Here is a 53433-nt window from a genome sequence, read left to right on the forward strand (position 1 = left end):
GTCGTCGTGCCTCCCAGCCTGACGCGCCAGGCGCCGCCACGTGAACAGTTGCGAGGCGCTCAGTCCGTGTCGGCGTGCCACCGCGCTGATCGAGGTGCCCGGCCCATCACTCTCGACGACGATGGCGGCCTTTTCCTCATCCGACCACGTCCGCCGCCGGCCGGCCCCGGTGAACAGCTCCAGGCGCCGGATCGGCTCCGACATAGCCATACGCCCTGACATCGACATGTGACGGAGCTCCCATTCCGCTCCGTATGTCGCCTTCACACCGCCTGCCGGAAGGTGCCGCCCAGACAGCGCTTACGATGAACCGACCGTTGGCCATCGAAGTTCCGTATCGCCGTGTGCATCGCTCGTTGCTCACAATGATACGGTTTCGATTAGGCGTCAATTATGCTCAGGCGTCGACGCCGGGCTTCACGCGATCCTGGCGGGGCGTGATGGTCACGAAGGCCGGATCCAGACGTTCGGCGAGCTGATGCGCGGCTGTTCCGGCCAGGGTCACCAGACCGTGCGCCTCATCGCCAAGAGGTCCGTCCAGCGTCCCGGCGCTGGACAGGAGCCGGTGCAGAGCCGACAGAGTGTCGGCGATTGACGAAGCCAAGCCGGATGCGTCTGGGTCGGAGCGGAACATTGAAGTATCTCCTCGTGGGACGGTAAGTATGTTCCGGAATTAGGTCGAAGCAAATAGGTCCGCATGGTGAGATGTGTCTGATTGTCATCAGACAGTAGCCGCCTGTTTTGCTATAGAAACTAAGTGCCTGCGAGACATTCTGTCTGATGTCCGTCTGACCGGCCTCCTATCTTCGCCAGTTCTCCTACGAGCCCCCGGCTACTGATGTCTCTGCCGATGAGGGAGCGGAACGGTGCCGGGAGGGTGGACGGTAGAGCCCCCTGCCCCGGGAGGGTGGCCCCCGGATACGGCTCAAAGCGCGTACGCCGGCTGTCGCGTACCCTGCTGACGAAAATGTCGCTCGCTGAAATCTTCGGACAAGATGTCCGGGCGCCTCAGGATTGCCTGTTCGGCTGATGAGCCTCTGATCCGCGGGAGGAGAGAAATTTCCTGGCTTACTTCGAACCAGCGGTCAGCAGCGCTCGCTTTTCAAGTGTCGGTGCTGTGGACGTGCCGCAACAGAGCGTTGCCGCCCAACGACTTACCGTCAGCGCCGCCGCAAGGCCAAAGGTCCGCGCACCGACCACAGGTTGATTGTGGTGGCAAACGCAGCCAAGACGCGGTCCGCACGGAGCGTCATTCATGGCCAGAAATCTCATCGCGCAGGACGATGCGCGGGAAAACCGGTTGGTGGATATCTTCAATCTCGTCCGCCCTGCAAGAAGGGTTCGGCACGGAGTTGATGCTGTACTCGTCGTCGACGGTCAGGAGATCGAGTTCGAGCTCAAATCTGTAACGACAGCTAGAGGTAGCATCAGTACAGTTCGTGATTTGGGGCGGGATCACATTGAAAAATGGGCCAACAAACACTGGATCGTGGCGTTCTTCGACGGAACTGACCCGCTGCGATGCCGTTATGGCTCGCCGACCGCCGTCGCGCCGTGGATTGACCGAATTTGGGATTACATTAAGCGCGACTTCGAGTTGGCAGAGCTAGCTCCTGGCGAGCTGAGTATAGAGACGATGTTTTCCATACTTGGGAGAAAGGATCATTATACTGCGCTTGATGCCAGGAAGTTGCATAAGATGCAGTACAGTGCTGCTAAGTACAAGGAATTGATGGACATGGATGGGGGCTATTCCCCTGAACGAATGCTTGAGATTTTTCGAGCGAGATTGAAGTACGTCATTGAGCGTGGGTCAACTCTCAACAATCCGCACATAAATCCTTCCGATTATCTGGCTTGGCCAGAAATCAGCCGCGATTATGCGGTCACGCTTCGCCGCTTGGTCACGGAGTGGATCCACGCAACGCCTGCGCGACCGATCGCGCCAGCCGATAGGCCATAGGCGGCGCGACGGAGTTTCCAATCAGTCCGAGCGCCATGTAGACCGGCTTCGTGATCGGCCAGTCCTCCGGGAAGCCCTGAAGGACCATGCAGTCCGGCACCGACAGGCGGAAGTGATCGTGTTTGGCGACGTACGAGCTCGCCATCTCGCGCGTCAAGGCGACGCCGTTTGGCCAGATGCCCAACGAGTGCCACACGCGCTGCGCCGTAACCGAGTTGAGGATGCTCGTGGTGTGGCGTGGCCCGGTCAGTCCGCTCCTGATCGTTGGGGCCAGATCGTCGACCCCGATGTCCGTCAGCCCGAGCGCTTCGCGCGCTCCCATCGTCCGAGGCAGGCCGAGATGGCTCAGGCTGCCCGTGAGATGGCCGGCGCAGTGAGTAGGCTGCGGCGTCACGAACTTCTCAGCCGCCTCCCTTTCACGGAAACCCACGAAGAAGACGCGCCTGCGTCGCTGAGGAACGCCGAAGTCCGCAGCGTCCAAATGGAAGCATTTGATCGTGTACTCGCCGCGCAGCGGCGTCAGGATGGTCGCCTGCACGTAATCGGCGAAGCGCTTCGTGAGCAGGCCGCTCACGTTCTCGCATACGAACGCTCTCGGACGGACGGATTGGACCGCCCTGACGAACTCGGGAATCATGTCCCGCGCGTCCTCCGAGCCTTGGCGTCGACCGGCATGGCTGAACGGCTGACAGGGCGGACCGCCGTGCAGCACGTCCACGGTCCCGCGGTGCCGGCGCCAGTCGACCCTCGTCACATCGCCTGCGGCGCCGCCGAACACGGTGCGCTGGGGGTGTGCCGCCCTCAGCACTACGGCTGCGGGCTCCAAGATGTCGTAGCTCGCGGCGTGATCGAAGCCGGCCCTGTCGAAGCCGATGTCCATCCCGCCGCCGCCGCTGAAGAGCGACAGGGCCGTCATCCCGTTGCGGCGAAGCATCGGCATGAGCTTCTTGGCGCTAAGCCGCGGCTTGTTGATTGGGTGCTTGGAGAGTGGGCCGTCACCGCTCAGCGCCTGCCGCTTGGCCTGCTGCGCAGCGAGCGTGGTCGCGCGGAACGCAGCCCGCTCGGTCTCGGTGAGATCCCGGGCCTGATACCAGGGCGCGTCGGTGCCGCGGGCGTCATACATTGGAGGCCACCGCGCTCGATCGTGCGGGTCCCAGAAACTCCACGAGGTTCCGGGACAGCGCTTCCGGCTCGCGCGTCTCACATTCCCAGATCACACGCACCTGCCAGCCAGCCTCTTCAAGCGCCCTCATGTTGCGGGCATCACGGTTGACGTTCGATTGAAATTTCTCAGCCCAGAAGTCTGCACGGGTCTTTGGCATGAAGGCCCGCCGGCAGCCAGGGTGGCGATGCCAGAAGCAGCCGTGGACGAACAGAATGCGGCGTCGGCCGGGAAAGACGATGTCGGGGCGGCCCGGCAGCGGGGCCGCATGGATGCGGTAGCGGTAGCCCAGCCCGTGCAGGAGGCGCCTGACGATCATCTCCGGTTTGGTGTTTTTACCCTTGTTCGCCTGCATGACCTTCCGGGTCACGGCGGTCACGCCTTCGAAGCGGCCGCCGTCGGCGCTGCCGGTCGTGGCGGGCATCTTGATCGCCCTCATGCGAGCTTGTGGATCTGCCGAGTGAGACACGGAAGATGGCGCTCTACGCGAGTGAGTGAACGGTGCCGCTTCCAGATCCCGTCCCGGTCTCCAGATCAGGCGCGGTCTGACGGATCGTGTCGGCGACGAAGGACGGCGCCAAGTGGGCGTAGTGCTTCTCGGCCATGCGCGTGCCCGAGTGGCCGAGTGCCTCCGCGACGACGATCAGCGGAGCGCCGTTCCGCACCATCGCGCTCGCGTAGGAGTGCCGCAGCTCGTGCAGAGTGATGCTCTCGAGCTTCGCCCGGTCCAGTGCCGCCTTGAACGCCCGCTGATACTGCGCCGGCTTCCAGGCCTCCCCGGTCTCGCCGCGCAGCAGCGGCGCGCGTGGATCCCGGCCGGCCGACAGCCGCTCGAAGAGCGCCCTGCCCCCGGCGGTCAGGGGAATGTGGCGAGCCCGGCCGTTCTTGCTTCTCTCTACGAACACGGTTCCGTTCGCGCCGTCGAAGTCCCGAACCGTGAGGGCGGCCAGCTCACCGAAGCGCGCTCCGGTCATCAGCGCCGCCGCAACCAGGTCCCGCAGGGCGCCCTGCGCGGTGTTCAGCAGCCGCCGCTGCTCAGCAACGTCGAGGAAGCGGACGCGGGCGGCTCCCGTGTCTCGGAACGGCTTAAGCAGACGCCACGCACGGTCGCTCTCGACGAACTGGTGCTGGAAGGCCCAGTTCAGCGCGGCCTTGAGCAGGGTGAGCGTGCGGTTGGCTGTGTCGCGGCGTCGGCGCAGCGCTTCCGGGTCCGAAACGTCCACATCCCGGGTGTTGACCTTCGCGGCGTGCCGGCTGGTCCGCAGCCGCTTCGGCGCCGTCACCATCGCGTCGCGCCAGCGCCGCAGCCTGTCGAGCGTAAGATCCGCCACGCGGAGCGGCCCGAGCTTAGGGAGTATGTGGACGCGCGCCCGTGAACGGGCGTCATAGACCGCCTTCATCCCCTCAGCGGTGCGCGCTTCGAGGTAGCGCTCAAGCGCGTCGGCGACCGTCAGGGCCGGCTGCGCGTCCGGCGCCGCGCGGAGCGACTTCGCCCACGCGCGGGCCGCATCCTTGGCCTGCTCGTGCGTGAGGATGCCGGTCCCGTCCGCGGCGGACAGATCGTCCGCCTTCCCGAGTTTGGTCTGTACGCGCTTGCCGTCGGCTGAGCGGGAGGCGGCGAGCCATGACCCGCCCTGCCCTCTTGTGCCGCGCCCGCGGCGGTAGCCCAGCCGAACGCCCGGGCTGATCAGCTCCCACTCCGGCGCGTCCGAGGGCGGAAGATCGGATCGGCTCGTGCGGCTTGCGAGGACGCTGCGGCGGCGCGGCATCGTCGACCCTTTTCGTTGTCGAATTCGTTGCTAACAATGCCACGAAACGAGCTGGAACGCAAAGGGATGAAATGGTACAAGCCATTGCATACAAAGCAATATCAGGACGTTCCAAGAAGTACCGGCATGTGCCAGATGTCGCCCTTTCACGGCGAAAACACGGGTTTGATTCCCGTAGGGCGCGCCAGCAAAATCAGTAGCTTAGCTCGATTTTACTGGCGCGGGGGCCTAATAACCCCAACTTTGGCCCAATTGTCCGCCGTCAGATGCTTTGTGACGGTTTTGGGCGCTTAGGAGCGAAGGCTCCGACCCGACTGAGGTGAAAGGGTAGGCAGTCTGCGCGTGGTGGCGCAAGCGGCCGACAGCCGCCGGTCCGCGTCAGAGCGGCTGCGACGGTAATGCGGGGACGCCGATCCCGACCCAACCTCGCCTTAAGCAGGTCCACGCCGTGCCTGGAAGTGTTCGTCCGCCCTGACGTCGTTTCGGCAGCACCCAGGACGACGCGGAGACCGCCAAGGTGCAGTGGCGCAAGCTCGCCGATCAGCCCCGGCCCAAGGTCCCCAAGCTCGCCGCCCTGATGGATGAGGCCGAGCCGGACGTGCTGGCCCACATGGGCTTCCCCGCCATCGCAAGCTTGAAGATCGCATGCCTGGGACTGAGCGGACGCCGGACGGAGGGCGCCCACGTCATGAGGCTGGGGTCGCCGAGCTTCCTGCATCCTGAAGCCCGGCGTGTTCCTGCATCAAGCGCGACAGGAGGGGTGCCGCACCTCACGGCGCCCCTTCAACGGGAGGGTCATTTTTTCACTGTGCTGCAAGTGCTTTCGGAAAGAGGCTGAAACGCTTGATCGCCGGGAATCGTCTTCAAGATCTTGTAGAAATCCCACGGTCCTTTCGATTCCGCAGGAGTTTTCACCTGTGCGAGGTACATGTCGTGAACCATGCGGCCGTCTTCGCGGAGCTTGGCGTTTCGAGCGAAGAAATCTTGGATCGGCAACGCGCGCATCTTCGCCATAACCTGCAAGCCGTCGTCCGTGCCGGCGGCTTCGGCCGCCTTGAGAAAGTGGAGCACCGCCGAATAATCTCCGGCTTGCACCATGGTCGGCATCCTGCCGCCCATCCGCTCGCCGAAACGCCGCGCGAACGCGCGCGTCTGCTCATCCATGTCCCAGTAGAAGCCTGTCGTCAGGATCATGCCCTGAGCGGCCGTGAGCCCTACAGAATGGATGTCGGTCAGGAAGATGTTGAGGCCTCCCAGCGTCTGGCCACCCTGCGAAATTCCGAACTCGCTCGCCTGCTTGATGGTGTTGATCGTGTCGGCCCCGGCATTGGCCATGCCGATGATCTTCGCGCCCGAACTCTGGGCCTGCAGCAGGTAGGACGAGAAATCGGGGTTGGGGAACGGGTGCTTGACAGAGCCGAGAACCTTGCCGCCCTTTGCTTTCACGACACGGGTAACCTGCGCCTCCAGATCATGCCCGAAGGTGTAGTCGGCAGTAATGAAGAACCATGTGTTTTTCGGATCATCCGCCAGAGCCGAGGCTGTGCCGGCGGCGAGGGCGTAGGTGTCCCATGTCCAGTGAGCGCCCGTCGGCGAACAGGAGGCGTTGGTCAGCGCCATGGAGCCGGCACCGGAATTGATGTCGATCTTACCTTTGCTGCGGGCAACCTCGCGCACCGCGAGACCCGCAACCGAGGAGTTCGTATCGAAGATCGCGTCCACACCCTCTGTGTCGAACCAGCGGCGTGCGATCGAGGATGCGATATCCGCCTTGTTCTGGTGATCGGCAAAGATCAGCTCGACCTTGCGGCCGTTGATCGGGCGACCGAAGTCCTCCACCGCGAGTTGCGCTGCCGTCACGGATCCTCGGCCTGCAAGATCCGAATAACCACCGGACATGTCGGTCAGGACGCCGATCTTGATGCCGCCATCGGCATATTGAGCGGAGGCCGGCGTGGCTGTGAGAGGGGCTACGCTGAAGGCAGCGATAACCGCTAGGGTACGACAATCCACAAGTATCCTCCCATTTTTTGTTGGTGCTTGCACGGCGCGTCTTCTTTTTCTCGGAGCGCCCTATGGCCGTATGGCCCGTTGCGGTCTGCCGATGCTCTCAAGGCCTCGGATCACGGAGCGAATAGTGCGTCACTGTTTGCCTCGGATCTGTTTGCCGCCCGCGTTGAAGAATTTGAGAAAGGCTTCGTTGTAACGCTGCATATCTTCGAGGCTCGTGAGATGCGCAGCGCAAAGCGGGCCGCCATCGGTCCGGTAATACGGCTGTGCCCCATCGATTCCGGCACAAGCCATCTTCTCTCTCCCCCGTCAGAGGTAGCTTTGGCCGTCGAGATAGGCCTTGCGCCAGCGCCTGATCTCGACGCGCTCGAAGAGGCCCACCTTGTAGAACGGGTCCGCCTGGATGAGCGCCTCGGCTTCGGCGCGGGTGTCGACATCGACGACGTACAAGCCACCGCCCGCGTCGCTCCCGTCGTCGTTCAGCTTCGCGCCACACGCCAGGAGCTGGCCCTTGATCCGGTCGAGGTAGACGAGATGCTCGGCGCGATGAGTCTTGCGGACGTCCAGGCTGCCGGCCTTGTCGAACGTCTCGATCATGTAGGGCATGGCACTCTACTTGTCAGTTGGCTGCGATGGCGGACGGATGTTGCGCCAGAGGTGTGACGCTGATCGACATGTACGGGTAGAGAGGCAGCGACATCAGGGTGTCGTGAAGCTCGTCGTTGCTGGCGACGTCGAACACGCTGTAGTTGGCGTATTGCCCGGCGACGCGCCAGAGGTGTCGCCACTTGCCCTCCTGCTGCAGCTTCTGCGCGTAGGCCTTCTCTTCCGCCTTCAGGCGATCGGCCTCGTCCTTCGGCAGGATGGCCGGAATGTTGACCTGCATGTGGACCATGTAGAGCATGATGTCTCTCCTGTGCCGACCGGATGTCCGAGCGCATCTGATTTGAGAGCGCTCTGGTGAAGGTCGTCGATCAGACATCAGGCCAGACCGGCACGGCCACGGTGTAGCCCATGATGTCCTCCGGCTTGAGCCTGGACAGGGCCGGCGCTGGCAGGATCCAGAACGATTGGACAAGATTGTTCCAGGCCTTGCCCCAAGCCTCCTCAATCCGATCGAACGGTTCTGCCAAACGGTTTTGCAAGGTGCCAAATCCTTGACTCGACACGCTTCCTCGCGCCGAACAGGCTGCCACCCGGATTGCGAGCGCTTCCGCGCGGGCCGACGCAGGGGAGGCTGCCGGCGTCAAAGCCGCGCTGGCCCCAGGGCTCGAAGGCGCGCTTCGATCCGTCAGGATCCGAGGGATGCTGCCGAAAAGGCCAGATTGACCGTCAATCAGGTGTCACAGTGAAATCATGCGCTGCCGCAAATCTGTTGATCGGCTCGCAGGCTGGGCGATGCGACATTTACACCGACGGACGACGCCTTAGCTTATCGGTAGAAACTACCCACGACGCACGGAATTCCTGCCGATGATCGCGAACCGGGTAGCGCTCGCTGGCGCGCTTCTCATGCTGAGCATCACGCCGTCGGCCTCTCAATTGCGCCGCCCGATGACGTGTACGGAAGAGGTGTCGGTGGGGCTGGATACGGGCACCGTGCCGGAGGAGGGAAAGCCGCAGCCGCATCGGGCCCGGACGTTCTCGCTGGTCTCCAGTGGCGGCTTGCTGACCATGATTTCTGCCGGCCGCTCCGACTATTACGAGTGTCAGGTGGCATCCCCGCGTTCGAACGAGCGCACACCGCGCAATGCGATCAAATGTCAGAACGGCGTGTATTTTCTTCTGATCGACTTGAACAAGCTGAGCTTCGTCGAAGCGCAGCTGAACCCGGAAGATCGCGGCGCAGTCAAGATGAGCTACGGGAACTGCAGAAACCTCTAGGGATCCTAGTCCATCCGGATGAGAATGTAGGCCGATACGGCGATGACCGCCACGGTAACCGCGAACAGCAGGAAGGTCTTCGTGACGTGACCGTCTGGCGGGCCTGGTGCGTCGTTCATGATGCTCCCCCAGACCCGGAAGGATGGCGGTGTCTACCCTGTTGCTCAACGTATGAGCGGCCGATAAGCGGCATCCGGATTGAGAGATCAGTACTCTGCGCTGCCGGTGCTGAAGGTTCCGATCTCCGAACGTCGCCCGGCGGCGGACGCGTCCCGGGAGAATCCGTTCCGTGCCGGGATCGGCACGAGGGCGATCCCGAGCGCTACGCGCACCGCAGACAGGGCCGATCAGGCCTCCGGCGGACCGGGGACGGATCCGCCTGGCGTGAACGACTCGCGCCCTCGCCGATCCTGAGGTCGGCAACCGCCTCTCCAGGGGCTTCGAGGGCGACGGCCTTACCGGCAGAAGCGTTCAGCGCCCGGTGTCCATCGGCCGAACCCCGTCGCGACCATGTTGGCGACGACCCGGCAGATGTACACTTTCTGCGCCGCGTTGTTGTGCGGGCCGGCATGATAGCGTGCCACGGCCATCGTCCAGCTGCCCTCGCGTTGCTTGAGTTCCCGGAGGAACTGCGTGGCGTAATCGACGTTCGCGTGCGGATCGATCATGGCTTCGACCGAGCCGAACTTGCCGCCGTGGTAATGGTGGTTGATCTGCATGCAGCCGAGATCGATCAGGCGCACCCCCTTGCGGCGCGCGTCCGTGAAGCGGGCCATCACGTCCCGCGGCCCCGTCCCGAAATAGGCGGTCCCGGCGATGTTCATGGCGTAGGGCTGAAGCGAGCCGCGCTTGCCGGTCTCCGTGAGGCCGACGGCGTAGAGCACGCCCAGGGGCACGCCGTAGCGGGCGGAGGCGCGACCCATCTCGTCCTCGCAGACATTCGGCGCGGCCGGGATCGCGCTAGAGATAAATGCCGCTGCCGCGAGGACGTACCGCCTCATCCGTCCGATCTCCTTCGCGTCTGTCGGCCGCGTGGCGCTGCTCGGCCTGCCGCTGCCTGCCTCCCCCATGGCCCGGTCGCGCGCCGCCGTCGGCAAACGAGGTCGGAGCCGGCGATGGCGAGCCTCCGGGTGCGGTCACGGCCTCGGTCGGCCGGGCCTGCCCGACGATGACCTCGGCTCGATAGGCGTTGGTCTGATTCAGGAGATCGGTGAGGATCGCCGCCTCCTTGTGCAGGAGCGCCGCGGTCTCCGGCCGCGAGGCGCGCAGATGCGTTTCGAGCTGGCCGTTCGCCAGCCGCATCTCCACGATGACGGTCCCGAGTTCCTCCGGCCGAAGCTGGATCTTGAGCACGCGCAGCGGTCCGCCCGGATCGGGATTGGCAGCCGGTTCGGCGTGGATCCGGGTCTCCGATCCGGCCGCGGCCGCGCGTTCGAGCTCCTCCGTGATGGCGGATGCGATCAGCGGCAGGGATGCGGCGGGCAGGCCTCCCGCAGTCCCGGACTCGTCTCGGGAGCCTGTCGGCAAGGCGGTGTCCCGCGCGCGGGAGGCGACCGGTGCGAGGATGGTGTTCTCCGCCAGGGAGGCCACGCGCCCCTCCGCCGGTACGATGATCTCCGGACCCTCCGGATCCGTCGCCGCGACGGAGCTTGCGGCGCTGCCGCCGCGCGGATCCGGCTCGGGCCGGATCTGGGCCGCGCGCTTCAGCACCGCCGCTGCGGCGATGGCCGGCAGTTCGGACCGGGAGACCTGCGGAGCGACGGTGGTGGCTCCGGGGGCAGCTGTTCCCGTCGGGCTCGGATTCGCGCCGTCGAGCGCCGCCGTGCCGGTCACGACCGGCTTGAAGTGAACTGCGCGGCCGAGCACCTCGATCTTGGCTGCGGCACCGAGGCCGGTCACGACCTTGGGCGCCTTCGAGACGTCCGCGCGCGCTGCCTCGGCCGCCGCGTCCCGGGACAGGGGCTCGGCGGTCGCCGGCATGGATCCTGACGGAGATCCGACGGCCGGTGCAGGGTCGGGCCCTGCCGGGAGGGTGGACGACCCACTCGCCCTGGAACCGGGGTCCGTCTCGACGGCCGGCGCCCGGGTCAGCGGCAGGGCACAGCTCAGGAGGTTCGCCAGCATCGCGGCGGCGGAGCTTGCCGGCGCTGCGGGATCCGGCGCGGCCGCCGCGGGATCATCGCTCTCCGCGTCGCGCTCGCTCGTCACGGCTGCGGTCGCGGACGTCTCGCCCGCACCCGAGAGCTTACGCATGACCGTCTCGAAGGGGCTTTCCGGCCTCTTCCCCGGCTGCTGCCGGGGGTCGGCGTCCGGTTTGGACGGCGCGACCTCGCGATCGGGCTTCGGGGGGGCCTTCTGAGCCGTGGTGGAGATCGGGTTCACGGGCTTGACTTCCGGAGGAGCTGGTCGACCTGGCCGATCGCGGCTTCGGCCTTGGGAACGAGGCCAACTGCCACCTCGGCCGGTTCTGCTAGGGCCTGCGCGCGCTTCGACGCGTCGGCCTCCGGCGGTGCGGGCGTGCCGGCCAGCCCGCGTCCGATCTGCTCGGCCATCGACAGTGCCGCGTCGAAGAGCTGGACGTCGCGCGCCGGCAGCCTGGGCCTGTCGACGGCCTTCAGCTTCCGCTGTGCGGTCTGGAAGGTCGCCAGGCTCACGATCTCGGCGGCCGCCCGGTAGAGCCGAGCCTGGGTCGCCTCCAGGCTGTCGGGCGCGCAGAGCACGAGCGCCTTGTCGGCAGCCAGGAGGGCCGAGTCGGTTTTGCCTTCCTGAACCGCCGTCCGGGCGATCAGGAGGTAGAGATCCCGCCGGCTCTCGGGGGTGAACTCGTTCATGATCCGGGTGAAGGTGGCGAACCGCGCCTCGTCCCGGCCGAAGTCGAGCTGCGTCACCTGGTACGCGAAGCGCTGCCGGAAGTTGCCGGCATAGACCGAGTGGGGAAAGCGGCGCAGGTACTGAACCGCCAGGGCCTCGAACTTCTTCAGGTCGCCGACCTGCCCGAGGGTGAAGATCTCGCGGCGCAGGGCGGCCTCCTCGACGAGGGTCCCCGGCAGCAGCAGGCGGGCGCGATCGAGGAGGGAGATCGCGCGGATCGGGTTCTCGTTGACCGTGAGGGCCGCCTGCGTGAGGGTGATCGCTCCGGCAAGGGTCGGCGGCAGGGTGGCCGTCTCGAAATCCCTGAGGTGCCGGTTCGCCTCTGCCTCCCGCCCGTCGATATAGGCGAGCGCCCCGCGGGCGAGCGTCGCCTCGGGCGTGTCGAGGCCGCCCTGCGTCGTCAGGCGCCGCAGGATCGTCGGACCGCCGCCGCTCAGGGCGAAGACGATGGCCGCCTGGAGGTTGCGCCGGTCGGCCCAGACATCCGGCGCGGCGTTGAGGAGATCGCTCTCGATTCGCGCGATCAGCAGCGACTGGCTCTCATGCGCGACCAGGGATCCTGCGGCGATCCGATCCTGCAGCAATTGCAGCGTACGGACCCATTCGACAGGGCCGCCCTTACGGCCCTGCGGATCGTCGGCGCCCGGTGTCGCAGGCCGAGCGGTGTCGGCTGCAGGAGGGCGCGTCGCGCGCGGAGTCGTCTGGGTTGCCGGCGGCGCGGGGTCTGCGGCGACCGGGGACGGGCAGAGGGTGAGAAATGCGCCGATGGCGCCCCGCGTGATCCGCCTCATCCCGGAGCGCCCTGCAGCAGGATCTCGATCCGGCGGTTCTCGGGCGCCTTCGGATCCGCGGCGTTGCGCGGCATCCGGTCGGCTGCGCCCTCGATCCGCGAGATCCGCGCCTCGTCAACGCCGCCCCGCGTCAGCATGTAGCGCATGATGTCATCCCTTTCAGACCTTCCGAATACCGAACCCGGGCACGGGTCGGGGGGCGGCCACAGCGAGAGTCTGTTCGCGAAGATCGAGGCACAGGCCCAGGAGCAGCGATCGCGCGATGAGCGGACCGGCAGCGGCCGGAACCTGGATTCGATCCTTCGCATCCCGGTCTTGATGCAGGTGGTCCTCGGATCGGCCACCATGCCGGTGGCGAACCTGATGAAGCTGGGCCGCGGGGCGATCGTCCCGCTCGACCACCGCGTCGGCGAGCCCGTGGACGTCGTCGTGAACGGTCGCGTCATCGCGCGGGGCGAGGTCGTCGTCGTCGAGGACGACAACTCGCGCTTCGGCGTCTCGCTCACCGAGATCGTCGGTCCCGCCGTGGCCGATTCCAACGGCTGACAGGAAGCGTCGTCATGGCCGCAGGCCCCCTCACCAAGGTTGGTCGAAGAGTCCTGAACCCCGCCGAGGAGGTCGCCGCCGTTCTCATCGCGATGAACAAGACGACGGCGAGCCGGCTGGTCAAGTACTTCGACAATGCCGAGCTGAAGCAGATCACGCGCGCGGTCGCGCAGCTCGGACCTGTCCCGAGAGTACAGCTCGAGTCCATCGTCGACCAAGTGGCCGCCTTCTTCGCGGATGGCGCGAACCTGATCGGGACGGCCCGCGAGATGGAGAAGCTGCTGGAGGGGGTCCTGCCGCCCGAGCAGATCGCCGATCTCATGGCCGATGTCCTCGGCCAGGGCGAACGCTCGATCTGGGACCGCATCTCCAACGGCTCGGAGACGGCCCTGGCGGCCTACCTGTTGAAGGAGCATCCCCAGACGTCGGCCCTGATCCTGTCGAAGGTGAAGCCGGCCTGCGCCGCCAAGGTCATGGCACAGCTCCCGGCGCCTCTGCGGAACGGGATCATGCGCCGGATGCTGGTGTTCAAGCCGATCGTCGAGGGTACGATGAAGATGATCGAGCAGACGATCCACGAAGACTTCATGATCAATCTGGCGCGCAACGCCGGGGCCGACACCCATGCGCGCATGGCGGACATCATCAACAAAATGGAGCGCCAGGGCATGGAGGAGGTTCTGGACAACCTCTCGCAATCCCGTCCGAAATCGGCTGAGATCCTGAAGAGCCTGCTCTTCACCTTCGACGACATCATCAGCATGACCCCGCGGGCGCGCACGACCCTGTTCGATCAGGTCTCGCACGAGCGCATCATTCTGGCCCTGAAAGGCACGAGCGGCACGCTCCGCACCGTCGTGCTCAGTGCCCTGACATCCCGCGCCCGGCGGATCGTGGAGCACGAACTGGAAGGCGGCGAGCCAGCCTCCCAGCGGGACGTGCTCGAGGCCCGCCGCTCGATCACCGATCAGGCCCTGGAGATGGCCGCCCGTGGCGAGATCGAACTCAACCCGGCCGATTCGGAAGACACGTACATCACCTGAACGGGTCGGGCGCGATGTCGGACGACAAGGAGAGCAGAACCGAGGCTGCGAGCGACAAGAAGATCCACGACGCGATCGAGCAGGGCAACGTCCCCTTCTCGAGAGAGGCGCCGGTCTTCGCCTCGATCGTCGCCATCCTCGTCATCCTCGTCTTCGTGGTGCGGGATCACGGCGCTCCGTTCGTGCTGCGGCTCGCCCTCCTCCTCGAGCAACCGCGTGGCTTCGCCCTGGCCAACGGCGAGGATGCGATGCGGCTCCTCTCGGCGGTGGCCGTCGAGATGAGCCAGCTTCTGCTGCCGATGCTCGTGATCCTCCTCGTGACCGGGATCGCGGCCTCGATGTTCCAGAATGCGCCGCGCATCGTAGGCGAACGGATCCGGCCGCAATGGTCGCGCATTTCGCCCGCGAGCGGATGGAATAGACTTTTCGGTTTTCAAGGATATATCGAATTTGGAAAGAGTCTGTTCAAATTCCTGGCGATCGGCGGTGTATCCTTCATGATACTGCGCGCCAACCGACACGAGATCGTGAATATCATGTTCGTGGATCCGATCGAGTTGCCGGAATTTCTGTTGGCGCTGTCGGTTCGTCTGGTATCCGCCATCAGTGTGGCGACGATTACACTTGTGGCGGGCGATCTCGTCTGGTCGCGCCTGCGGTGGCAGCGCGATCTGCGGATGTCGCGCCAGGAGATGAAGGACGAGTTCAAGCAGATCGAGGGCAATCCGCTGGTCAAGGCGAAGCTGCGCTCCCTGGCGCAGGATCGCCTGCGCAAGCAGATGATGTCGGCCGTGCCGCGCGCCACGATGATCCTGGCCAACCCGACACACTACGCCATCGCGCTGCGCTACGATCAGAGCGAGAACGACGCCCCGATGGTCCTGGCCAAGGGGAAGGACCTGATCGCCCTGCGCATCCGGGAGATCGCCGAGAAGCACCGGATCGAGGTGGTGGTCGACAAGGCCCTGGCCCGGGCGATGTACGACAGCGTCGAGATCAACCAGGCCATCCCGGCGGAATTCTACCGCGCGATCGCGAATCTCCTGGTTTACGTGATGACGCGGCGGCGGCGCTGAGCGTCGCGGGAGGCTCGGCGCCTCACGCCGCGCGGCGCTTGGCCTCCCGGCGATGCCGGTGCAGGACGAACTCGGTGTAGCCGTTCGGCTGGTGCGCGCCCTCGAAGACGAGTGCCTCCGCGGCCCGGAAGGCCGGCCCGTCGAAATCCGGGGCCATCGGCCGGTAGGCCGGATCGCCGGCGTTCTGACGATCCACGACCCCGGCCATCCGCCGCAGGGCCTCGGCGACCTGATCGCGGTCCACGATTCCGTGGCGGAGCCAGTTGGCGATGTGCTGGCTGGAGATGCGCAGGGTGGCGCGGTCCTCCATCAGCCCGACATCGTGAATGTCGGGCACCTTGGAGCAGCCGACGCCCTGGTCGATCCAGCGCACCACGTAGCCGAGGATCCCCTGGCAGTTGTTGTCGAGCTCCTCCCGCACGGCTTCCGGTGCGACGGGCCCGTCGGCCAGCGGCAGCGTCAGCATGGCGGCGCGCGTCGCGGGCGCCCGGCCGCGGAGTTCCCCCTGGCGGGCGCGCACGTCGGTCCGGTGGTAATGGAGCGCGTGGAGCGTCGCGGCGGTCGGGGACGGGACCCAGGCCGTGTTGGCGCCGGCGTCCGGATGGGCGCCCTTCGTCTCGAGCATCGCCGCCATCCGGTCGGGGGCGGCCCACATGCCCTTGCCGATCTGCGCGTGGCCCGGGAGGCCGCAGGCCAGCCCGGCATCGACGTTGCCGTCCTCGTAGGCCCGGATCCAGGCGGTCGCCTTCATGGCGTCCTTGCGGACCACCGGGCCCGCTTCCATGGCGGTGTGGATCTCGTCGCCGGTCCGGTCGAGGAAGCCGGTGTTGATGAAGAACAGCCGGTCCGAAGCGGCAGCGATCGCCGCCCTGAGGTTCAGGGTCGTGCGCCGCTCCTCGTCCATCACGCCGATCTTCAGCGTCCGCGGCTTCAGGCCGAGCAGCGCCTCGACGCGGCCGAACAGCTCCACCGCGAAGGCGACCTCGTCGGGGCCGTGCAGCTTCGGCTTGACCATGTAGATCGAGCCGGTCCGGCTGTTGCGGAAGGCGCCCGCCCCGTTCAGGTCGTGCAGGGCGATCAGCGCGGTGATGGCCGCGTCCACGATCGTCTCGGGGATCTCGCCTCCGTCCAGCGTCACCGCGTCCGTGTACATGTGGTGCCCGACATGCCGCACCAGCATCAGCGACCGGCCCGGCAGGGTCAGCCGGCCGCCATCGGGGGCCGTGTAGGTCCGGTCCTCCGCCAGGCGGCGCTCGACGGTGCGGCCGCCCTTGGGTAGGCGGGCGACGAGATCGCCCCGCATCAGGCCGAGCCAGCTCCGGTACACCGCGACCTTGTCGGACGTGTCTACGGCGGCGACGGAATCCTCCATGTCCATGATGGTCGAGAGGGCGGATTCCAGCACCACGTCGGCGATGCCGGCGGGGTCGGTGCGGCCGATCGGGCTGGTCCGGTCGAGCCGGATCTCGATGTGCAGCCCGTGGTGGCGCAGCAGGATCGCCTCGGGCGCCTGCGCGTCGCCGGTGAAGCCCGCCAGCGCGGTCCCCGCCCCCAGGGCTGCGGTCCGACCCGCGCCCAGGTCGATGGCGAGCCGCCCGTCCGCCACCGCAAAGCCCGCGGCCTCGGCCCAGCTGCCCTGCGTCAGCGGCGCGGCCGCGTCGAGGAACGCCTTGGTCCGGGCGACCACTGCCGCGCCCCTGGCCGGGTTGAAGGCGCTGCCCGGGGCGAGGTCGCCATCCTGCGGGATCGCGTCGGTGCCGTAGAGCGCGTCGTAGAGGCTGCCCCAGCGGGCGTTGGCCGCGTTGAGGGCGTAGCGCGCGTTCGAGATCGGCACGACGAGCTGCGGGCCCGCGATGGCGGCGATCTCCGCGTCCACGTTCTCCGTGGTGACGCGCACCGCGTCCGGCTCCGACTGCAGGTATCCGATCTGCGCGAGGAAGGCCGCGTAGGCCGCCGGATCGTGCGGCAGGCCGCGGTGGTCGCGATGCCAGGAATCGATATCGGCCTGGAGGTCGTCGCGCCGGTCGAGCAGGGCCCGGTTGCGCGGCCCGAGATCCCGGACGATCGCCTCGAAGCCCGACCAGAAGTGGTCCGCGGTGATCCCGGTCCCGGGCAGCGCCTCCTCGGACAGGAACGCGCGGAGTTCTTCGGCGACGACGAGACCCGGCATGGCGATCCCCTGAGCTGGATGGCGCGCGTTCAGAAAAACTTGAACGGTGCGCGAAGAAATTTTGACGACCCAGCGATAGATCGCTTGGCTCCCGCGAAAAAGGCGCCAAAAGGGATTTGATTCTTTCCGCGGCGTTGAGAATGCAAGACCATAGCGACCTGGAGATCTTCGCCCGCGTGGTCCGCGCCGGCAGCCTGACCCGGGCCGGGTCCGAACTCGGCCTGTCCGTCGCGGTGGTCTCGAAGCGGCTGAAGCGGCTGGAGCAGCGGCTGGCGGTGCGCCTGCTGCACCGGACCACCCGGCGCGTCGTCCCGACCGATGTCGGTGAGGAATTCTTCCAGCGGATCGCCCCGATCGTCGACGCCATCGCGGAGGCCGAGACCCTGGTGTCGCAGCGGGCTTCCCGGGCGCGGGGGACGCTGCGGGTGACGGCGCCCAGCTCCTTCGGGCGGCTGCACATCGTCCCGCACCTGCGGGCCTTCTTCGCGCTCCATCCAGACCTCGTCCTGAACCTTGAGCTCAGCGACGATTTCGAGTCGATCGTCGAGCGCGGCTTCGATCTCGCGATCCGCGTCGGCGCGCTGGAGAGTTCCGGCCTCACCGCCGTGCGCCTCGCCCCGGTGCGGCGGGTCCTGTGCGCGCGGCCGGCCTATCTCGACGCGGCCGGGCGGCCCGCCGGTCTCGACGACCTGCGCGGCCATGTCTGCCTCGCCACGGAGAACCAGAACCCCTGGCGCCTGATCGGGCCGGACGGGCCCTGCACGGTCAACGCCTCCGGCCCCCTGCGCACCCATTCCAACGAGGTCGTGCGCGAGGCGGTGATCGGCGGCCTCGGCATCGCGCTCCGCTCCACCTGGGACGTGCATGCGGAGCTCCGCGCCGGCCTCCTGGAGGTGGTGCTGCCCGCCTACACGGCCGCGGCCCCGGCGGGCATCTACGCGGTCTATCCGAGCCGGGCCTTCGTCCCGGCCAAGACCCGGGCCTTCATCGATTTCCTGAAGCGCACCTACCGGTCGAGCGGCGCCTGGCCGGAGCCGTGAGGAATCCACCCGGCACGGCCTCACCCGGGGGCGTTCCATCGGATCGACGCCGCCGGGGCGCGAGAGGGCTTTACGGTGGCGCGCGGGTCCCCTCTCGCGCAGGTGCGTGAGACGCGCGTGTTCACCCGCCGGTCCCACCCTCGTGAAACCCGTCATCCGCCCGGGAGCGGGTGCGCGTCGCGTCTGGCCCGGCTCGACGGGCGACGATCAGGGCTGGGCGAAGTCCGGGTCGGTGCGCGCCAGCATCCGCTTGAACGCCGCCCACTCGCTGTCGGGCGCCCCCTGGAGCGCGACGCGGTCGTAGCCGGCGGCGTATTGCCCGGCGGTCTTGGCTGCCACCGCCGCCGAGGGCCGGATGATCGGGGCGCCCGCGGCCTGGAGGGCGAGCTGCGCGCGGCACGAGCGCTCCAGGTTGTGCATCAGCTTGAACGCCTCGCCGACCGAGCGTCCGCAGGTCAGCAGGCCGTGGTTGCGCAGCACCATGACGGGCTTGTCGCCGAGATCGGCCACCAGCCGCGCCCGCTCGTCGAGGTCGAGGGCGATGCCCTCGTAGGCGTGGTAGGCGAGGCGCCCGGCGAACTGCATCGACCACTGGTTCAGGGGCAAAAGCCCCTCCTCCTGGCAGGCGACCGCGACGCCCGCGACCGTGTGGGTGTGCAGCACGCAGATCGCGTCGTGGCGCGCGGCGTGGATGGCGCTGTGGATCGTGAAGCCGGCCGGGTTGATGCCGAGCCCCATCGGATCCTCGAGCACGCGCCCGTCGATATCGACGGTGACGAGGTTCTCCGGCGTCACTTCCTCGAAGCGCATCCCGTAGGGGTTGATCAGGAAGCGGTGCCCGCCCCCCGGCAGGCGCGCCGAGATGTGGGTGTAGATGCTGTCGTCGAGGCCGAGCCGGTGGATCAGCCGGTAGGCGGCCGCGAGATCGACGCGCATCGCCTGGATTTCGGCCGGGTCGGCGGGGCCCGCGTCCCGGTCCGGGGCGCTCGAATGGGCTGCTGCAGGCATGCGACGGCTCCTTGCCGGTGAGGGAGATCCACCCTGGGGCGCGGGACCGCCGTCCGGCGGCGGGCGGTCCCGTGATCCCGGCCTCCGGAGGCGCGTGGCGGGCCATCACAGGGCGTGGCCTGTGCCGGCGATCCTCCGCAAGGTGCCCCAAGGGCAGCCGCTCGGCAATGCGCCGGGCCTCGCGAACCCGGGCGAGATTGGGAGATCGGCTGCACGTGGTCGAAGTCAGGCTCGGCAGCGTCCGCCTCCGACCCGCCCGCGCCCGGGAAGGCGGTTCACGCCGGGCTCGAAAGCGGTCGTTTCCCGCACCGTCATTTCGGCAACGTCGCGCCCATTCGAGCCATGCAGGACGTGAATCAGCGCACGGCTTCGATGCCGATCCGCCTCGCGACGGGTTGCCGATGTCTGCGATCTGCGCCTGAAGCCCCGCGCCGAAACACCGCCGGGACATTGAACCGAGCCGCCTCCTGCATCGGATTCGCAGGGGGAAGCTCAGCGCGTAGCGACGCGGCTTATTACTGATTTTGCGAGATGATCGAATTTCAATGTTGACTTAGTTTCTAAACCATGCTTCGAACACAGTGTTGAATTCAAAATATTAAGGAGAATGAGAAATGAATGGTCGATTTTTGAAATCGGCACTTGTTGCAGCAACGCTGATGTTGAGCGCTAATTCATTGGCATCTGCCCAAAGCAGTCCTCCCGGCAATAGTGGTGCGGGCGGAAACAATGGGAACGGCACTGTCCCGGGTCATTCCAATGGCAATGGCGGCGGAGACGGCGGTCTTGGAAATATCTTCGGCGGTGGCGGCCACGGCCACTCCGGCGGCGCGCCGTCGCCCGAGATCAACGCGATGCTTGGCCTGACGCTCGCCGGCGGGACCCTGGCGTTCCTGCGCCGGAGGAGAAACCGCAAAGACACGTTTGCGAGCTGATGGACCGACCTCGTGGTGGAGGTTCTTGCACGCTTGGGGGTGGGCGGCGTTTCGAAAGCTGGTCGCGCGCCGGTTTTCCGTCTGCCCACTCAGGCCGCAAGCTGGGTTTTACTGGTATTCTCTGGTGGCACCGTTCTGTCGGCAGCCCTACAGAGGCACCTGCTCGAAGAGACACAGTCCGCTCAACATCTCGTTGAATTCAACGTCGGCGAGGCGTTCGGGTTGGCCGCGATCCTGTCGCTGGTGCTCGCCGACTCGCGGAGATGCGCGGCGCTGGCCGGATCCGACATCGCCGTCCTGCTTCTCTCCGCGCTCGCTTGGTTCGTGCCAGAACAGCATGGCGTCTACCTCGCCACCTCGCTGGCCGGGGGCTGGGTTCTTTTCAGGAGGCGCTCCGACCGGCGGCTGGCCGGCATCGGCCAGATCTGGCTCGCCCTGTCTATTTACGAACTCTGGGGCAAGATCCTCTTCAAGCTTGCCTACCAGATGATCGAGATCATCGAGGTCGGCCTGCTCTACAGGGTCGGGCAGCTGTTCTACGGCGGTCTGGGCGTGAGCGGCGCCAGCCTCAGCATCCACGCCGACTGGTCGATCGTGATCCTCGAAGGCTGCTCGTCATTTCACAACCTGTCTCTCACTGTGCTGATCTGGATTTCCATCTTGAAGATTGCGGAGACACCGGTGAGCCTGGCGGCGTTGCGTGCGCTGGGACTGGGCGCCTGCCTCGTGGTCGCGATCAACGTCGCGCGCATCCTGGCGATGTTGCCCTCGCGCGAGGCCTTCGTGTTTTGGCACGACGGTGCGGGATCGTCCCTGGTGGCGCTCACCTCCGTGCTGGCGGCAATCGTCCCGATTCTGCTCTGTGTCGAAGGGAGAGCATGCGAAGCCGGCACGCAGCCCTGACCTCCCGGGCACGCACAGGGGTCATCGTGTTGTGCCTTCTCCTGGCCGCCTCGGTCTCGGGACGTATCTACATCTATCGACAACAGCCGGAAGCCGGCGAGGCGGCGGCAGGGGACGCTGCCGGCGGCCCTATCGATCTCGGAGGCGGCATCCTGCTTCCGCGCTCGGCCGCTCAGCATCGGACTGTTCCGGTCGGCTCCTGCGTGGCGCCGGCGTCCATCCACTTCGTCGCGGCCAGCCCTTACGGGTCCGACCCGTCGCTCGTGGGCGCACCCGGGTCTGACGATCGCGTCTTCTACGTCTATCGGGGCTGGAGCCTCGGAAGCCGTCTTGCCACGATCAGCCTCAACGCGATCTACTTCTCGCGTCGAGCATATGCCCGGCTGAGGATGCAGGAGACCCCTGCGACCGACGACCTGGCCGTGAAGATCATCGTTCCGACGGGCTGCGAGGCCTCGGCGGAAGAGGTGATGTCAAACCTTCGCCTCGCCCTCCATCCGCCCGCGCCATCGTCCGTACCCGGCTCGGCGCCACGTCCTTGAAGTGGCGGCCGGGAAGAAGGCGCGGCGCACGACAAAACCCGCCGCGGCGAGCCGGGCTGAGACCGTTCTAGCCTCGGGGGCGGTGTCGATGCGCGGGAGATGGCGGCGTTCCGCGTCCCCCCGGTTGCGACAGGTCTGGGCCATGCCCCCGGCGCCGCGCCGCGCGGGGCCGCCGAGGCGTGTCAGGCGCCGGCCGCCTCAGCCCGCCAGCGCGGCCTCGAGACCGGCCCCGATCGCCAGGAGCCGGCGGTCCGCCCCGTGCCGGGCGAGCAGCATCAGCCCGGCGGGCCGGGGAAGCCCGGGCATCGGCAGGGACAGGCCGGTGAGGTCGAAGAAATTGCCGAACGCGGTGTTGCGCAGCATCAGGCGGTTGGCCGACAGGAAGGCTCCGTCGTCCGCCAGGAGCGGGGCTGTCAGCGGCGCCGTGGTCGCCGTCGCCGGGAGCGCCAGCACGTCGATTGGGGCCAGCCGCCGGTCCAAGGCCGCGATCAGCTCGGTCCGCCGGCGCAGGGTCCGGATGTAGGCCGCCGCCGTCGCGGCGCGGCCGGCGACGATCCGGCGATGGACCCGCGGATCGTAAAGGTCGGCCTGCGTGTCGATTCGGTCGGCGTGGATCGCGGCGGCCTCGATGGCCGCGATGGAGCCGTCCGGCAGCGCCGCGTCCATGGCGGCGAGCAGGTCGTCGACCGGGTGGTCGCTCACCCGGGCGCCGGCCCGGGACAGGAGCGCGAGCGTGCGCTCGAAGGCCTCGGCCACCAGCGGCTCGGTCTCGGTGAACAGGACGCCCCGCGGCACGCCGACGCGCAGGCCGGCGACCCCGAACGCGTCCAGCGGCGCCGGCTCCTCGCCCGCCATCACGGCGTCGGCCGCCGCGCAGTCCGCCACGGTCCGGGCCAGCGGGCCGATCGAGTCGAGGGCGTAGGACAGCGGGAAGGCGCCCTCCAGGGGCACCCGTCTGGCGGTCGGCTTGAAGCCCACGACGCCGTTCAGCGAGGCCGGGATCCGGACCGATCCCCCGGTGTCCGACCCGATGGCGATGTCGCTGGTCCCCTGCCCCACCGAGACGCCGGCGCCGGCCGACGAGCCCCCCGGGATGCGCCGGGGATCGGCGGCGTTGCCGGGGGTGCCGTAATGCGGATTGAGCCCGAGCCCCGAGAAGGCGAATTCCGACATGTTGGTCCTGCCGAGGATCACCGCGCCGGCCCGGCGCAGGCGGGCGACCACCGGGGCATCGGTGCGGGCCGGCGGCGCGTCCTTCAGCACGACCGAGCCGGCGCACGTGGTCTCGCCGGCCACGTCGAACAGGTCCTTGATCGAGACCATCGCGCCGTCGAGCGGGCCCAGGGAGATCCCGTCCCGGCGGCGCGCATCCGCGGCGTCGGCCGCGGCCCGCGCCTCGGCCGGGTAGAGGCGGGTGAAGACGGCCGGGTCGCCCGCCCCGATCCGCGCCAGACGCTCCTCGACACGCTCACGTACGCTCATGGTCTCCACCGCATCGCCGTCCGGCGCCCTTATGCAAGGGAAAGGCCCGGCGCCAAAGTGGCTCGGCGCCCGGACGGCGCCGCCGGCGGCGGTCCTCTCCAGCCTCTCTGCGGCGCGGGCCGTGATCGTCCCCGCGAGGCCTGCGCGGGCGAGCGCCCGCTCGACCCGAGATCCAGGGTCATGCCTCCGAGAACCCAACCGGGATCAGGCGCACTCGCTGTAGCCGGACCGCTCGGCCTCCTGGCGCGCCAAGCTCAGGATACGCCGGCGACTCTGGCCGTCCTCGATCGCCAGCCAATGCCGCATGAGGGCGAGAAGCTCGCCCGCCTCCCCCGCGGGCGGTTCGCCCGAGAAGGTCTCCGTCGGCACGTTGAGTTCGCGAGCGAGCCGCCGGAGGGCGGTGCCGTGGCGGGTGGCGAGCCGCTTCCGCGTGGCCCTGTCCGGCAGCGCCTGGAGCTTCGGCACGAGCGTGAAGGGGTTCATGATCGTAGAAAGTGCGACGGCTCCGGAGGGTTCTCGCCGTCCCCTCGCGCGGTGAAGAGGATCTTAACGTCGCGCCGCGCGGAGGCCCGATCCGGCGAACGGCCGGATTTCTGGATCGGAGGCCGAAGTCCGGACCGATCGCGGGCGCGCGGGCTGGTTGCTACCACGTGCGCAGGTCGCGCACGGCTGATGCTTCCGGCCGCTCATCCATGCCCGGGGCCACGAACCCGGCCCACAACAAGGCGGCCACGCCGGTGAGGAGCGGGGCGGCGATACTGAGAACGAGGCTGAGGGTCACGGCGGCCTGACTCAATAGACTGTTTCGGATCGCCCAGGCGAGCAGTCATAGCGGGAGATTGTTTTTGCGGAATTAAGATGATCGCTCGTTTTTAGGCTGCGCAAGACCGAAGCCGCGGCCCGCCAGACCGACACGGGTTCGTCATCGCCTGTCGGGCGGCCCGCGGTGCGGCGCGGTCGCGGGCCTCTCGACGGCGGCCCAGATCTCAGCCTCGTAGCCGGGCGCGCCGCATCGGCCGCCGTGTGACCCGGCCGCGATGGCCGCCTCGGGGCTCTCGAAGGGGTCGCGCCCTGGCAATCCGTCGGTCCGGTGCGGGCGAAGAGCCCGAACGCGCTGGACCCTGGCGTCTCCGTGCGGGATTCCCGGCCGCGCCTCCAAGGCGCGGCCTCGTTCGCGTCCGCGACCGTCCTCCCGTGGAACGGGCCCGTCGATCCCGGGCACCGGCGAGGCGGGCGAGCAAAGCTCCCCCTCCCGCCTCGCCAGTACTGGCCTGCGCGGGGGGTACGCAATCCAGTAATCCCCGCCTAGCATCTGCGCTGTTGGCCGGCCAATCAGCGGTTTGTACGGAGCGGGATGGCAGGATTCGCCAGTCGCCGATGTCTCCATGCGTTGTTGAAAGATCTGGTTGGGGACGCGTCTTGCGGATCCGGCCGCCCGTCCGCTGCTGGGCCCATTCACCGGGGATTGCGGCCCGCCCGGCGATCCCGGGCGGCGGGTCCTCCGGCACGCGTTGCAGACGCTTCGGCTGCGCGCGGGCCTCGGCGGAATCCGGCGATGCGGACGGGTCCATCGGGGCCGCCGGGGCTCGGCCACAGCGGGGCCACACGGCTCGGAACCCTTCATCGCGCCGTTACAAGGACGATCTAACGGTGTCCTCTGTCACCTCGCACGAGAGGAGGGATTGGATGCCGGCCCAGTATTGCATGAACCCGCTCGGCTCGTGCGCTGATCAGGAAGTGCTCGTCACATACGGCGACCATCGACCGCTCGCGTCGATCAAATCCGTGATCGACGCGGACGGTTGCGACATCCTGGCCGACCTCTCCGAGACGTGCGTCCGGATCTTGCAGCTCGAGATCGCCGTGTATCACGGCCGCATCGAGCCCTACGCCTGGGCGCAGCACGCGGTCGACGTGCTGTTCGCTCCGGCGGCGGCGTGACGACTTCGCGCCCGCGGCCATAGTGGCCCGAGGGCGCGCAGGTGAGGCCGCGGATCCGGTCCGACTGGGCAGGCGGCGCAAGCCGCGCGCCATCAGGGCTGTGGCGCCTCCAGGGTCAGGGCACCGAACTCGTTCACCATGCACTCATGCATGCGCCGCAGCCACGTGCGCGCCTCCGCGGTGCGGGCTTCCGCCCGGTCGGCCCGTTCGGCCGCCAGCCGGGCCTGTTCCTCGGCCCGCTCCGCGCGCGCCACCGCCTCCCGCATCGCCGCCTCCGCCTGCCGGGTCCGGTCCTCGGCGGCGCGCACCGCGCGCTCCGACGCGCAGACCGCGTCGCGCGCGCTCGTCTGCATCTCGCGAACCCGGGCGGCGGCGTCCCGCACCGCGAGCAGCGAGGCCGACCAATCATCGTCCTCCGCAGGGGGTACCGTCCCGGCCCCGGAGAACAGCGCCACCACCCGGTCCATCGGAGCGGTCGTCCGGCCACGCGGTCCCATGGCGCCGATCCGGTTGCGGCTCTCCGGCGGCATCGCCGTCGCTCTGGCCGCGCCGCTCACGCCGCAGCCTGGCCCGTCAGGTCCGAGAACTCGGACATGATCGCGTCCTGGACCCGCCCGAGCCACTCCTCGGCATGCCGGGCGCGTTCCTCCGCAGCCTGGGCGCGCGCCTCAGCAGCCTTCGCGCGTTCTTCGGCGGCTATGATCTGCGCCTCCGCGCGGACTTGCGCCTCACGCATCTGCACCTCCGCGATGCGCGCGCGCTCGTTCGAATTGTGGATGTCCTCACGGACCCGCTCCAGCACGTGCTCGATGCGCTCCTCGCGCTCGCGGGCCTGCGCTTCGACCTCGCGCGCTTGGCGTGCCGCCGCCTGCACGCGATGGATCAGCGCGTCCCAATCCTGGGGTGACGATGGCGGCGCCGGCGGTTGAGTCTCGCCGTTCATCGACGAAACGACGCGGAGGACATGGCCGAGATTGGCCTCAGGCGCGGTATTCGGCGCGCGCTTCAACAGGTCGGCAGTCCGGAAGCGAGGGTCGTTCAGTAGCCGCTGCAGCTCGCTCACGGGACGTCTACTCCCTGTCTATAAAACCTGAACCTGACTAAACTGACTGCAATGATTAACGCAGGGTTAAAATCGCACCCGGATGGTGCAGGCTATCCAGCGCGGGCGGCCTGCGATGCGCGAGATCAGGCCGTTGGAATCGGCGCGGATGGACGGACTGATCGGGACCGGACAGGGCGCGCGGGGTGATCCGAATCGATCAGGCTCCCCGGTGCCGGGGTGACCGAGGCAGCGACCACGACGCCGACGGGAAGGCGATCCGCAACGATCCCGGCGGGCCCTCCTCGGGGGCCTGCGCTGCGATGCACGATCGCCGCCGGCGCAACCGCTCGACCTGTGCCGGACGACGCGCCACTGAGTTCTGAAAATCGGAGATTCGGACTGCTCATCGGGTTCGGCGAACCCGGGGATCGTCTCAGGGCCCGCAATGCCGACCGTGTGGTCGGTGACATCACTGGGGCCGAGTGGTGGGCGCGACAGGGATCGAACCTGTGACCCCTACCATGTCAAGGTAGTGCTCTCCCGCTGAGCTACGCGCCCGGGCCGGAGCCGCACGGGCTCCGGTGGGCGGGGCCTATAGCTGTTGCCCGGCGGGGGCGCAAGCGGAAGGTTCACGGCGTCGGCCGGTCGACGTCGGCCGACCGCGCCGTCGCGATGGTGCACGCGCGCTGAAAAATGCGCTATGGGCCTGCCGGCCGGCATCCGGCCGGGCCGCCGAGGCGGTGCCGGTATTCCGCCCCCTCAAGCTTCGGGACATGCGTTACTTCATCGATCACGATAACGGCGTCTCGATCCGCGGCTGGATCGTGCCGGACAACCCGCTCGCCATCAGCCGGGTGGTGGTCTCCGTCGAGGGCCGGCGCGTGGCCGAGGTCCCGGCCAGCGTCACGGACGAGGCCTTCAAGCGCAACGGCTGGCACGCGACCGGGCAATGCACCTTCGTGCTGACCCCCGCCGAGGTGCCGGGGCTCCCCGAGATCCCGCGGCTCGAACTCTACGACGCCGACACCAACGTGATGGTCTACCGCCGCACGCCGCCCGATGGGCTGGTGCGGCTGCGCGTCATGCTGATCAACACCGGCATCGAGCCCGAGACCGCCCTCCAGGCGGCGCTCTTCCCCCATTTCCAGCACTGCTACTTCGGCATCCACAAGCTGCCGGACGAGATCCTGACCTGCGTCCTGACGGGCCCGGCCGCCCCCTCGGCCTTCCTGTCGGGGGCGGTGACCGTGCCGCGCTACGAGAACTTCCTGACGCCGGACCTGATGATCACGGGGATCTTGGTGCAGGATCCCCATATCGAGATGGCGACGCGCATGCTTTGGCTGAAGGCCCGGGCCGGCGATGCCACCGATCCCGGGCGGAGCTGGCGCCTCGGGGGCCTCGCCGAGGCCGCGGCCTTCGCGAACGATTACGACTTCACCGACGTGAAGAGCCTCAAGCGCTTCTTCCGCATGCTGCCGGAGGCAGCCTACCGGCTGCTGTACAATCCGCTCACCCGCCAGCTCGGGACCCGCATGCCGGAAGACCGCCTGCACCCGGGCAATTCGATCGCCGCGATCGAGATCCTCGCCCGTGTCGGCATCGTCGGCCACAAGACCCGGTTCCACGCCTTCGCGTCGACGCTGTTCGACCGCCTCGGCATCCACGCTCCCGTGCCGGTCCTGCCGCCGGTGCCCGCCGAGACGCAGGCGCTGGCCGAACGCCTGCGGGCGGTGAAGGCGGTGGAGGAGATGATCGTCTTCGACGTCGCCATGTCGGATGCCGTGAAGGCCTCGATCGACAAGAGCTGGAGCTGACCGTGCGTCCGACCGACACGGAGATGCCCGAGCGGCGTCTCCCGCCGGCACACCTGACCCGTACCGGGCTCCGGCGGCGCACGCTGCCGGCGAGGGCGGCGGCGGACGGGATGCATGTCGAACTCCCGGGCTTGGCAGGCCGCTGGGTCGAGATCACGCTGTCCAACGACCCGGCGGAGGACCGGGAGACCGGCCCGATCATGAGCCTCGCAGAGGCCGACGGGCGTCCGGGGCTCATGCTGCCCCAGGAGGCCGTGGGCGGGGGCGCCTTCGCATGGGTCGGCCGCCTGCCCGAGGGCGTCGCCGCGCTGCGCGTAGCCGATCCGGCCGGACGGGTCCCGGTCCGGTTGCGGCGGGTCACGGTGCGCCGCCTCGACCGGCCGACCCTCGTCCTGCGCGCCTTCCTGCGCGAGCCGGGCCTCACCCTGCAGGCGCTGTCCTGGCGCGGCCTCGGCAAGAAGGTGCGCGCGCGCGGCTTCCTCGGCCGGGCGCTGCGCCACCGGCGCGTGACCGGCTACGAGGCCTGGATCCGGACTCACGCGCTGCGCCGGTCGGAGCGGGACGGGATCGCCGCCGAGATCGCCGCCTGGGCCGACCCGCCGCTGATCTCGGTCCTGATGCCGGTGCACGACCCCGACCCGAAGGTGCTGCGGGCCGCCCTCGCCTCACTGCGCGCGCAGCTCTATCCGCATTGGGAGCTGTGCGTCGTCGACGACGCCTCCACCCGGCCCGCGATTGGGCGGATCCTCGGCCGCGCGGCCGCCGCCGACCCGCGGATCCGCGTCCTCGTCCGGTCCGAGAACGGCCACATCGCGCGGGCGACCAACGACGCGCTCGGTCTCGCCCGCGGCGTCGCCTGCGCCTTCATGGACCACGACGACGCGCTCACCGAGGACGCCCTCTACGAAGTCGCCCGAGCCCTGCGCCTCGATCCGGATCTGGACCTTATCTACAGCGACGAGGACAAGATCGACGGACGCGGCCGCCGGTTCGAGCCGCATTTCAAGCCGGGCTTCGACCGGGAGCTGCTCTACGCGCAGAACTACATCAACCACCTGACGGTGGTGCGCACCGAGGCCGTGCGCGCTGTCGGCGGCCTGCGCCCGGGCTTCGAGGGCAGCCAGGACCATGACCTGCTGCTGCGGCTCACCGACGGCCTCGACCCCGCCCGGATCCGCCACATCCCGCGGGTGCTCTATCACTGGCGCGCCGCGCAGGGCTCGGGCACCTTCTCGGACCGGGCGCTGGGCCGGGCCGAGGCGGCGCGCCTGCGCGCACTCGACGAGGTCGTCGCGCCCTGGGGCGGCCGGGCCGAGCGCGGGCCCGCGGGCTTCAACCGCCTGATCCGGCCGCTGCCGGAGCCGCCGCCCCGGGTCTCGGCGATCATCCCGACCCGGGACCGCGCCGAGATCCTGTCGGTGACCCTCGACGGGCTCCTCGGGGGCACCGACTATCCCGACATCGAGGTGGTGATCGTCGACAACGACAGCCGCGAGCCGGAGACGGCGGCCCTGTTCGCCCGCTACCGGGGCGACCCGCGCGTGCGCATCCTTGCGGTGCCGGGGGCCTTCAACTTCTCGGACCTGTCGAACCGCGGGGCGGCAGCAGCCACGGGCCCGGTGCTGCTGTTCCTCAACAACGACGTCGAGGTGCTGGAGCCCGGCTGGCTCGGCGAGCTGGTCCGCCAGGCGGTCCGGCCAGAGATCGGCGCCGTCGGGGCCAAGCTGCTCTACCCGGACCGGACGATCCAGCACGGCGGGATCGTGCTGGGGATCGGCGGGGTCGCCGGACACAGCCACCTCGGCGTGCCGGACGACGATCCGGGCTACTTCTGCCGGATGGTGCTCGCCCACGAGGTCTCGGCGGTCACCGGCGCCTGCCTCGCCATGCGGGCGCGGGTGTTCGAGGAGGTCGGCGGTTTCGACGCGGTCGCCCTGAAGGTCGCGTTCAACGACGTCGATCTCTGCCTGAAGATCCGCCGGGCCGGCTACCGGATCGTCTGGACGCCATTCGCCAAGCTGATCCACCACGAGTCGAAGAGCCGCGGGGCCGAGGACACGCCGGAGAAGCGCCAGCGCTTCGAGGGCGAGGTGCTGACCATGCTCGCGCGCTGGGGCCCGGAACTCCGTGCCGACCCCTATTACAACATCAACCTGTCACGGAACTCGGCGCATTACCGGGTCTGAGAGGGCGCACACGGCGGATCGCCGCGGGACGGGTCCCGCCCGCGGTGCCGCGCCGCCAGGCACACGGTGCCATGCATGCGTCAGTGGGTGAACTTGCGTCCGGTGCCGGTTGCGATACCTCTGGACATGCCGCATGAGGCGGTTCCGGCCATGGCGCCCGATGCGGCGCGCGGCGAGGGCGGCAGCCAACGATGAGCTCGAACACCCCTATGGCTTCGGCCACGATCCTGGAGCGCGACGCCCGGCAGGCGACGGGTGACCACACGGTCCACCCGAACGAGATCGCCATCGGCGTGGTGATCGGCCGTGCGTCGGAGTATTTCGACTTCTTCGTCTTCGGCATCGCCTGCGTGCTGGTCTTCCCGAAGGTGTTCTTCCCCTTCGTCGACCCGCTGACCGGAACCCTCTACGCCTTCTCGATCTTCGCGCTCGCCTTCATCGCCCGGCCGATCGGCTCGGTGATCTTCATGGCGATCGACCGGCGCCACGGCCGCAGCGTCAAGCTCACCATCGCGTTGTTCCTGCTCGGCGCCGCCACGGCTGCGGTCAGCTTCCTGCCGCGCTACGACAGCATCGGCATCTCGGCCGTCTACATCCTGGCGATCCTGCGGGTCCTTCAGGGACTGGCGCTGGGCGGTGCCTGGGACGGGCTCGCGTCTCTGCTCGCCATGAACGCGCCGCGGGAGCGGCGCGGCTGGTATGCGATGATCCCGCAGCTCGGCGCGCCCCTGGGCTTCATGGTCGCGAGCGCCCTGTTCTCGTTCTTCCTGGTCAATCTCGACGAGGCCGACTTCATCGACTGGGGCTGGCGCTTCCCTTTCTACTGCGCCTTCACCATCAACGTCGTCGCCCTGTTCGCCCGGCTGCGCCTCGTGGCCACCGACGAATTCGCCCGGATGATGGACCTGGACCGGCTGCGGCCGGTCCCAGCGCTGGAGCTTTTCCGACACCACGCGGGCGACGTGATCCGCGGCGCCTTCGTGCCGCTCGCCGCCTTCGCGCTGTTCCACCTCGTGACGATCTTCCCGATCGCCTGGCTGGCGCTCAACAACACCAGCCGCTCGCCCGGGGAGTTCCTGATCGTGCAGTTCTCGGGGGCCATCGTCTGCGCCGGCGCGGTCGCGGCCTCCGGGCTGATCGCCGACCAGATCGGCCGCCGCAACTGCCTGATCATGAGCGCCTCGCTGATCGGCTTCTTCGCCATCGGCAGCATCATCGCGCCGCTCCTGTTCGGCGAGAGCGCGATCGGCCAGACCATCTACGTCACGATCGGCTTCATGCTGCTCGGGCTCGCCTACGGCCAGACCGCCGGCGCGGTGACGGCCCGGCTCGGTAACCACTACCGCTACACCGGCGCCGCGCTGACCTCCGACTTCGCCTGGCTGCTCGGTGCCGGCTTCGCGCCGCTGGTGGCGCTGTTCCTCTCGCAGCGCTACGGCCTGGCCATGGTCGGAGTCTATCTCCTGTCCGGCGCGGTCTGCACCCTCGTGGCGCTGTTCTTCGACCGCTCGGAAATGCGCCAGATGTAGCCGGCGAGGCGCGCGGCCCGGGCCGCGCAAGCCTTCTCAGAGGCTGCCAGGGACGCCGCAGTCAGCGGCACGGCAGGGACGCCGCGGATGCGGCTTGGGATGACGAGACGCGTGCTGTGACCACTTCGACCCCTCGACCGGACAGGACCGCCGCCGCGAAGCGCTGGGGCGGCCGCGCGCGGCGCGTCCTGCCGCTGCTCGCCCTGCCGCCGATGCTGGCGCTGCTGGGCGGCTGCAACCTCGTGGTGATGCACCCGGCCGGCTATGTGGCCGAGCAGCAGCGCAACCTCGTGCTGGCTGCCACCGGGCTGATGCTCCTGATCATCATCCCTGTGATCTTCTTCACACTGTTCTTCGCCTGGCGCTACCGCGCCTCCAACGCGGACGCCATCTACGATCCCGATTGGCACCACTCGACCCAGCTCGAGGTGCTGATCTGGACGGCACCGCTGATGATCATCATCGCGTTGGGCGCCCTCACGTGGATCGGGACGCACACCCTCGATCCGTTCCGGCCGCTCAGCAAGATCGACCCGAAGCGCGACGTCCCGGCCGGAGTCCAGCCGCTCCAGGTCGAGGCGGTGGCCATGGATTGGAAGTGGCTGTTCCTCTACCCGCAATACGGGATCGCCACGGTCAACGAACTCGCCGCGCCGGTGGATCGCCCGATCCAGTTCAAGATCACCGCCACCGACGTGATGAATACGTTCTATGTGCCGACGCTCGCCGGCATGGTCTACGCGATGCCGGGCATGCAGACCCAGCTCCACGCCGTGATCAACCGGGAGGGCGCCTACGAGGGCCGCTCGGCGCATTACAGCGGCGCCGGCTTCTCGAACATGTTCTTCAAATTCCATGGTCTGACCAACGACGGCTTCGACCAGTGGGTCGCCAAGACCAAGGCGCAGGGCGGCGACCTGAGCCAGGAGGCCTATCTCGAACTCGAGAAGCCGAGCGAGGCCGAGCCGGCACGCTACTACAAGTCCTACATGACGGGCCTGTTCGACCGGATCATCGGCATGTGCCCCCGGCCGGAGCAGATGTGCGTCGGCGAGATGATGAGGATCGACGCGCAGGGCGGCGCGTCGGGCGAGGAGGCGGCGGCGAATTACGGCCGATTGCAGTACGACAACCGCATGGCCGATCGCGGCAACGAGGCACCCGGCGCGACCTCGCCCGCCTCCGGGACGGGTCCGCACGGGCAGACGCAGCCCCAGGGCATGCGGCCGCGGCCCGACATGGGGAACCCGGAGTCGCGCGGGCCGGAGACGGGCCAAGACATGAAGGCTCCGGACAGCCAGGGCCAGAGCGAGGGCGGCCAGATCGCGCCCAAGCAGCTCAACCAATGAGACCGCTCGCCTAAGGGCGAGCCCCAAATCTTAAACCGGCGGTCGCCGTCGAACCCACTGAACGGGCCGATCCCATGTTCGCAAACCTGGACCTTCAGCAGCTGATCCTCGGACGATTTACGATCGAGCAGATCCCCTATCACGAGCCGATCCTGCAGGCGACGTTCGCCGGCGTGGCCGTCGTCGGCCTCGCCGTGCTGGGCGTCATCACGTATTTCCGCTTCTGGGGGCCGATGTGGCGTGACTGGATCACGTCGATCGACCACAAGAAGATCGGCATCATGTACTGCATCTTCGCGCTGGTCATGCTGCTGCGCGGCTTCGCGGACGCGATCCTGATGCGCTCGCAGCAGGCCATCGCCTTCGGCTCCGAGCAGGGCTTCCTGCCGCCGCACCACTACGACCAGATCTTCACCGCTCACGGCATGATCATGATCTTCTTCGTGGCGATGCCGTTCGTCACGGGGCTCATGAACTTCGCCGTGCCGCTGCAGATCGGCGCCCGCGACGTGGCTTTCCCGTTCCTCAACAACTTCAGCTTCTGGATGACGGTCGCCGGCGGCATCCTGGTGATGGTCTCGCTGTTCGTCGGCGAGTTCTCCCGCGCCACCTGGCTCGCCTATCCGCCGCTCTCGGAGGCCTCCATGAGCCCCGGCGTCGGCGTCGACTACTACATCTGGGCGCTGCAGATCGCCGGCATCGGCACCCTGCTGTCGGGCATCAACCTGATCGCCACTATCGTGAAGATGCGCGCGCCCGGAATGACCATGATGAAGCTGCCGATCTTCGTCTGGTCTTCGCTCTGCACCAACATCTTGATCGTCGCCGCCTTCCCGATCCTCACCGCCGTTCTCGCGATGCTGTCGCTCGACCGCTACGTCGGCACGCATTTCTTCACGAACGACCTCGGCGGCAACGCCATGCTGTACTTCAACCTCATCTGGATCTGGGGTCATCCGGAGGTCTACATCCTGATCCTGCCGGCCTTCGGGGTGTTCTCGGAGATCACCTCGACCTTCTGCGGCAAGCGCCTGTTCGGCTACACCTCGATGGTCTACGCGCTGGTGGTGATCACCATCCTGGCCTACCTCGTGTGGCTGCACCACTTCTTCACGATGGGCTCGGGCGCGGACGTGAATTCGTTCTTCGGGATCACGACGATGATCATCTCGATCCCGACGGGCGCGAAGATCTTCAACTGGATGTTCACGATGTACCGCGGCCGGATCCGGTTCGAGGTGCCGATGCTGTGGGTGGTGGCGTTCATCGTCACCTTCGTGATCGGCGGCATGACCGGCGTCCTGCTGGCGGTGCCCCCGGCCGACTTCGTGCTGCACAACTCGCTGTTCCTGATCGCGCACTTCCACAACGTGATCATCGGCGGCGTGCTGTTCGGGATGTTCGCCGGCGTGACCTTCTGGTTCCCCAAGGCCTTCGGCTTCAAGCTCGACGAGTTCTGGGGCAAGATGGCCCTCGTGTTCTGGGTGAGCGGGTTCTACGTCGCCTTCATGCCGCTCTACGTGCTCGGCCTGATGGGCGTGACCCGGCGCATGCAGCATTTCGACGATCCGTCACTCCAGATCTGGTTCGTCATCGCCGCCTGCGGCGCGGCGCTGATCGCCTGCGGCATCGCCTCCCAGATCATCATGTTCGTGGTCTCGATCCGGAACCGGGAGAAGCTACGCGACCTGACCGGCGACCCGTGGGGCGGCCGGACGCTCGAATGGTCCACCTCCTCGCCGCCGCCGGACTACAACTTCGCCTTCACCCCCGTGGTCCACGATTCCGACGCGTGGTGGGACATGAAGAACCGCGGCTTCGACCGCCCGCTGAAGGGCTACAGGCCGATCCACATGCCCAAGAACACGGCGACCGGCGCCATCCTGGCGGCCCTGAACTTCACCTTCGGCCTGGCCATGGTCTGGTACGTCTGGTGGCTTGCGGCGCTCAGCTTCGTGGCGATCTTCGTTGTCGCGATCGCTCACACCTTTAACTACAATCGCGACTACTACATTCCCGCCGATACGGTCAGTCGGACGGAAGGTCAGCGGACGCGCGAACTGGAGATGGCGTGATCCGATGATGCACGCGGAGACAGCACCCCCCGGCGCCGCGGCGCCGGTTTTCTACCAGACCGACGAGGAGGGCCATCATTCCGAGGGCTCGACGATGCTCGGGTTCTGGCTCTACCTGATGAGCGACTGCCTCATCTTCGCGACCCTGTTCGCGACCTACGGGGTGCTCGGCCGCAGCTACGCGGCCGGGCCGACCCCCAAGGATCTGTTCGACCTGTCGGGCATCGCGGTGAACACCGCGATGCTGTTGTTCTCGTCCATCACCTACGGCTTCGCCATGCTGGAGATGGACCGGGACCGGATCAAGCAGACGCAGATCTGGCTCGCCGTGACCGGACTGTTCGGCGTGGCCTTCGTGTTCCTGGAGATCCGGGAATTCGTCCACCTGTTCCATGAGGGGGCGCCGCCGTGGCGCAGCGCCTTCCTGTCGTCGTTCTACACCCTGGTGGCGACGCACGGGCTGCACGTCTCGGTCGGCATCCTCTGGCTGGTCATCCTGCTGGTGCAGCTGCGCAAGCACGGGCTCATCGTCGAGAACAAGCGCCGGCTGATGTGCCTGTCGATGTTCTGGCACTTCCTCGACCTGATCTGGATCGGGGTGTTCACCGTCGTCTACCTGATGGGAGTGCTCGAATGAGCGCCGACGCTCACCACCTCTCCGGGCACGGCCAGGATACGCACGATCCGCACGCCCACAGCGAGGGCGGGCATGGTACCGTCAAGGGCTACGTGACGGGCTTCGTCCTGTCGGTGATCCTGACGGTGATCCCGTTCTGGCTGGTGATGGGCAACGTGCTCGACAACAGCCTCGTCACCACGCTGGTGATCCTGGCGCTCGGCGGCGTGCAGATGGTCGTGCATGTCGTCTACTTCCTGCACATGAGCACGAAGTCGGAGGGCGGCTGGACCTTCATGGCCCTGATCTTCACCATCACCCTGGTGGCGATCATGCTGTCGGGCTCGGTGTGGGTGATGTACCACCTCAACCACAACATGATGCCGATGGATGCCCACGACGTCATGAACAACGCCCGCTGATCAGGCCCCCGGACCGCGAGCCGCCGGGGCCGGCGGGGGGCGCCGGTTCCGGCCTCTCCTCCGCCCGCCCCCCGCTGCTGCGGCGCGTCGCCTTCGGCATCTTGGCGGCGGTCGTCTTCGTCGTGCTCCTCGGACTCGGCACTTGGCAGGTCGAGCGCCGGGCGTGGAAGCTCGACCTCATCGCCCGGGTCGATGCTCGGGTCCATGCGTCGCCCGTGCCGGCCCCCGGCCGTACCGATTGGGCGCAGGTCGGCCCCGACGACGCCTACCGGCATGTGCGGCTGTCCGGCAGCTTCCTCCACGAACGCGAGACGCTGGTCCAGGCCGTGACCGAGCGGGGCGGCGGCTTCTGGGTGCTGACCCCGCTGCGCCGGGCCGACGGCAGCCTCGTGCTGGTCAATCGCGGCTTCGTGCCGGGGAACCGGCGAGATCCTGCGGCGCGGCAGGCCGGGCAAGTCGCGGGTGAGACGACGGTGACCGGCCTCCTGCGGCTGACCGAGCCGGGCGGCGCATTCCTGCGCGCGAACGACCCGAAGGACGGGCGCTGGTACTCGCGCGACGTGGCCGCCATCGCCTCGGCCCGGGGCCTGACCGACGTCGCCCCCTACTTCGTCGACGCCGACGCGGCTCCGAACCCCGGCGGCTTGCCGGTCGGCGGGCTCACGGTGGTCGCCTTCCCGAACAACCACCTGGTCTACGCGATCACCTGGTACGGGATGGGGCTGATGCTCGCGGGCGCGGTGATCTACATCCTGCGGGGCGGCCGCAATCCGAGACCTGGGGGGGAGTAGCCCGGTTCGGGGGGGCGTCTATAATGGCGTGACAAACGCCACAACGAGTCACCGCCATGACCACCCGCATCCCGAACTTCGCCGAAATTCCCCTGGTCGGCGAGCCGCTTGCGGTGGCGGGCCCGGCATTGGCCGAGCCTTGGATGACGCCGGAGGGCATCCCGGTGAAGGGCTGGTACGGCCCGGAGGACCGGGCGGGCATCGAGTTCCTCGATACCTGGCCCGGGATCGCGCCGTTCCTGCGCGGCCCCTACCCGACCATGTACGTCACCCAGCCCTGGACGATCCGGCAATATGCCGGCTTCTCCACGGCTGAGGATTCGAACGCCTTCTACCGGCGCAACCTCGCGGCCGGCCAGAAGGGCCTGTCGGTGGCCTTCGACCTCGCCACGCATCGCGGCTACGATTCCGACCACCCCCGCGTATCGGGTGATGTCGGCATGGCGGGCGTGGCGATCGACTCGATCTACGACATGCGCACGCTCTTCTCGGGCATCCCGCTGGACGAGATGACCGTGTCGATGACGATGAACGGCGCCGTGCTGCCGATCCTCGCCCTCTACATCGTCGCTGCGGAAGAGCAGGGCGTGCCGCCCCAGAAGCTCGCCGGCACGATCCAGAACGACATTCTGAAAGAGTTCATGGTCCGCAACACCTACATCTATCCCCCCAAGGGATCGATGCGGATCATCTCCGATATCTTCGCCTACACGTCGAAGAACATGCCGAAGTTCAATTCGATCTCGATCTCCGGCTACCACATGCAGGAAGCCGGTGCGACGAACGACCTGGAGCTCGCCTATACGCTCGCCGACGGCGTCGAGTACATCAAGGCGGGGCTGGCCGCGGGCCTGACCATCGACCAGTTCGCCCCGCGCCTGTCGTTCTTCTGGGCGATCTCGACCAACTTCTTCATGGAGATCGCCAAGATGCGGGCTGCGCGCCTGATCTGGGCCAAGCTGGTGAAGGGGTTCGACCCGAAGTCCGAGAAGTCGCTGGCCCTGCGCACCCACTCGCAGACCTCCGGCTGGTCGCTCACCGCACAGGACGTGTTCAACAACGTCACCCGCACCAACATCGAGGCGATGGCGGCGACGCAGGGCGGCACGCAGTCGCTCCACACCAACGCGCTGGACGAGGCGCTGGCCCTGCCAACCGACTTCTCGGCGCGGATCGCCCGCAACACCCAGCTGTTCCTGCAGCAGGAGAGCGGCACCACCCGGATCGTCGACCCGTGGGGCGGGTCCTACTACGTGGAGAAGCTTACCGCCGACATCGCGGCCCGCGCCTGGGAGCATATCCGCGAGGTGGATCAGCTCGGCGGCATGGCCAAGGCGATCGAGGCCGGCATCCCGAAGCTGCGGATCGAGGAGGCGGCCGCCCGCGCCCAGGCCCGGATCGATTCCGGCCGGCAGACCATCGTGGGCGTCAACAAGTTCAAGGCCGACGACGACATGGCGATCGACCTCCTGCGCGTCGACAACGGCAATGTCCGCCGCCTCCAGATCGACAAGCTCAAGCGCCTGCGCGCCGAGCGCGACGAGGCCACCGTCACGGCTCGGCTCGAGGCGCTCACGAAGGCCGCCGACGGCGCGGGCAACCTGCTCGAACTCGCCGTCGAGGCGGCCCGGGCCAAGGCCACGGTGGGCGAGATTTCCGAGGCCCTGGAGAAGGCCTGGGGCCGGCATCGCGCCGAGATCCGCTCGATCTCCGGCGTCTACAAGCGCGAGGTGGGGGGCATGTCGCCTGTGGTCGAGGAAGTGCGGGCGCTGGTCGAGGCGTTCGAGGAGAATGACGGCCGCCGGCCGCGCATCCTGGTCGCCAAGATGGGCCAGGACGGGCACGACCGCGGCCAGAAGGTCATCGCCTCGGCGTTTGCCGATCTCGGCTTCGACGTGGATATCGGGCCGCTCTTTGCCACCCCGGCCGAGGCGGCCCGGCAGGCGGTGGAGAACGACGTGCACATCGTCGGCGTCTCGTCGCTGGCGGCCGGGCACCTCACCCTGGTGCCGGAGCTGAAGGCGGCGCTCGTGGAGCAGGGCCGGGACGACGTGATGATCGCCATCGGCGGCGTGATCCCGCCCGGCGACTACGACGCGCTCACGGCGGCCGGCGCGGCGGCGATCTTCCCCCCCGGCACGGTGATCGCCGAGGCCGCCGCCAAGCTGATCCGCGCGCTGAACGACCGGCTGGGATACGCCGCCCGGCAGGCGGCGGAGTAGGGGCGGCAGCCGCGCCACGCTCTCCTTCCCGCAAGGGGGAGGAGAGCGCGCGTCTCGTCAGGCGAGATGTGCACCCGCCGCCCCGCGCGGGGCGGCGGGGTCGAGTCGCGATACGCCTCAGTTCAGCGCCTGCGGGTCCGCCTCCGTGAGGAAGGCCGCGACCTCGCGGAGGAACTGCATGCGGTTCTTCTCCATGATCACGGTGTGCGTCCCTTCGCCCAGCTCGACGAAGCGCTTGTAGGGGGCGTGCGTGAGCTTCGCGAAGTATTCCTGCGCCTGATAGCTCGGCAGGTCCGCGTCCCACTCGGCGTGGATGATCAGCACGGGCACGCGGATGTCGCCCGGGTCGTAGAGCGGCTTGCCGGCCGCCCAGAAGGCGTCCTTGTCGGCGACCGTGCCGTTCGGCGCGCGCAGGACGGGCGGCGCTTGCCGGGCGCCCACCGGATCGGTGGCGAAGGTCGCGTCGGCCCATTGGTCGAACCAGCCCGGCGGGATCAGATCGGCCTTCTTGTCCTCGGGCACCCCGGTCAGCCAGCGCGCCTTGGCGCTGTCCCGGCTGACGCTGCGATAGGCGCCGAGCGGCCCGGACCCACCGCCCATCAGGGTCGGCGTGCGCGACAGCCATTGCGGTGCGTAGAGGACGAGCCGGTTGACCTTGTCGTTGTGCGTGCTGGTGTAGAGCCCCATGGTCGAGGTCCCCCAGGACCAGCCCATCAGGTCGATCTTGTCCACGCCGCGCCGCTTGGTGATGAAGTCCACCACCTGCCCCACCACCTTGGCGGCATCCGGGGTGCGCATGAAGGGCGGGTTGTCGGCCGCCGGGGCGCTCATCGCGGCCGGGCGTCCGGACAGGCCGTAGCCCGGCAGGTCCACGAGGTAGACGTCGAAGCCCAGGCCGGCGAGGTAGTCCATGGCCGATATCCCGCCGAGCGGCAGGTCGAAGGCCGTCGATGCCGGATAGGTGGAGCCGTGCACATAGAGCAGGATCCGGTCGCCCGGGAACCGGTCCGTTCCGGCGGGATGCTTGTTGCGCACGTAGATGTCGACGCCCGGCTCGCTCCAGGGCAGGCGGAATTCTTCCGTCTGCAGCCGGCTCGACGGTGCGGCGCCTGCCGGCGACGGCGATGCCGCGGCCGCGACGCCGGCGGCGAGGGCCCCGATCAGCTGACGCCGCGGCAGGCCCCTCCCCTGTCGGTCCCGGCCCGGATGCGGCTGTGTCTGCGGTGGTCTGTCGGACATGGTTTCCTTCCCGTCCGCCTTGCTGGCGGCTCAGGCGATTCAACCGGCAGCTGCCGGCCGGCGCAACAGAGACCGGCGGAGGCCGGCGGACAGCGGACGGGTTCCGTCGCCCGATGCGGCGAAACCCCGTGAAAAAGCCGGCGCCCGCCCGGCCGGGGCTGGTGACGCCGAGCCGCCATGCGGGCATTGAGACGGGAGATTCAGGGAGACGCCGGCCCATGACGACGCCGAAGTCCATCGCCACCACGCCCTTCCCCGACCAGAAGCCGGGGACCTCCGGCCTGCGCAAGAAGGTGCCGGTGTTCCGGCAGCCGAACTACGTCGAGAACTTCGTCCAGGCGATCTTCGACACCCTGCCCGACAAGGACGGCGCGACCCTGGTGCTCGGTGGCGACGGGCGCTTCCTCAACCGCGAGGTGGTGCAGAAGACCCTCCGGCTCGCCGCCGGGAACGGGTTCGGCCGGGTTCTGGTCGGGCGCGGCGGCCTGCTCTCGACGCCGGCCGCGTCGTGCGTGATCCGCAAGAACGGGGCGATCGGCGGAATCATCCTGTCGGCGAGCCACAACCCGGGCGGGCCGGAGGGCGATTTCGGCATCAAGTTCAACGCGGCCAATGGCGGCCCGGCGCCCGAGACGGTCACCAACGCGATCTTCGCGCGCGCGAAGGCGCTCGCGCAGTACCGCCTCGTCGAGGCCCCGGACCTCGACCTCGACACGCTGGGCGAGACCCTGCTCGGCGCCATGGCGGTCACGGTCATCGACCCGGTGGCCGACTACGCGGCGCTGATGCGCACGCTGATCGACTTCGAGTCCGTGTCCCGCCTGTTCGCCTCCGGCTTCCGCATGCGCTTCGACGCCATGAGCGCGGTGACCGGCCCCTACGCGGTCGCGATCCTGGAGGGCATGCTCGGCGCGCCTCAGGGGACGGTCGTCAACGCAATTCCAAAGGAAGATTTCGGCGGCCATCACCCCGATCCGAACCCGGTCCATTGCCACGACCTGTTCGACCTGATGCAGGGGCCGGACGCCCCCGATTTCGGCGCCGCCTCGGACGGCGACGGCGACCGCAACATGATCGTGGCTCCCGGCCTGTTCGTGACGCCGAGCGACAGCCTCGCTCTGCTCGCGGCCCATGCCCACCGGGCGCCGGGCTACGCGGACGGGCTCGCCGGGGTCGCCCGGTCGATGCCCACGAGCCGCGCCGCCGACCGGGTCGCGGCGTCCCTCGGCATCCCGGCCTATGAGACGCCCACCGGCTGGAAGTTCTTCGGCAACCTGCTGGATGCCGGCCTCATCACCCTGTGCGGCGAGGAGAGCGCCGGCACCGGCTCGAACCACGTGCGCGAGAAGGACGGGCTCTGGGCTGTGCTGCTCTGGCTCAACATCCTGGCCGCGACGGGCGAGCGCGCCGACGCGCTGGTGCGGGCGCATTGGCGGACCTACGGCCGCGACTATTACGCCCGCCACGATTACGAGGAGGTCGAGTCCGACGCCGCCAACGGCCTCATGGACGCCCTGCGCGACAAGCTCGCCGGGCTGCCGGGCACCCGGATCGGCGGTCTCACGGTCGCGACGGCCGACGAATTCGCCTATCGCGATCCCGTCGACGGCTCGCTGACCGAGCACCAGGGCATCCGGATCGGCTTCGCCGAGGACGCGCGGCTGGTCTTCCGCCTCTCGGGCACCGGCACCGCCGGGGCGACGCTCCGGGTCTATCTGGAGCGCTACGTGAACGATCCGGCCCGGCTCGACCTGGCCGTGGGCGAGGTGCTGGCCCCGGTGGCGGCGGCGGCTCGCGCCATCGCGGAGATCGAGCCCCGTACCGGCCGGGCCGAGCCGAGCGTGGTCACCTGACGCGAGCCGGGCGGATCAGGCCTCCCGGCGCTCCCGCGCCGGACCCTTCACCATGTGCACGGTGATGTCGTCGTCGCGCGTCCGGCCCGGGCCGTCATACGGCGCTTCGCGCTCCACCCGGTAGCCGAGGGACGCGTAGAGGCGCAGGTTCGCCGCGTATTTCTTGTTGGTGTAGAGCCTTAAGGCCGCGAGGCCGGCGGAGGCCGCGACCGTCTCGGCGTGGGCCATGAGCCGGACGCCCAGCCCCCGTCCCTGGAAGGCTGGGTGCACCGCGACGTTGACGATCAGCAGATGGTCGTTCTCGCGCCTCGTCTCGATCAGCGCGGCGAGGTCCGCGCCGACATGCAGCAGGTCGAAGCGGTGGGCCAGCACGGCCTCCCCGTAATCGGCCCGCATCGGCGTCGGCAGGCGCCCGATCACCGGGATCCATTTGGTGTAGGCCGCCTCCACCAGCGCCTGGATCGCCGCCGTGTCCCCCGGCTCCGCGCGCCGGATCCCGATCGCATCGTCCATCCGCCCCCCTCGCTGGTTGACCTGGGCGGACCCGTCCCCTAAAGACCCGCCGGTCGATGGGGCTCCGCACGGGGCCCCGTCGCGTTTTCACGCGCACCCGTGGGCGGGATCCTCCCGCCCTGTCGTCCCGGACCGTGAGCGTCCGGGAAAAGGAGGGCGCGTTCCTCATTCTCGTCACGAGAGGACGCGAAACAATGTCGAAGCGGATTCAGGCCAAGCACAAGCTCGACCGCCGCATGGGCCAGAACATCTGGGGCCGCCCGAAGAGCCCCGTCAACCGCCGCGAGTACGGCCCCGGCCAGCACGGCCAGCGCCGCAAGGGCAAGATGAGCGACTTCGGCACGCAGCTGCGCGCCAAGCAGAAGCTCAAGGGCTATTACGGCAACATCACCGAGAAGCAGTTCCGCCGCTACTACGCCGAGGCGATCCGCCTGCGCGGCGATTCCGGCGAGAACCTCGTGGGCCTGCTCGAGCGGCGCCTCGACGCGGTGGTGTACCGGGCGAAGTTCGTGGCGACCCCGTTCGCGGCGCGCCAGTTCGTCAACCACGGGCACGTGAAGGTCAACGGCGTCCGGGTCAACATCCCGAGCTACCAAGTGAAGGCCGGCGACCTCATCGAGGTCAAGGAATCCTCCCGCCAGCTCGAGATCGTCATCGTGGCGACCCAGCTGCCCGAGCGCGACGTGCCGGACTACATCGAGGCCGATCACGCCAAGATGACCGCCCGCGTCACCCGCATCCCCACCCTGTCCGAGGTGCCCTACCCGGTGCAGATGGAGCCGAACCTCGTGATCGAGTTCTACTCCCGCTAAGGTCCCTTCGGCGTTGCCGTCGAGGAAGGGGCTGCCCGCCTGGGCGGCCCCTTCGCGTTTCCGGGCCCGGCGCATCGTCCTGGATCTCGGATCCAGGACGATGCGCGCTCTCCTTGCCGTGCCCCCTATTTTCCGAAAGCCGGCGGCCACCGTTCGGGGCGATGCTCTAGCAACCGTGGCAGATCGAGCCCATCGTGCTGCGCATCTTGCTGTCCCACGCCTTCGAGCGGGCCTCCGCGGCCTTCTGCGCCTTGATCATCTCGGCCTCGTTGATGGGCTTGGGCGAGCCGGTGGCCGCCGGGCCGGCGGCGCCGGGCGGCTTGGTCTGCCCCGTCGCCGTGACTCTGCGGCCGATCCGGGTGCCGTCCGGAGGCGGGCTCTGGGCCAGCGCCGGCGCCGTCCAGAGCAGGACGCCCAGGATCACCGCGTGACGGATCGTTGCCATGGACTTGATCTCCCCGGCGGAGGATTGCCTGCCTGCCCCGCCTTATCCGTCGATGATCCTAGCCGATCGCCACGGTAAAATCATGCCGCGCAAGCCCGGGCACGCCCGTTGAGCGGGCGCGCGCCCTTGCCCGGGAACCGTCGCGAGACGCTGGCCGCAGCGCTCGCCCGCCTCGCCCCGCGCCTGCCCGCCTTCGAGGCAGCGGCCGCCCTCGACCGGGCGCTGGTGAGCCCGGGCCTGCGCCGGGCCGCGCCCGAGACCGCCGCGCGCCTCGCCCTCATCGCCTATGCGAGGCACGTCTTCACCGAGTACGACGACCTCTTGGCCGAGGGCTATGACCGCGACAGCGCCCGGCATTTCGTCCTCGACGACCTCAATGCGGCGCTGACGGCCTGGGGCGCCGCGCCGATCCCCGAGGAGGAGGCCGGCGACGGACCGGAGGACGATCCCCGATAGAGCGTTCGCCTACAGGATGGTCGCGCCGGTCGCCGCCATGCTGTAGGAGACGCGCCGGACGCCGCCCGGTGCGGCAAGGGAGCTTCGCGGCACACCATGAAGATCAGCGCACGCAACGTCATCAAGGGCACGGTCGTGTCGGTCGAGAAGGGCGCGACCACGGCCCACGTGAAGATCGAGATCTCCCCCGGCCAGGTGATCACCGCCTCGATCACCAACGAGTCGGTCGATGCGCTCAGGCTCGTCGCAGGCGGTCCCGCCTACGCGGTGGTCAAAGCCTCCGACGTGATGATCGCGGTCGACTAGGGCCGCGCCCGTTCGCGTTGCGATCGAGCACGACCCTCCGTCCATGAGGTGACGCGCTCGCCGCCGAACCGGTATCCACTTCGGCGGTCAGCCCTCCAGGCGGCTCCCGCGGCCGGGCCGCCATTGCACAGGCCCGGCGCCCGGATTACGCCGAGACTGCAGGCTCCGGGGCGGAGGGGATGCAGTCCGTGGATAGAGGGGACGACCCGTGAAGACCGTGCTCGGCATCGAGACCACCTGCGACGAGACCGCCGCCGCCGTGGTGTCCGTCGACGAGGACGGGCTCGGGCAGATCCGCGCCAACGAGGTGCTGAGCCAGATCGCCGAGCACGCGGCCTATGGCGGCGTCGTGCCCGAGATCGCCGCCCGTGCCCATGTCGAGGTGCTCGACCGCCTGATCGCCCGTGCTCTCGACCGGGCCGGGATCGGGTTTGCCGACCTCGACGGGATCGCGGTGGCGGCCGGGCCCGGGCTGATCGGCGGCGTGCTGGTCGGCCTCGTCACCGCCAAGACGCTGGCTCTGGTGACCCGCAAGCCCCTGCTCGCCGTGAACCACCTCGAGGCCCACGCGCTCACCGCCCGGCTGACCGACGGCCTCGCTTTCCCGTACCTCCTGCTGCTCGCCTCGGGCGGCCACACCCAGCTCGTGGCGGTGCGCGGCGTCGGCGATTACGTGCGGCTCGGCTCCACCGTGGACGACGCGATCGGCGAGGCCTTCGACAAGGCGGCCAAGCTCCTCGGCCTCGGCTATCCCGGCGGCCCCGAGGTCGAGCGCATGGCCGAGACCGGCGATCCCGAGCGCTTCGCGCTGCCGCGGCCGATGCTCGGCCGGCGCGAGGCGGATTTCTCCCTGTCGGGCCTCAAGACCGCCCTGCGGATCGAGGCCGAGCGGATCGCGCCGCTGGCCGAGCGCGACGTCGCGGACCTGTGCGCGAGCTTCCAGGCCGCCGTGGTCGACGTGGTGGTGGATCGCGCCCGGGTGGCTTTGCGGGCCTTCTCGGGCGCCGCCGGCCGGCCGACCGCCCTGGTGGCGGCGGGGGGCGTCTCGGCCAATGGCGCCATCCGGCGGGCGCTCGCGGCGCTCGCCGGCGAGGCGGGTCTGGGCTTCGTCGCCCCGCCCCTGCCGCTCTGCGGCGACAACGGTGCGATGATCGCCTGGGCCGGACTGGAGCGCCTGCGGCTCGGGCTCGTGGACGATCTCACGGCCCCGGCCCGGCCCCGCTGGCCGCTCGCGGCCGACCCGGCCCGCGCGGCGGTCCCGGCCGGATGAGCGCCGCCGCAGACCGGCGCGCGCTCTGGCGGGATCTCGTCGAGCGTCGCCTGCCCGACGCCGCCCGGCCGGGCTGGCCGGTCCGCCTCGACCATTGCTTCGCCCGCATCCTCCTCGACAACGCCTGCGGCGGCCCCTGGCGCGAGAGCGTGCGACCCCCCGCCCACGTCAACATGCCGGAGGAAGGCCTGGAGGCGGCGATCGCGCTCGGCGAGGCGGTGCTCGCCGGCGCGGCGGATCTTGCCCTTCTGAACCGGCGCTCCCTGGCCTGGCGCGGCAAGGCCGTGCATTCGGGTGCCGTCCCGCCGGTGCCCGCCGATCTCCGGGACGGCGAGCTGCACCTGCGGCGCTGGCTTCCGGCCGACGTGGCGCCCTTCGCGGCGCTCAATGCCGACCCGGAGGTGATGGCCCATCTCCTCGGGCCGCGGACGGGCCCGGAGAGCGCCGCCGAGGCCCGCGCCCTCGACGGGCGGTTCGCGGCGGACGGCTTTGGTCCCTGGGCGGTCGAGCAGGGCGGGCGCTTCCGTGGCTTCGTCGGCGCTCTGCGGGTGATGCGCGCCCTGCCCTTTCCGGGCGGCGGGCGGCCCGGCGAGGCGGTCGAGCTGGCCTGGCGCCTTGCCCGCGACGCCTGGGGCCGGGGCTTGGCGACCCGGGCCGCGCGGCTCGCGCTCGCCGACATCGCCGGGCGTTGCGGCATCCGCACCGTGGTGGCCTATACGGCCACCGGGAATCACCGGTCCCGCGCCGTCATGGAGCGCCTCGGCATGGTCCCGTCCGGGACGTTCGCGCATCCGGCCGTGCCGGAGGAACCGACGCGCACCCACGTGCTCTACCGGCTCGATCTCGCGGGAGCGGCAGCGTGAGCGCGCCGATCAACGTGATCGGCGGCGGCGCCTGGGGGACGGCACTGGCCAACGCCGCCGCCAGTGCCGGACATCCCGTGTCGCTCTGGCTGCGCGACCCGCAGGCCGCCGCCGCGCTCCAGATCGAGCGGGTGAATCCGCGCTACCTGCCCGGCGTGCCGCTCCATCCGGCGATCCACGCGACCGCGTCGGCCGGCGACCTCGCGGGCGCCCGTGCGACCCTGCTGGTCGTGCCGGCCCAGACCGTCCGCGGCGTGCTGGAGAAGCTGCGCAGGCCCCTGGCCTCGGCCGGGCCCGTGATCCTCTGTGCCAAGGGGATCGAGCGCGGCAGCGACAGCTTCATGAGCGCGGTGGCCGAGCAGGTCCTGCCGCCGGGCACGCCGGTGGCGGTGCTGTCCGGCCCCAGCTTCGCGGCCGATGTCGCCCGCGGCCTGCCAACCGCCGTGACCCTCGCGGCAACCGATCCCGGGCTCGCCGCCTCTCTCTGCGCGCTGCTGTCGGGACCCACCTTCCGCCTCTACCACACCGACGACGTGCGCGGCGTCGAGATCGGCGGCGCGGGCAAGAACGTGCTCGCCATCGCGTGCGGCATCGTGGCGGGCCGGGGTCTCGGCGAGAGCGCCCGGGCGGCGCTGATCGCCCGCGCCTTCGCCGAGCTGATGCGCTTCGCCCGGGCGTTCGGTGGCCGGCCCGAGACGCTGATGGGGCTCTCGGGCCTCGGCGACCTCGTGCTGACGGCCTCCTCGCCGCAATCGCGCAACTTCGCCTTCGGGCAGCGGCTCGGCACCGGGGCGAGCCCGGACGAGGCTTCGGGCGGCAAACTCGCCGAGGGCGCCTTCACGGCCGCTGCCCTGACCGGCCTCGCCGCGGCGCGGGGCGTCGAGATGCCGGTGGCGGCTTCCGTCGCGGCGATCGTGGCCGGCTCGGCCGGCGTCGAGGACGTGATCGCCGGCCTGCTCGCACGGCCGCTCCGCGGCGAGACGGATTAGGGCGCCGTCCATCGGCGCCGCTCAGGCCGCGACGGCCTCCGGCTCCCGCTCGGGGCCGTGGGTGTGGACGGCGAAGCGTTCGATCGGCCCGGGCCGACCCAGCAGGTAGCCTTGGGCGATGTTGCACGGCGCCTGGGCGAGGAACGGCAGCTCCTCGTTCGTCTCCACGCCCTCCGCCACCACCGGGCAGCTCTTTGGAGGCGCCATCCGCCCCGGACAGCGAGGAGGGGAAGACCCAAACATTCACCCGCCCCTTCGGATCGAACCGTCGGCATGACAGCCGGGTGCGTCTCGGCTGGGGCTCTGCAGGGCCTGAACGCGCGGGGCACGGCTGGCCTGTCCGTTTCAGGCGAAGCTGGGCTATGGGGGCGTGCCGCCGCGACCGGGCGGCCGCTTGGGGAGCGCACGATGGCGTACTGGCTGTTCAAATCCGAGCCCGCGACCTGGTCGTGGGACCAGCAGGTCGCGGCCGGTGAGGCGGGCACGTACTGGAACGGCGTGCGCAACCACCTCGCCAAGAAGCATCTGATGGCCATGCAGGTCGGCGAGCAGGGCTTCTTCTACCACTCGAACGAGGGCAAGGCGGTGGTCGGCATCGTCGCGGTGATCCGGCCCTACTATCCCGACTACACCGACGAATCCGGCCGTTTCGGCATGGTCGACGTGAAGGCCGTGGCGGCGCTGCCCCGCCCGGTGACGCTGGACGCGATCAAGGCCGAGCCGGACCTCGCCGGCATGGTCCTGGTGAACAATTCGCGCCTGTCGGTGCAGCCGGTGAGCGAGGCCGAATGGGTCCGCGTGCGCGCCATGGGCGGACTCGGCTGAGACGCCCAGGAGGGCCCGGTCAGGCGGCGCGGTTGAGGGGCCCCCGGACCGGCGCGAAGGCTTCCTGGTCGACATCGACCGGCGGCAGCGTGTCCATGACCCGGGAGGCCGGCAGGATCACGATCACCTCGGTGCCCTCGCGCGGCCGCGAGGACAGCTGGAATTGTCCCCCGTGCAGCTCCACCAGACCCTTCACGATCGGCAGGCCCAGCCCCGAGCCCTGCTCGGCGGTCTTGATCGCCAGGGAGCCGCGGCCGAACGAGGACATCACGGTGCCGAGTTCGTCCTCGGGGATGCCGGGCCCGCTGTCCTTCACCGAGACGTACTGCCCGCCCGAGCCCGTCCAGCCGACCTTCAGCCAGATCTCGCCGCCCGGTGGCGTGAACTTCACGGCATTGGATAGGAGGTTGAGCACGATCTGGCGGAGCGCCCGCTCGTCCGCCCAGAGGCGGGGCAGCGAGTCGTCGACGAGGTCGTGGAAGGTCTGGTCCTTCGCCTTGGCGCGCAGGCCCATCATGTGGCGGCATTCTTCCACCACATGGGCGAGCTGCACCGCCTCCTCGTTGAGTTCGTAGCGCCCCGCCTCGATGCGCGAGAGGTCGAGGATCTCGTTGATCAGGTTCAGCAGGTGCATCCCGCTGTCGTGGATGTCGTTCGAGTATTCGCGGTAGGACGGCGCAGTGTGGATGCCGAACACCTCGTTCTTCATCACCTCCGAGAAGCCCAGGATGGCATTGAGCGGCGTGCGCAGCTCGTGGCTCATGGTGGCGAGGAATCGCGACTTTGCGAGGTTGGCCTCCTCGGCCCGGCGGCGGGCCTCGTCGGAATTCGCCTTGGCCTGCTCCAATTCGCCGAACACGGCATTCTTCTCAGCGCGCGAGCGCAGGGCGCCCACCGTCGAGGTATAGAGGCGGCGGGACAGGCCCAGGAAGAAGAGCTGCGCGCCGCCGGCCATCACCACGAGCAGGAGCGCGTCCATGCCCTTCGAGAAGGCGGCCAGCGACGCGGTGGCGACCGCCAGCGGCACCAGGGCGGCGACCGCCGCCACCGGTACCGTCGCGGCCAGCATCGTGGTCACGGCGGCCGCGATGACGAGGCCGAACAGCGCGAAGGTCCAGCCGCCGGTGGTGCCGAGCCCGATCATCGCCGACCACGACAGGCTCTGCAGCACCTCCCCCATCAGGAACCGGCGACGCCAGCGGGCCAGGGGGATCGTCGCCGGATCGGCGCGCAGGAAGCCCCGGCTCAGCGTGGTGTTGAGCGTGATCATCAGGAACACGCACAGGGCCCAGAGCCCGGCTACGGGCGGCGCGATCCAGAACGTCGCCGCCGTCGCGAGCGCCACTGCGAACAGCACCAGCGGGATGCCCGCTCCCGCCCGGTACTGTGCGTAGTGACGCAGCAGCTCGTGGTCGAAGGCCCGCTCGAGGCCGGTCTGCGAGGTCAGCTTCTCGCGCGCCGAGCGGATCTCGCGGGCCACACCGAGGCGGCGTGCCGCCTCCTCCGTCGAGGGACCGCGACCGCGCTGGACCATCTCGACGGTCAGATCGGACATGCGTCTCTTGAAACTCGGCTCGAATGCGGCGGGGTGGCGCTGGCGGGAAACAACGGCGCCAGGATGGGGGGGATGTCTTAAGAAGCGGCTGCCGACATGGGTCGGATCTTAAGCATCGTCGTCACCTCGGGGCCGGCGTCCATCCGGCCCGGCGTGCGTCGCCGCACAGCGTGTGCGCGATTCCAGCCGCTAGGATATGGTTTGCGCTTGCGGTGCCTGAGCGAGGCCGAGCGCCGCGATCCGGAGCGCGTCCGGACTGCGCGCGTCGATGAGGGCCGCCGACCATGCCGAAGCTCACCGTCAACGGTCAGACCCACGAGGTCGACGCCGACCCGGCCATGCCGCTGCTCTGGGTGCTGCGCGACCGCCTGGACGCGACCGGGACCAAGTACGGCTGCGGCATCGCGCAGTGCGGCGCCTGCACGATCCATCTCGACGGACAGCCGGTGCGCGCCTGCCAGACGCGGCTCGGCGATGTCGGCACCGCGCAGGTCACGACCATCGAGGGCGTGTCGGGCCGGGTGGCCGAGGCCGTCCAGGCGGCGTGGCGCAAGCTCGACGTCGTGCAGTGCGGCTACTGCCAGTCCGGCCAGATCATGTCGGCGATCGGACTCCTGTCGGGCAACGCCAAGCCCAGCGACGCCGATATCGACGGCGCCATGGACGGCAACATCTGCCGCTGCGGCACCTACCAGCGCATCCGCGCCGCGATCCACGAAGCCGCCCGCACCCTCGCCTGATTGTCCCCGCCCGTCCCCGCGGTCCTGACCGGAGCATCGCCGCCATGCTGAACGTCCGTCGACCGAACCACCCCTCCGCCAGACCCAGCCGACGCGGGATCCTCGCGGGAGCCGGCGCCATCGTGATCGCCTTCCGGCTCGACGCGAAGCCCGCCCGCGCCGCCGCCGGCCCGGACCTCGCCGCCGTCAAGGCCCAGCCCAACGCCTTCGTGCGGATCGCCCCGGACGACACCGTCACGGTGGTGATTAAGCATCTCGACATGGGCCAGGGGAACACGACCGGGCTCGCCACGATCCTGGCCGACGAGCTCGGCGCCGACTGGAAGAATGTCCGCACCGAATTCGCGCCCGCGGATGCGGCACTCTACAACAACAGCCTGATGGGCCCGATCCAGGGCACCGGCGGCTCCACCGCGGTGGCCAATTCCTGGTTCCAGCTGCGCAAGGCCGGGGCGGCCGCCCGCGAGATGCTGATGGCCGAGGCCGCCTTCCGCTGGAAGGTGCCGGTGGCGCAGATCACGGTGGCCGAGGGCGTGGTGCACCACGCGCCGTCCGGCCGGCAGGCCCGGTTCGGGGAGCTGGCGGCCTCGGCCGCGGCGCTTCCGATTCCCTCCGAGCCGCGGCTCAAGGACCCGAGCGAGTGGCGGCTGATCGGCACCAAGGTGCCGCGCCTCGATTCCGTGGCCAAGACCGACGGCACGGCGGTCTATTCCCTGGACATCCGCCGTCCGAACCAGCTGACCGCCGTGGTGGCGCGCGCGCCGCGCTTCGGCGCCACCGTGGCGTCCTTCGACGCCGCCGCCGCCCGCAAGGTCGCAGGCGTGCTCGACGTGGTGCAGGTCCCCACCGGCGTGGCGGTGATCGCCCGCGACACGTGGTCGGCCATGAAGGGCCGCGAGGCGCTCACCGTCGCCTGGGACGACAGCACCGCCGAGACCCGCTCGTCCGAGGCGATCCTGTCCGAGTACCGCGAGCGCGCCAAGGGCCCCGGCCTCACCGCCTCCGAGCGCGGCGACCCGCAGGCCGCGCTCAAGGGCGCCGCCAAGGTGATCGAGGCCGAGTTCACCTTCCCGTACCTCGCCCACGCCGCGATGGAGCCCCTGAACGCCACGATCGAGCGGGCACCGGATGGCGGCTACGACGTCTATGCCGGCTTCCAGTTCCAGACCGTCGAGCAGGCGACCATGGCGGCGATCCTCGGGGTGACGCCCGACCGGGTGCGGCTCCACAGCAACTGGGCGGGCGGCTCCTTCGGGCGCCGGGCGACACCCACCGCCGACTACCTCGCGGAGGCCGCGACCGTCCTGAAGGCGTCGGGCGAGAAGGCCCCGGTGCACCTCGTCTGGACCCGCGAGGACGACATGGCCGGCGGTTATTACCGCCCGACCGTGCTGCACAAGGTCCGGGCCGGCATCGACGCCAAGGGCGCGGTGGTCGGCTGGGACCACGTCATGGTCGGCAAGTCGATCATGATCGGCTCGCCCTTCGAGGCGATGATCGTCAAGGACGGCATCGACGCCACCACCGTGGAGGGCGCCTCCGACACGCCCTACGCGCTCCCGGCGTACCGGTTCGGCGTCCATAACGGCCGCGAGGGCGTGCCGGTCCTGTGGTGGCGCTCGGTCGGCCACACCCATACGGCGCACGTGATGGAGGTGATGGTCGACGAGCTGGCGCACGCCGCCGACGTCGATCCGGTCGCCTACCGGCTGTCGCTGCTCGCGCAGGCGCCGCGGCTCTCCGCCGTGCTGAAGCTCGCCGCCGACAAGGCCGGCTGGACGAGCAAGCCCGCCGAGAAGGGCCGCGGCCTCGGGGTCGCGGTCCACGAATCGTTCGGCTCCTACGTGGCGATGGTGGCCGACGTCACCGCGCAGGAGGCCGGGATCCGGGTGAACCGCATCGTCGCGGCGGTGGATGTCGGCGTGCCGGTCAACCCGGACGTGATCCGGGCGCAGGTCGAGGGTGCGGTGGGCTTCGCCCTGTCGGCGGTGCTGAGGAACCGCATCACCTTGAAGGACGGGCATGTGCAGGAGCACAATTTCGACACCTACGCGCCGACCCGGATGAGCGAGATGCCCCACGTCGACGTCCACATCGTGCCGAGCCGGGTCGCGCCGACCGGGATCGGCGAGCCGGGGGTTCCCGTGCTGGCGCCCGCCATCGCCAACGCGGTGTTCGCCACCACCGGCCGGCGCCTGCGCGCGCTGCCCCTCGACCTCTCGGGCGTGAAGGGAGCGTGAGGAATCGCACGTCCCGCCGGTACGGTCCGGTGTAGGACGGGGGCCTTCCCCCCAAGGCAAGAGACCCGACTGAAGACGGCGCGGCGCGATACCGCGCCGTTTCTTTTTTCCGGGCCGCGAGACGCCATCTCTGGCCTGA

Annotated in this window: 56 protein-coding genes, 1 tRNA gene and 1 pseudogene (1 of these 58 only partly in view); 31 read left to right on the top strand and 27 right to left on the bottom strand. The window is 69.0% G+C overall.

Annotated features, from left to right (window positions below; all coding sequences use genetic code 11):
- Both Q8W67_RS17020 and Q8W67_RS17025 read right to left on the bottom strand, forming a co-directional pair.
- A partial coding sequence (locus Q8W67_RS17020; RefSeq protein WP_305543018.1) for a transposase occupies window positions 1–210 on the bottom strand: 210 nt, incomplete at its 3' end.
- Between the two features lie 187 nt (window positions 211–397).
- A complete protein-coding gene (locus tag Q8W67_RS17025) occupies window positions 398–634 on the bottom strand; it encodes a hypothetical protein (protein WP_305547653.1) in 237 nt (78 codons plus the stop codon).
- Between the two features lie 621 nt (window positions 635–1255).
- On the opposite strand from Q8W67_RS17025, the gene Q8W67_RS17030 reads away from it, so the two are divergent.
- Window positions 1256–1963 (top strand): hypothetical protein, encoded by a 708-nt coding sequence (locus Q8W67_RS17030; RefSeq protein WP_305547655.1) that lies wholly within the window; start codon window positions 1256–1258, stop codon window positions 1961–1963.
- On the opposite strand, the gene Q8W67_RS17035 is transcribed toward Q8W67_RS17030, so the two are convergent.
- Genes Q8W67_RS17035 through Q8W67_RS17045 form a run of 3 tightly spaced genes read right to left on the bottom strand, consistent with a single transcriptional unit; the run spans window position 1905 to window position 4894 of the window.
- The gene (locus Q8W67_RS17035) at window positions 1905–3086 is read right to left on the bottom strand and encodes a DNA cytosine methyltransferase (protein WP_305547657.1); all 1182 of its coding nucleotides are present in this window, start codon (window positions 3084–3086) and stop codon (window positions 1905–1907) included. The genes Q8W67_RS17030 and Q8W67_RS17035 overlap by 59 nt on opposite strands.
- A complete protein-coding gene (locus tag Q8W67_RS17040) occupies window positions 3079–3564 on the bottom strand; it encodes a very short patch repair endonuclease (RefSeq protein ID WP_305547659.1) in 486 nt (161 codons plus the stop codon). The genes Q8W67_RS17035 and Q8W67_RS17040 overlap by 8 nt, the downstream gene beginning before the upstream one ends.
- 43 nt (window positions 3565–3607) lie before the next feature.
- A complete protein-coding gene (locus Q8W67_RS17045) occupies window positions 3608–4894 on the bottom strand; it encodes a site-specific integrase (protein ID WP_305547662.1) in 1287 nt (428 codons plus the stop codon).
- A gap of 493 nt (window positions 4895–5387) precedes the next feature.
- Between Q8W67_RS17045 and Q8W67_RS17050 the strand changes: the two are divergent.
- Window positions 5388–5537 (top strand): annotated as a pseudogene (locus Q8W67_RS17050) (IS256 family transposase); the annotation flags it as partial.
- Between the two features lie 152 nt (window positions 5538–5689).
- Here Q8W67_RS17050 and Q8W67_RS17055 read toward each other — a convergent pair.
- From Q8W67_RS17055 to Q8W67_RS17075, 5 genes are all read right to left on the bottom strand, one after another.
- Window positions 5690–6907, bottom strand: a complete 1218-nt coding sequence (locus tag Q8W67_RS17055) for an ABC transporter substrate-binding protein (protein WP_305547664.1) — start codon at window positions 6905–6907, stop codon at window positions 5690–5692.
- A gap of 129 nt (window positions 6908–7036) precedes the next feature.
- Complete coding sequence (locus Q8W67_RS17060; protein WP_305547666.1) at window positions 7037–7198, bottom strand: hypothetical protein; 162 nt, start codon at window positions 7196–7198, stop codon at window positions 7037–7039.
- A 15-nt stretch (window positions 7199–7213) separates the two neighbouring features.
- Window positions 7214–7510, bottom strand: coding sequence for a YciI family protein (locus Q8W67_RS17065; protein ID WP_305547668.1), 297 nt, complete (start codon window positions 7508–7510; stop codon window positions 7214–7216).
- 13 nt (window positions 7511–7523) lie between these two features.
- Window positions 7524–7808: a muconolactone Delta-isomerase gene (gene catC / locus Q8W67_RS17070; RefSeq protein ID WP_305547669.1), complete on the bottom strand. Its 285-nt coding sequence runs from the start codon at window positions 7806–7808 to the stop codon at window positions 7524–7526.
- A gap of 70 nt (window positions 7809–7878) precedes the next feature.
- Window positions 7879–8049 carry a TIGR00366 family protein gene (locus tag Q8W67_RS17075; RefSeq protein WP_305547670.1) on the bottom strand — a complete coding sequence of 57 codons (171 nt, stop codon included), beginning with the start codon at window positions 8047–8049 and terminating at the stop codon, window positions 7879–7881.
- A 328-nt stretch (window positions 8050–8377) separates the two neighbouring features.
- On the opposite strand from Q8W67_RS17075, the gene Q8W67_RS17080 reads away from it, so the two are divergent.
- A complete protein-coding gene (locus Q8W67_RS17080) occupies window positions 8378–8788 on the top strand; it encodes a hypothetical protein (protein WP_305547671.1) in 411 nt (136 codons plus the stop codon).
- 455 nt (window positions 8789–9243) lie between these two features.
- Here Q8W67_RS17080 and Q8W67_RS17085 read toward each other — a convergent pair whose 3' ends face one another.
- From Q8W67_RS17085 to Q8W67_RS17100, 4 genes are all read right to left on the bottom strand, one after another.
- Window positions 9244–9789: a transglycosylase SLT domain-containing protein gene (locus Q8W67_RS17085; protein WP_305547673.1), complete on the bottom strand. Its 546-nt coding sequence runs from the start codon at window positions 9787–9789 to the stop codon at window positions 9244–9246.
- A complete protein-coding gene (locus tag Q8W67_RS17090; RefSeq protein ID WP_305547675.1) occupies window positions 9749–11041 on the bottom strand; it encodes a flagellar hook-length control protein FliK in 1293 nt (430 codons plus the stop codon). The genes Q8W67_RS17085 and Q8W67_RS17090 overlap by 41 nt, the downstream gene beginning before the upstream one ends.
- Window positions 11042–11166: 125 nt before the next feature.
- Window positions 11167–12450, bottom strand: a complete 1284-nt coding sequence (locus Q8W67_RS17095; protein ID WP_305547677.1) for a chemotaxis protein — start codon at window positions 12448–12450, stop codon at window positions 11167–11169.
- Window positions 12447–12596, bottom strand: coding sequence for a hypothetical protein (locus Q8W67_RS17100; protein WP_305547853.1), 150 nt, complete (start codon window positions 12594–12596; stop codon window positions 12447–12449). Before Q8W67_RS17100 ends, Q8W67_RS17095 begins: the two co-directional genes overlap by 4 nt.
- 1 nt (window position 12597) lies before the next feature.
- Here Q8W67_RS17100 and fliN point away from each other — a divergent pair, with 1 nt between their 5' ends.
- Genes fliN through flhB form a run of 3 tightly spaced genes read left to right on the top strand, consistent with a single transcriptional unit; the run spans window position 12598 to window position 15115 of the window.
- Complete coding sequence (gene fliN / locus Q8W67_RS17105; protein WP_305547843.1) at window positions 12598–12996, top strand: flagellar motor switch protein FliN; 399 nt, start codon at window positions 12598–12600, stop codon at window positions 12994–12996.
- Between the two features lie 14 nt (window positions 12997–13010).
- On the top strand, window positions 13011–14039 hold the full coding sequence (locus Q8W67_RS17110) for a flagellar motor switch protein FliG (RefSeq protein ID WP_305547680.1): 1029 nt from the start codon (window positions 13011–13013) through the stop codon (window positions 14037–14039).
- Between the two features lie 14 nt (window positions 14040–14053).
- Window positions 14054–15115, top strand: coding sequence for a flagellar biosynthesis protein FlhB (flhB, locus tag Q8W67_RS17115; RefSeq protein WP_305547682.1), 1062 nt, complete (start codon window positions 14054–14056; stop codon window positions 15113–15115).
- A 22-nt stretch (window positions 15116–15137) separates the two neighbouring features.
- Here flhB and Q8W67_RS17120 read toward each other — a convergent pair whose 3' ends face one another.
- A complete protein-coding gene (locus Q8W67_RS17120) occupies window positions 15138–17285 on the bottom strand; it encodes a malate synthase G (RefSeq protein WP_305547684.1) in 2148 nt (715 codons plus the stop codon).
- A gap of 140 nt (window positions 17286–17425) precedes the next feature.
- Between Q8W67_RS17120 and Q8W67_RS17125 the strand changes: the two genes are divergently transcribed.
- Entirely contained in the window at window positions 17426–18325 is a 900-nt protein-coding gene (locus tag Q8W67_RS17125) for a LysR family transcriptional regulator (RefSeq protein ID WP_305547690.1), read from the top strand.
- A gap of 207 nt (window positions 18326–18532) precedes the next feature.
- Here Q8W67_RS17125 and Q8W67_RS17130 read toward each other — a convergent pair whose 3' ends face one another.
- Window positions 18533–19333, bottom strand: a complete 801-nt coding sequence (locus Q8W67_RS17130; protein ID WP_305547692.1) for a class II aldolase/adducin family protein — start codon at window positions 19331–19333, stop codon at window positions 18533–18535.
- Between the two features lie 614 nt (window positions 19334–19947).
- On the opposite strand from Q8W67_RS17130, the gene Q8W67_RS17135 reads away from it, so the two are divergent.
- Genes Q8W67_RS17135 through Q8W67_RS17145 form a run of 3 tightly spaced genes read left to right on the top strand, consistent with a single transcriptional unit; the run spans window position 19948 to window position 21713 of the window.
- Entirely contained in the window at window positions 19948–20268 is a 321-nt protein-coding gene (locus Q8W67_RS17135) for a hypothetical protein (RefSeq protein WP_305547694.1), read from the top strand.
- 12 nt (window positions 20269–20280) lie between these two features.
- Window positions 20281–21171, top strand: a complete 891-nt coding sequence (locus tag Q8W67_RS17140) for a hypothetical protein (RefSeq protein WP_305547696.1) — start codon at window positions 20281–20283, stop codon at window positions 21169–21171.
- Window positions 21147–21713, top strand: a complete 567-nt coding sequence (locus Q8W67_RS17145) for a hypothetical protein (protein ID WP_305547699.1) — start codon at window positions 21147–21149, stop codon at window positions 21711–21713. Before Q8W67_RS17140 ends, Q8W67_RS17145 begins: the two co-directional genes overlap by 25 nt.
- 198 nt (window positions 21714–21911) lie before the next feature.
- Here the strand turns inward: Q8W67_RS17145 and Q8W67_RS17150 are convergent, their stop codons facing one another.
- The 3 genes from Q8W67_RS17150 to Q8W67_RS17160 all read right to left on the bottom strand — a co-directional run bounded on the left by Q8W67_RS17150 (window position 21912) and on the right by Q8W67_RS17160 (window position 23991).
- On the bottom strand, window positions 21912–23195 hold the full coding sequence (locus Q8W67_RS17150; RefSeq protein ID WP_305547701.1) for an amidase: 1284 nt from the start codon (window positions 23193–23195) through the stop codon (window positions 21912–21914).
- Between the two features lie 204 nt (window positions 23196–23399).
- Window positions 23400–23678, bottom strand: coding sequence for a hypothetical protein (locus Q8W67_RS17155; RefSeq protein ID WP_305547703.1), 279 nt, complete (start codon window positions 23676–23678; stop codon window positions 23400–23402).
- 160 nt (window positions 23679–23838) lie between these two features.
- On the bottom strand, window positions 23839–23991 hold the full coding sequence (locus Q8W67_RS17160; protein ID WP_305547704.1) for a hypothetical protein: 153 nt from the start codon (window positions 23989–23991) through the stop codon (window positions 23839–23841).
- 908 nt (window positions 23992–24899) lie between these two features.
- Here Q8W67_RS17160 and Q8W67_RS17165 point away from each other — a divergent pair.
- A complete protein-coding gene (locus Q8W67_RS17165) occupies window positions 24900–25136 on the top strand; it encodes a hypothetical protein (protein ID WP_305547706.1) in 237 nt (78 codons plus the stop codon).
- A 92-nt stretch (window positions 25137–25228) separates the two neighbouring features.
- Here the strand turns inward: Q8W67_RS17165 and Q8W67_RS17170 are convergent, their stop codons facing one another.
- The 3 genes from Q8W67_RS17170 to Q8W67_RS17180 form a co-directional block, all read right to left on the bottom strand.
- A complete protein-coding gene (locus Q8W67_RS17170; protein WP_305547708.1) occupies window positions 25229–25666 on the bottom strand; it encodes a hypothetical protein in 438 nt (145 codons plus the stop codon).
- Between the two features lie 23 nt (window positions 25667–25689).
- The gene (locus Q8W67_RS17175; protein WP_305547710.1) at window positions 25690–26199 is read right to left on the bottom strand and encodes a hypothetical protein; all 510 of its coding nucleotides are present in this window, start codon (window positions 26197–26199) and stop codon (window positions 25690–25692) included.
- 465 nt (window positions 26200–26664) lie between these two features.
- Window positions 26665–26739: transfer RNA gene (locus Q8W67_RS17180), tRNA-Val, on the bottom strand.
- Between the two features lie 215 nt (window positions 26740–26954).
- On the opposite strand from Q8W67_RS17180, the gene Q8W67_RS17185 reads away from it, so the two are divergent.
- From Q8W67_RS17185 to scpA, 9 genes are all read left to right on the top strand, one after another.
- Entirely contained in the window at window positions 26955–27998 is a 1044-nt protein-coding gene (locus tag Q8W67_RS17185; protein WP_305547712.1) for a hypothetical protein, read from the top strand.
- A gap of 23 nt (window positions 27999–28021) precedes the next feature.
- Window positions 28022–30184, top strand: coding sequence for a glycosyltransferase family 2 protein (locus tag Q8W67_RS17190; protein WP_305547845.1), 2163 nt, complete (start codon window positions 28022–28024; stop codon window positions 30182–30184).
- A 191-nt stretch (window positions 30185–30375) separates the two neighbouring features.
- Window positions 30376–31713, top strand: coding sequence for an MFS transporter (locus Q8W67_RS17195; protein ID WP_305547715.1), 1338 nt, complete (start codon window positions 30376–30378; stop codon window positions 31711–31713).
- 116 nt (window positions 31714–31829) lie between these two features.
- A complete protein-coding gene (cyoA, locus tag Q8W67_RS17200) occupies window positions 31830–33062 on the top strand; it encodes a ubiquinol oxidase subunit II (RefSeq protein WP_305547717.1) in 1233 nt (410 codons plus the stop codon).
- Window positions 33063–33136: 74 nt separating this feature from the next.
- A complete protein-coding gene (cyoB, locus tag Q8W67_RS17205; protein ID WP_305547720.1) occupies window positions 33137–35137 on the top strand; it encodes a cytochrome o ubiquinol oxidase subunit I in 2001 nt (666 codons plus the stop codon).
- A 4-nt stretch (window positions 35138–35141) separates the two neighbouring features.
- The gene (gene cyoC / locus Q8W67_RS17210; protein ID WP_305547722.1) at window positions 35142–35774 is read left to right on the top strand and encodes a cytochrome o ubiquinol oxidase subunit III; all 633 of its coding nucleotides are present in this window, start codon (window positions 35142–35144) and stop codon (window positions 35772–35774) included.
- Window positions 35771–36175 carry a cytochrome o ubiquinol oxidase subunit IV gene (cyoD, locus tag Q8W67_RS17215; protein WP_305547725.1) on the top strand — a complete coding sequence of 135 codons (405 nt, stop codon included), beginning with the start codon at window positions 35771–35773 and terminating at the stop codon, window positions 36173–36175. The genes cyoC and cyoD overlap by 4 nt, the downstream gene beginning before the upstream one ends.
- Before the next feature lie 74 nt (window positions 36176–36249).
- Entirely contained in the window at window positions 36250–36966 is a 717-nt protein-coding gene (locus Q8W67_RS17220; RefSeq protein WP_305547847.1) for an SURF1 family protein, read from the top strand.
- Window positions 36967–37022: 56 nt separating this feature from the next.
- On the top strand, window positions 37023–39188 hold the full coding sequence (scpA, locus tag Q8W67_RS17225; RefSeq protein ID WP_305547728.1) for a methylmalonyl-CoA mutase: 2166 nt from the start codon (window positions 37023–37025) through the stop codon (window positions 39186–39188).
- 117 nt (window positions 39189–39305) lie between these two features.
- Here the strand turns inward: scpA and Q8W67_RS17230 are convergent, their stop codons facing one another.
- Window positions 39306–40427 carry an alpha/beta hydrolase gene (locus Q8W67_RS17230; RefSeq protein ID WP_305547730.1) on the bottom strand — a complete coding sequence of 374 codons (1122 nt, stop codon included), beginning with the start codon at window positions 40425–40427 and terminating at the stop codon, window positions 39306–39308.
- Window positions 40428–40645: 218 nt separating this feature from the next.
- Between Q8W67_RS17230 and Q8W67_RS17235 the strand changes: the two genes are divergently transcribed.
- Window positions 40646–42280, top strand: coding sequence for an alpha-D-glucose phosphate-specific phosphoglucomutase (locus tag Q8W67_RS17235; RefSeq protein WP_305547732.1), 1635 nt, complete (start codon window positions 40646–40648; stop codon window positions 42278–42280).
- A 15-nt stretch (window positions 42281–42295) separates the two neighbouring features.
- Here the strand turns inward: Q8W67_RS17235 and Q8W67_RS17240 are convergent, their stop codons facing one another.
- A complete protein-coding gene (locus Q8W67_RS17240; RefSeq protein ID WP_305547734.1) occupies window positions 42296–42793 on the bottom strand; it encodes an N-acetyltransferase in 498 nt (165 codons plus the stop codon).
- 194 nt (window positions 42794–42987) lie between these two features.
- Between Q8W67_RS17240 and rpsD the strand changes: the two genes are divergently transcribed.
- Window positions 42988–43605 carry a 30S ribosomal protein S4 gene (rpsD, locus tag Q8W67_RS17245; RefSeq protein ID WP_305547736.1) on the top strand — a complete coding sequence of 206 codons (618 nt, stop codon included), beginning with the start codon at window positions 42988–42990 and terminating at the stop codon, window positions 43603–43605.
- 166 nt (window positions 43606–43771) lie between these two features.
- Here the strand turns inward: rpsD and Q8W67_RS17250 are convergent, their stop codons facing one another.
- Entirely contained in the window at window positions 43772–44050 is a 279-nt protein-coding gene (locus tag Q8W67_RS17250) for a hypothetical protein (protein WP_305547738.1), read from the bottom strand.
- A 108-nt stretch (window positions 44051–44158) separates the two neighbouring features.
- On the opposite strand from Q8W67_RS17250, the gene Q8W67_RS17255 reads away from it, so the two are divergent.
- The 5 genes from Q8W67_RS17255 (at window position 44159) to Q8W67_RS17275 (ending at window position 47934) form a co-directional block, all read left to right on the top strand.
- Window positions 44159–44506 carry a DUF2293 domain-containing protein gene (locus Q8W67_RS17255; protein WP_305547740.1) on the top strand — a complete coding sequence of 116 codons (348 nt, stop codon included), beginning with the start codon at window positions 44159–44161 and terminating at the stop codon, window positions 44504–44506.
- A gap of 96 nt (window positions 44507–44602) precedes the next feature.
- Window positions 44603–44812 carry a molybdopterin-binding protein gene (locus Q8W67_RS17260; protein ID WP_305547742.1) on the top strand — a complete coding sequence of 70 codons (210 nt, stop codon included), beginning with the start codon at window positions 44603–44605 and terminating at the stop codon, window positions 44810–44812.
- 208 nt (window positions 44813–45020) lie between these two features.
- Window positions 45021–46082 carry a tRNA (adenosine(37)-N6)-threonylcarbamoyltransferase complex transferase subunit TsaD gene (tsaD, locus tag Q8W67_RS17265; protein ID WP_305547744.1) on the top strand — a complete coding sequence of 354 codons (1062 nt, stop codon included), beginning with the start codon at window positions 45021–45023 and terminating at the stop codon, window positions 46080–46082.
- On the top strand, window positions 46079–46945 hold the full coding sequence (locus Q8W67_RS17270) for a GNAT family N-acetyltransferase (protein ID WP_305547746.1): 867 nt from the start codon (window positions 46079–46081) through the stop codon (window positions 46943–46945). The genes tsaD and Q8W67_RS17270 overlap by 4 nt, the downstream gene beginning before the upstream one ends.
- Window positions 46942–47934: an NAD(P)H-dependent glycerol-3-phosphate dehydrogenase gene (locus Q8W67_RS17275; protein ID WP_305547748.1), complete on the top strand. Its 993-nt coding sequence runs from the start codon at window positions 46942–46944 to the stop codon at window positions 47932–47934. Before Q8W67_RS17270 ends, Q8W67_RS17275 begins: the two co-directional genes overlap by 4 nt.
- Window positions 47935–47955: 21 nt before the next feature.
- Here the strand turns inward: Q8W67_RS17275 and Q8W67_RS17280 are convergent, their stop codons facing one another.
- Entirely contained in the window at window positions 47956–48141 is a 186-nt protein-coding gene (locus Q8W67_RS17280) for an EAL domain-containing protein (protein ID WP_370693897.1), read from the bottom strand.
- 201 nt (window positions 48142–48342) lie between these two features.
- On the opposite strand from Q8W67_RS17280, the gene Q8W67_RS17285 reads away from it, so the two are divergent.
- Complete coding sequence (locus tag Q8W67_RS17285) at window positions 48343–48759, top strand: EVE domain-containing protein (RefSeq protein WP_305547750.1); 417 nt, start codon at window positions 48343–48345, stop codon at window positions 48757–48759.
- A 19-nt stretch (window positions 48760–48778) separates the two neighbouring features.
- On the opposite strand, the gene Q8W67_RS17290 is transcribed toward Q8W67_RS17285, so the two are convergent.
- Window positions 48779–50314, bottom strand: a complete 1536-nt coding sequence (locus tag Q8W67_RS17290; protein ID WP_305547752.1) for a HAMP domain-containing sensor histidine kinase — start codon at window positions 50312–50314, stop codon at window positions 48779–48781.
- Between the two features lie 284 nt (window positions 50315–50598).
- Between Q8W67_RS17290 and Q8W67_RS17295 the strand changes: the two genes are divergently transcribed.
- The 3 genes from Q8W67_RS17295 to Q8W67_RS17305 all read left to right on the top strand — a co-directional run.
- Window positions 50599–51054 (top strand): (2Fe-2S)-binding protein, encoded by a 456-nt coding sequence (locus Q8W67_RS17295; RefSeq protein ID WP_305547754.1) that lies wholly within the window; start codon window positions 50599–50601, stop codon window positions 51052–51054.
- Window positions 51055–51098: 44 nt separating this feature from the next.
- Window positions 51099–53294, top strand: a complete 2196-nt coding sequence (locus Q8W67_RS17300; protein WP_305547756.1) for a xanthine dehydrogenase family protein molybdopterin-binding subunit — start codon at window positions 51099–51101, stop codon at window positions 53292–53294.
- 138 nt (window positions 53295–53432) lie between these two features.
- On the top strand, window position 53433 holds a 1-nt sliver of the coding sequence (locus Q8W67_RS17305; RefSeq protein WP_305547758.1) for a uracil-DNA glycosylase family protein. The gene runs 632 nt beyond the window's last position; just 1 of its 633 coding nucleotides falls inside the window; only part of the start codon is in view: it crosses the right edge, with 1 base visible at window position 53433; the stop codon falls past the right edge of the window.

This window comes from Methylobacterium sp. NEAU K (genome assembly GCF_030700285.1).
Classification (GTDB): Bacteria; Pseudomonadota; Alphaproteobacteria; order Rhizobiales; family Beijerinckiaceae; genus Methylobacterium.

What these genes read in the sequence shown, in the direction of transcription:
- Q8W67_RS17025 (WP_305547653.1), bottom strand. Translation starts at nt 634, where the DNA reads ATGTTCCGCTCCGACCCAGACGCATCCGGCTTGGCTTCGTCAATCGCC.
- Q8W67_RS17285 (WP_305547750.1), top strand. Translation starts at nt 48,343, where the DNA reads ATGGCGTACTGGCTGTTCAAATCCGAGCCCGCGACCTGGTCGTGGGAC.
- Q8W67_RS17145 (WP_305547699.1), top strand. Translation starts at nt 21,147, where the DNA reads ATGCGAAGCCGGCACGCAGCCCTGACCTCCCGGGCACGCACAGGGGTC.
- Q8W67_RS17100 (WP_305547853.1), bottom strand. Translation starts at nt 12,596, where the DNA reads ATGCGCTACATGCTGACGCGGGGCGGCGTTGACGAGGCGCGGATCTCG.
- scpA (WP_305547728.1), top strand. Translation starts at nt 37,023, where the DNA reads ATGACCACCCGCATCCCGAACTTCGCCGAAATTCCCCTGGTCGGCGAG.
- Q8W67_RS17090 (WP_305547675.1), bottom strand. Translation starts at nt 11,041, where the DNA reads ATGCGTAAGCTCTCGGGTGCGGGCGAGACGTCCGCGACCGCAGCCGTG.
- cyoD (WP_305547725.1), top strand. Translation starts at nt 35,771, where the DNA reads ATGAGCGCCGACGCTCACCACCTCTCCGGGCACGGCCAGGATACGCAC.
- catC (WP_305547669.1), bottom strand. Translation starts at nt 7,808, where the DNA reads ATGCTCTACATGGTCCACATGCAGGTCAACATTCCGGCCATCCTGCCG.
- Q8W67_RS17130 (WP_305547692.1), bottom strand. Translation starts at nt 19,333, where the DNA reads ATGCCTGCAGCAGCCCATTCGAGCGCCCCGGACCGGGACGCGGGCCCC.
- cyoC (WP_305547722.1), top strand. Translation starts at nt 35,142, where the DNA reads ATGATGCACGCGGAGACAGCACCCCCCGGCGCCGCGGCGCCGGTTTTC.
- Q8W67_RS17155 (WP_305547703.1), bottom strand. Translation starts at nt 23,678, where the DNA reads ATGAACCCCTTCACGCTCGTGCCGAAGCTCCAGGCGCTGCCGGACAGG.
- Q8W67_RS17080 (WP_305547671.1), top strand. Translation starts at nt 8,378, where the DNA reads ATGATCGCGAACCGGGTAGCGCTCGCTGGCGCGCTTCTCATGCTGAGC.
- Q8W67_RS17240 (WP_305547734.1), bottom strand. Translation starts at nt 42,793, where the DNA reads ATGGACGATGCGATCGGGATCCGGCGCGCGGAGCCGGGGGACACGGCG.
- Q8W67_RS17195 (WP_305547715.1), top strand. Translation starts at nt 30,376, where the DNA reads ATGAGCTCGAACACCCCTATGGCTTCGGCCACGATCCTGGAGCGCGAC.
- Q8W67_RS17235 (WP_305547732.1), top strand. Translation starts at nt 40,646, where the DNA reads ATGACGACGCCGAAGTCCATCGCCACCACGCCCTTCCCCGACCAGAAG.
- Q8W67_RS17120 (WP_305547684.1), bottom strand. Translation starts at nt 17,285, where the DNA reads ATGCCGGGTCTCGTCGTCGCCGAAGAACTCCGCGCGTTCCTGTCCGAG.
- Q8W67_RS17290 (WP_305547752.1), bottom strand. Translation starts at nt 50,314, where the DNA reads ATGTCCGATCTGACCGTCGAGATGGTCCAGCGCGGTCGCGGTCCCTCG.
- Q8W67_RS17190 (WP_305547845.1), top strand. Translation starts at nt 28,022, where the DNA reads ATGCCCGAGCGGCGTCTCCCGCCGGCACACCTGACCCGTACCGGGCTC.
- Q8W67_RS17230 (WP_305547730.1), bottom strand. Translation starts at nt 40,427, where the DNA reads ATGTCCGACAGACCACCGCAGACACAGCCGCATCCGGGCCGGGACCGA.
- Q8W67_RS17040 (WP_305547659.1), bottom strand. Translation starts at nt 3,564, where the DNA reads ATGAGGGCGATCAAGATGCCCGCCACGACCGGCAGCGCCGACGGCGGC.
- Q8W67_RS17095 (WP_305547677.1), bottom strand. Translation starts at nt 12,450, where the DNA reads ATGAGGCGGATCACGCGGGGCGCCATCGGCGCATTTCTCACCCTCTGC.
- Q8W67_RS17045 (WP_305547662.1), bottom strand. Translation starts at nt 4,894, where the DNA reads ATGCCGCGCCGCCGCAGCGTCCTCGCAAGCCGCACGAGCCGATCCGAT.
- Q8W67_RS17280 (WP_370693897.1), bottom strand. Translation starts at nt 48,141, where the DNA reads ATGGCGCCTCCAAAGAGCTGCCCGGTGGTGGCGGAGGGCGTGGAGACG.
- flhB (WP_305547682.1), top strand. Translation starts at nt 14,054, where the DNA reads ATGTCGGACGACAAGGAGAGCAGAACCGAGGCTGCGAGCGACAAGAAG.
- Q8W67_RS17030 (WP_305547655.1), top strand. Translation starts at nt 1,256, where the DNA reads ATGGCCAGAAATCTCATCGCGCAGGACGATGCGCGGGAAAACCGGTTG.
- Q8W67_RS17065 (WP_305547668.1), bottom strand. Translation starts at nt 7,510, where the DNA reads ATGCCCTACATGATCGAGACGTTCGACAAGGCCGGCAGCCTGGACGTC.
- Q8W67_RS17185 (WP_305547712.1), top strand. Translation starts at nt 26,955, where the DNA reads ATGCGTTACTTCATCGATCACGATAACGGCGTCTCGATCCGCGGCTGG.
- Q8W67_RS17295 (WP_305547754.1), top strand. Translation starts at nt 50,599, where the DNA reads ATGCCGAAGCTCACCGTCAACGGTCAGACCCACGAGGTCGACGCCGAC.
- Q8W67_RS17135 (WP_305547694.1), top strand. Translation starts at nt 19,948, where the DNA reads ATGAATGGTCGATTTTTGAAATCGGCACTTGTTGCAGCAACGCTGATG.
- Q8W67_RS17060 (WP_305547666.1), bottom strand. Translation starts at nt 7,198, where the DNA reads ATGGCTTGTGCCGGAATCGATGGGGCACAGCCGTATTACCGGACCGAT.
- Q8W67_RS17150 (WP_305547701.1), bottom strand. Translation starts at nt 23,195, where the DNA reads ATGAGCGTACGTGAGCGTGTCGAGGAGCGTCTGGCGCGGATCGGGGCG.
- Q8W67_RS17085 (WP_305547673.1), bottom strand. Translation starts at nt 9,789, where the DNA reads ATGAGGCGGTACGTCCTCGCGGCAGCGGCATTTATCTCTAGCGCGATC.
- Q8W67_RS17270 (WP_305547746.1), top strand. Translation starts at nt 46,079, where the DNA reads ATGAGCGCCGCCGCAGACCGGCGCGCGCTCTGGCGGGATCTCGTCGAG.
- fliN (WP_305547843.1), top strand. Translation starts at nt 12,598, where the DNA reads ATGTCATCCCTTTCAGACCTTCCGAATACCGAACCCGGGCACGGGTCG.
- Q8W67_RS17165 (WP_305547706.1), top strand. Translation starts at nt 24,900, where the DNA reads ATGAACCCGCTCGGCTCGTGCGCTGATCAGGAAGTGCTCGTCACATAC.
- Q8W67_RS17110 (WP_305547680.1), top strand. Translation starts at nt 13,011, where the DNA reads ATGGCCGCAGGCCCCCTCACCAAGGTTGGTCGAAGAGTCCTGAACCCC.
- Q8W67_RS17260 (WP_305547742.1), top strand. Translation starts at nt 44,603, where the DNA reads ATGAAGATCAGCGCACGCAACGTCATCAAGGGCACGGTCGTGTCGGTC.
- Q8W67_RS17035 (WP_305547657.1), bottom strand. Translation starts at nt 3,086, where the DNA reads ATGTATGACGCCCGCGGCACCGACGCGCCCTGGTATCAGGCCCGGGAT.
- Q8W67_RS17125 (WP_305547690.1), top strand. Translation starts at nt 17,426, where the DNA reads ATGCAAGACCATAGCGACCTGGAGATCTTCGCCCGCGTGGTCCGCGCC.
- rpsD (WP_305547736.1), top strand. Translation starts at nt 42,988, where the DNA reads ATGTCGAAGCGGATTCAGGCCAAGCACAAGCTCGACCGCCGCATGGGC.
- Q8W67_RS17170 (WP_305547708.1), bottom strand. Translation starts at nt 25,666, where the DNA reads ATGCCGCCGGAGAGCCGCAACCGGATCGGCGCCATGGGACCGCGTGGC.
- cyoB (WP_305547720.1), top strand. Translation starts at nt 33,137, where the DNA reads ATGTTCGCAAACCTGGACCTTCAGCAGCTGATCCTCGGACGATTTACG.
- Q8W67_RS17250 (WP_305547738.1), bottom strand. Translation starts at nt 44,050, where the DNA reads ATGGCAACGATCCGTCACGCGGTGATCCTGGGCGTCCTGCTCTGGACG.
- Q8W67_RS17300 (WP_305547756.1), top strand. Translation starts at nt 51,099, where the DNA reads ATGCTGAACGTCCGTCGACCGAACCACCCCTCCGCCAGACCCAGCCGA.